The organism is Sphingomonas phyllosphaerae FA2 (assembly GCF_000427645.1).
GTDB classification, from domain to species: Bacteria; Pseudomonadota; Alphaproteobacteria; order Sphingomonadales; family Sphingomonadaceae; genus Sphingomonas; species Sphingomonas phyllosphaerae.
Map to the genome: position 1 here is coordinate 2,116,289 of NZ_KE386571.1, position 57,251 is coordinate 2,173,539.

General features: G+C 67.2%; 50 protein-coding genes (2 of these 50 running past the window's edge). 22 read left to right on the forward strand and 28 right to left on the reverse strand.

The features are described 5' to 3' along the window. From rplC to rpsL, 6 genes are all read right to left on the reverse strand, one after another. Positions 1-622, reverse strand: the 5' portion of a protein-coding gene (rplC, locus tag SPHPH_RS0110285; protein WP_028966621.1) for a 50S ribosomal protein L3. The gene continues 110 nt to the left of window position 1, outside the view; only the first 622 of its 732 coding nucleotides appear in the window; the start codon lies at positions 620-622; the stop codon falls past the left edge of the window. 296 nt (positions 623-918) lie between these two features. Continuing rightward, the gene (gene rpsJ / locus SPHPH_RS0110290; protein ID WP_022687067.1) at positions 919-1,227 is read right to left on the reverse strand and encodes a 30S ribosomal protein S10; all 309 of its coding nucleotides are present in this window, start codon (positions 1,225-1,227) and stop codon (positions 919-921) included. 213 nt (positions 1,228-1,440) lie between these two features. Beyond that, positions 1,441-2,637, reverse strand: a complete 1,197-nt coding sequence (tuf, locus tag SPHPH_RS0110295) for an elongation factor Tu (protein WP_028966622.1) — start codon at positions 2,635-2,637, stop codon at positions 1,441-1,443. 209 nt (positions 2,638-2,846) lie between these two features. Then, positions 2,847-4,940: an elongation factor G gene (gene fusA / locus SPHPH_RS0110300; protein WP_028966623.1), complete on the reverse strand. Its 2,094-nt coding sequence runs from the start codon at positions 4,938-4,940 to the stop codon at positions 2,847-2,849. A 110-nt stretch (positions 4,941-5,050) separates the two neighbouring features. Further along, on the reverse strand, positions 5,051-5,521 hold the full coding sequence (rpsG, locus tag SPHPH_RS0110305; RefSeq protein WP_028966624.1) for a 30S ribosomal protein S7: 471 nt from the start codon (positions 5,519-5,521) through the stop codon (positions 5,051-5,053). A 42-nt stretch (positions 5,522-5,563) separates the two neighbouring features. Next, entirely contained in the window at positions 5,564-5,935 is a 372-nt protein-coding gene (rpsL, locus tag SPHPH_RS0110310) for a 30S ribosomal protein S12 (RefSeq protein ID WP_022691828.1), read from the reverse strand. Between the two features lie 282 nt (positions 5,936-6,217). Between rpsL and SPHPH_RS0110315 the strand changes: the two genes are divergently transcribed. Next, positions 6,218-7,426 carry a hypothetical protein gene (locus SPHPH_RS0110315; RefSeq protein WP_028966625.1) on the forward strand — a complete coding sequence of 403 codons (1,209 nt, stop codon included), beginning with the start codon at positions 6,218-6,220 and terminating at the stop codon, positions 7,424-7,426. Here SPHPH_RS0110315 and SPHPH_RS0110320 read toward each other — a convergent pair. Next, the gene (locus SPHPH_RS0110320) at positions 7,387-7,731 is read right to left on the reverse strand and encodes a DUF3140 domain-containing protein (protein ID WP_028966626.1); all 345 of its coding nucleotides are present in this window, start codon (positions 7,729-7,731) and stop codon (positions 7,387-7,389) included. The two genes, SPHPH_RS0110315 and SPHPH_RS0110320, sit on opposite strands and share 40 nt — an antisense overlap. Before the next feature lie 43 nt (positions 7,732-7,774). Further along, on the reverse strand, positions 7,775-8,662 hold the full coding sequence (locus SPHPH_RS0110325; RefSeq protein ID WP_028966627.1) for a LysR family transcriptional regulator: 888 nt from the start codon (positions 8,660-8,662) through the stop codon (positions 7,775-7,777). 99 nt (positions 8,663-8,761) lie between these two features. Between SPHPH_RS0110325 and SPHPH_RS0110330 the strand changes: the two genes are divergently transcribed. Continuing rightward, complete coding sequence (locus SPHPH_RS0110330; RefSeq protein WP_051272955.1) at positions 8,762-9,505, forward strand: pirin family protein; 744 nt, start codon at positions 8,762-8,764, stop codon at positions 9,503-9,505. Between the two features lie 23 nt (positions 9,506-9,528). Further along, entirely contained in the window at positions 9,529-10,131 is a 603-nt protein-coding gene (wrbA, locus tag SPHPH_RS0110335) for an NAD(P)H:quinone oxidoreductase (RefSeq protein WP_028966629.1), read from the forward strand. 107 nt (positions 10,132-10,238) lie between these two features. Here the strand turns inward: wrbA and SPHPH_RS19435 are convergent, their stop codons facing one another. Further along, a complete protein-coding gene (locus tag SPHPH_RS19435; protein ID WP_081668747.1) occupies positions 10,239-11,078 on the reverse strand; it encodes a M15 family metallopeptidase in 840 nt (279 codons plus the stop codon). Here SPHPH_RS19435 and SPHPH_RS0110345 point away from each other — a divergent pair. After that, positions 11,064-11,717, forward strand: a complete 654-nt coding sequence (locus tag SPHPH_RS0110345) for an RluA family pseudouridine synthase (RefSeq protein ID WP_028967998.1) — start codon at positions 11,064-11,066, stop codon at positions 11,715-11,717. The two genes, SPHPH_RS19435 and SPHPH_RS0110345, sit on opposite strands and share 15 nt — an antisense overlap. A gap of 135 nt (positions 11,718-11,852) precedes the next feature. Here SPHPH_RS0110345 and SPHPH_RS19440 read toward each other — a convergent pair whose 3' ends face one another. From SPHPH_RS19440 to SPHPH_RS20460, 4 genes are all read right to left on the reverse strand, one after another. After that, positions 11,853-13,145, reverse strand: a complete 1,293-nt coding sequence (locus SPHPH_RS19440; protein WP_202900658.1) for an acyltransferase family protein — start codon at positions 13,143-13,145, stop codon at positions 11,853-11,855. Continuing rightward, complete coding sequence (locus tag SPHPH_RS21155; RefSeq protein WP_156025969.1) at positions 13,146-13,763, reverse strand: hypothetical protein; 618 nt, start codon at positions 13,761-13,763, stop codon at positions 13,146-13,148. Positions 13,764-13,829: 66 nt separating this feature from the next. After that, the gene (gene arfB / locus SPHPH_RS0110355) at positions 13,830-14,252 is read right to left on the reverse strand and encodes an alternative ribosome rescue aminoacyl-tRNA hydrolase ArfB (RefSeq protein WP_028966630.1); all 423 of its coding nucleotides are present in this window, start codon (positions 14,250-14,252) and stop codon (positions 13,830-13,832) included. A gap of 72 nt (positions 14,253-14,324) precedes the next feature. After that, on the reverse strand, positions 14,325-15,575 hold the full coding sequence (locus SPHPH_RS20460; RefSeq protein WP_051272957.1) for a DUF1996 domain-containing protein: 1,251 nt from the start codon (positions 15,573-15,575) through the stop codon (positions 14,325-14,327). 284 nt (positions 15,576-15,859) lie between these two features. Between SPHPH_RS20460 and SPHPH_RS0110365 the strand changes: the two genes are divergently transcribed. Continuing rightward, the gene (locus SPHPH_RS0110365) at positions 15,860-16,339 is read left to right on the forward strand and encodes a GAF domain-containing protein (RefSeq protein ID WP_028966631.1); all 480 of its coding nucleotides are present in this window, start codon (positions 15,860-15,862) and stop codon (positions 16,337-16,339) included. Positions 16,340-16,425: 86 nt separating this feature from the next. Here the strand turns inward: SPHPH_RS0110365 and SPHPH_RS0110370 are convergent, their stop codons facing one another. Continuing rightward, positions 16,426-17,721 carry a M20/M25/M40 family metallo-hydrolase gene (locus SPHPH_RS0110370; protein WP_028966632.1) on the reverse strand — a complete coding sequence of 432 codons (1,296 nt, stop codon included), beginning with the start codon at positions 17,719-17,721 and terminating at the stop codon, positions 16,426-16,428. 45 nt (positions 17,722-17,766) lie between these two features. Next, positions 17,767-18,219: a universal stress protein gene (locus tag SPHPH_RS0110375; RefSeq protein WP_028966633.1), complete on the reverse strand. Its 453-nt coding sequence runs from the start codon at positions 18,217-18,219 to the stop codon at positions 17,767-17,769. Between the two features lie 136 nt (positions 18,220-18,355). Here SPHPH_RS0110375 and SPHPH_RS0110380 point away from each other — a divergent pair, with 136 nt between their 5' ends. The 7 genes from SPHPH_RS0110380 (at position 18,356) to ctrA (ending at position 25,602) form a co-directional block, all read left to right on the forward strand. Further along, a complete protein-coding gene (locus SPHPH_RS0110380; RefSeq protein WP_028966634.1) occupies positions 18,356-19,678 on the forward strand; it encodes a pyruvate dehydrogenase complex dihydrolipoamide acetyltransferase in 1,323 nt (440 codons plus the stop codon). Positions 19,679-19,689: 11 nt separating this feature from the next. Next, positions 19,690-19,902, forward strand: a complete 213-nt coding sequence (locus tag SPHPH_RS19450) for a hypothetical protein (RefSeq protein WP_156025971.1) — start codon at positions 19,690-19,692, stop codon at positions 19,900-19,902. Next, positions 19,899-20,285, forward strand: a complete 387-nt coding sequence (locus SPHPH_RS0110390) for an acyl-CoA thioesterase (RefSeq protein ID WP_028966635.1) — start codon at positions 19,899-19,901, stop codon at positions 20,283-20,285. Before SPHPH_RS19450 ends, SPHPH_RS0110390 begins: the two co-directional genes overlap by 4 nt. Positions 20,286-20,537: 252 nt before the next feature. Continuing rightward, positions 20,538-21,932 (forward strand): dihydrolipoyl dehydrogenase, encoded by a 1,395-nt coding sequence (gene lpdA / locus SPHPH_RS0110395; protein ID WP_028966636.1) that lies wholly within the window; start codon positions 20,538-20,540, stop codon positions 21,930-21,932. 233 nt (positions 21,933-22,165) lie between these two features. Further along, the gene (locus SPHPH_RS0110400; protein WP_028966637.1) at positions 22,166-23,608 is read left to right on the forward strand and encodes a hypothetical protein; all 1,443 of its coding nucleotides are present in this window, start codon (positions 22,166-22,168) and stop codon (positions 23,606-23,608) included. Positions 23,609-23,688: 80 nt separating this feature from the next. After that, a complete protein-coding gene (locus SPHPH_RS0110405) occupies positions 23,689-24,807 on the forward strand; it encodes an AI-2E family transporter (protein WP_028966638.1) in 1,119 nt (372 codons plus the stop codon). Positions 24,808-24,906: 99 nt separating this feature from the next. Beyond that, positions 24,907-25,602 (forward strand): response regulator transcription factor CtrA, encoded by a 696-nt coding sequence (gene ctrA / locus SPHPH_RS0110410; protein ID WP_028966639.1) that lies wholly within the window; start codon positions 24,907-24,909, stop codon positions 25,600-25,602. A gap of 302 nt (positions 25,603-25,904) precedes the next feature. Here ctrA and SPHPH_RS0110415 read toward each other — a convergent pair whose 3' ends face one another. Then, positions 25,905-26,930, reverse strand: a complete 1,026-nt coding sequence (locus tag SPHPH_RS0110415; protein ID WP_037488434.1) for a choice-of-anchor A family protein — start codon at positions 26,928-26,930, stop codon at positions 25,905-25,907. A 268-nt stretch (positions 26,931-27,198) separates the two neighbouring features. Beyond that, the gene (locus SPHPH_RS0110420) at positions 27,199-27,957 is read right to left on the reverse strand and encodes a competence/damage-inducible protein A (RefSeq protein WP_028966641.1); all 759 of its coding nucleotides are present in this window, start codon (positions 27,955-27,957) and stop codon (positions 27,199-27,201) included. Positions 27,958-28,007: 50 nt separating this feature from the next. Here SPHPH_RS0110420 and map point away from each other — a divergent pair, with 50 nt between their 5' ends. Beyond that, a complete protein-coding gene (gene map / locus SPHPH_RS0110425; protein WP_028966642.1) occupies positions 28,008-28,832 on the forward strand; it encodes a type I methionyl aminopeptidase in 825 nt (274 codons plus the stop codon). Positions 28,833-28,960: 128 nt separating this feature from the next. On the opposite strand, the gene SPHPH_RS19455 is transcribed toward map, so the two are convergent. Next, complete coding sequence (locus SPHPH_RS19455) at positions 28,961-30,070, reverse strand: CAP domain-containing protein (protein WP_051272958.1); 1,110 nt, start codon at positions 30,068-30,070, stop codon at positions 28,961-28,963. Between the two features lie 202 nt (positions 30,071-30,272). Between SPHPH_RS19455 and SPHPH_RS0110435 the strand changes: the two genes are divergently transcribed. The 3 genes from SPHPH_RS0110435 to SPHPH_RS20465 all read left to right on the forward strand — a co-directional run bounded on the left by SPHPH_RS0110435 (position 30,273) and on the right by SPHPH_RS20465 (position 33,116). Beyond that, the gene (locus SPHPH_RS0110435) at positions 30,273-30,611 is read left to right on the forward strand and encodes a P-II family nitrogen regulator (RefSeq protein ID WP_028056880.1); all 339 of its coding nucleotides are present in this window, start codon (positions 30,273-30,275) and stop codon (positions 30,609-30,611) included. A gap of 96 nt (positions 30,612-30,707) precedes the next feature. Continuing rightward, complete coding sequence (gene glnA / locus SPHPH_RS0110440) at positions 30,708-32,120, forward strand: type I glutamate--ammonia ligase (protein WP_028966643.1); 1,413 nt, start codon at positions 30,708-30,710, stop codon at positions 32,118-32,120. A 402-nt stretch (positions 32,121-32,522) separates the two neighbouring features. After that, positions 32,523-33,116: an alpha/beta hydrolase gene (locus SPHPH_RS20465; protein ID WP_051272959.1), complete on the forward strand. Its 594-nt coding sequence runs from the start codon at positions 32,523-32,525 to the stop codon at positions 33,114-33,116. A 318-nt stretch (positions 33,117-33,434) separates the two neighbouring features. On the opposite strand, the gene SPHPH_RS0110450 is transcribed toward SPHPH_RS20465, so the two are convergent. From SPHPH_RS0110450 to SPHPH_RS0110470, 5 genes are all read right to left on the reverse strand, one after another. After that, a complete protein-coding gene (locus tag SPHPH_RS0110450) occupies positions 33,435-34,445 on the reverse strand; it encodes a sugar kinase (RefSeq protein WP_028966644.1) in 1,011 nt (336 codons plus the stop codon). Continuing rightward, the gene (locus SPHPH_RS19465; RefSeq protein ID WP_051272960.1) at positions 34,445-35,818 is read right to left on the reverse strand and encodes a mannitol dehydrogenase family protein; all 1,374 of its coding nucleotides are present in this window, start codon (positions 35,816-35,818) and stop codon (positions 34,445-34,447) included. The genes SPHPH_RS0110450 and SPHPH_RS19465 overlap by 1 nt, the downstream gene beginning before the upstream one ends. Then, a complete protein-coding gene (gene uxaC / locus SPHPH_RS0110460) occupies positions 35,815-37,227 on the reverse strand; it encodes a glucuronate isomerase (RefSeq protein WP_028966645.1) in 1,413 nt (470 codons plus the stop codon). Before uxaC ends, SPHPH_RS19465 begins: the two co-directional genes overlap by 4 nt. Before the next feature lie 2 nt (positions 37,228-37,229). Continuing rightward, positions 37,230-38,408 (reverse strand): mannonate dehydratase, encoded by a 1,179-nt coding sequence (gene uxuA / locus SPHPH_RS0110465; protein WP_028966646.1) that lies wholly within the window; start codon positions 38,406-38,408, stop codon positions 37,230-37,232. A gap of 66 nt (positions 38,409-38,474) precedes the next feature. After that, positions 38,475-39,371, reverse strand: coding sequence for an aldo/keto reductase (locus SPHPH_RS0110470; protein ID WP_028966647.1), 897 nt, complete (start codon positions 39,369-39,371; stop codon positions 38,475-38,477). Positions 39,372-39,442: 71 nt separating this feature from the next. Here SPHPH_RS0110470 and SPHPH_RS0110475 point away from each other — a divergent pair, with 71 nt between their 5' ends. From SPHPH_RS0110475 to SPHPH_RS0110495, 5 genes are all read left to right on the forward strand, one after another. Continuing rightward, on the forward strand, positions 39,443-40,795 hold the full coding sequence (locus tag SPHPH_RS0110475; protein WP_028966648.1) for an FAD/NAD(P)-binding protein: 1,353 nt from the start codon (positions 39,443-39,445) through the stop codon (positions 40,793-40,795). Positions 40,796-40,891: 96 nt separating this feature from the next. Beyond that, entirely contained in the window at positions 40,892-42,028 is a 1,137-nt protein-coding gene (locus SPHPH_RS0110480) for a glycoside hydrolase family 43 protein (protein WP_081668596.1), read from the forward strand. A 112-nt stretch (positions 42,029-42,140) separates the two neighbouring features. Continuing rightward, positions 42,141-43,580: a xylulokinase gene (gene xylB, locus SPHPH_RS0110485; RefSeq protein ID WP_028966650.1), complete on the forward strand. Its 1,440-nt coding sequence runs from the start codon at positions 42,141-42,143 to the stop codon at positions 43,578-43,580. 12 nt (positions 43,581-43,592) lie between these two features. Beyond that, the gene (xylA, locus tag SPHPH_RS0110490) at positions 43,593-44,903 is read left to right on the forward strand and encodes a xylose isomerase (RefSeq protein ID WP_028966651.1); all 1,311 of its coding nucleotides are present in this window, start codon (positions 43,593-43,595) and stop codon (positions 44,901-44,903) included. 309 nt (positions 44,904-45,212) lie between these two features. Continuing rightward, positions 45,213-46,793, forward strand: a complete 1,581-nt coding sequence (locus tag SPHPH_RS0110495; RefSeq protein ID WP_028966652.1) for an aldehyde dehydrogenase (NADP(+)) — start codon at positions 45,213-45,215, stop codon at positions 46,791-46,793. A 709-nt stretch (positions 46,794-47,502) separates the two neighbouring features. On the opposite strand, the gene SPHPH_RS0110505 is transcribed toward SPHPH_RS0110495, so the two are convergent. The 5 genes from SPHPH_RS0110505 to SPHPH_RS0110525 form a co-directional block, all read right to left on the reverse strand. Beyond that, on the reverse strand, positions 47,503-49,302 hold the full coding sequence (locus tag SPHPH_RS0110505; RefSeq protein WP_028966654.1) for an IlvD/Edd family dehydratase: 1,800 nt from the start codon (positions 49,300-49,302) through the stop codon (positions 47,503-47,505). Positions 49,303-49,355: 53 nt separating this feature from the next. Further along, positions 49,356-50,567 (reverse strand): SGNH/GDSL hydrolase family protein, encoded by a 1,212-nt coding sequence (locus SPHPH_RS0110510; RefSeq protein WP_028966655.1) that lies wholly within the window; start codon positions 50,565-50,567, stop codon positions 49,356-49,358. Positions 50,568-50,876: 309 nt separating this feature from the next. Further along, the gene (locus SPHPH_RS0110515) at positions 50,877-52,199 is read right to left on the reverse strand and encodes an MFS transporter (protein WP_051272961.1); all 1,323 of its coding nucleotides are present in this window, start codon (positions 52,197-52,199) and stop codon (positions 50,877-50,879) included. 130 nt (positions 52,200-52,329) lie between these two features. Beyond that, positions 52,330-53,541, reverse strand: a complete 1,212-nt coding sequence (manD, locus tag SPHPH_RS0110520) for a D-mannonate dehydratase ManD (protein WP_028966657.1) — start codon at positions 53,539-53,541, stop codon at positions 52,330-52,332. Positions 53,542-53,549: 8 nt separating this feature from the next. Continuing rightward, positions 53,550-55,955, reverse strand: coding sequence for a glycoside hydrolase family 3 N-terminal domain-containing protein (locus tag SPHPH_RS0110525; RefSeq protein ID WP_051272962.1), 2,406 nt, complete (start codon positions 55,953-55,955; stop codon positions 53,550-53,552). Between the two features lie 99 nt (positions 55,956-56,054). On the opposite strand from SPHPH_RS0110525, the gene SPHPH_RS0110530 reads away from it, so the two are divergent. Then, a protein-coding gene (locus tag SPHPH_RS0110530) for an alpha-glucuronidase family glycosyl hydrolase (protein ID WP_028966659.1) crosses the window boundary here: on the forward strand, positions 56,055-57,251 show its 5' portion. It continues 882 nt past the right edge of the window; the window shows 1,197 of its 2,079 coding nt (coding positions 1-1,197); the start codon lies at positions 56,055-56,057; its stop codon lies beyond the right edge, outside the window.

Sequence of the window (57,251 nt, forward strand, 5' to 3'; positions counted from 1 at the left end):
CGGCGTCCTTGACGAACAACCAGCCGCCCTTGGAGCCGGGGACCGAACCCTTCACGAAGATCAGGCCGCGCTCGACGTCGGTGCCGACGATCTCGAGGTTCTGCTGCGTGCGGTTCTTGTCGCCCATGTGACCGGCCATCTTCTTGTTCTTGAAGACGCGACCCGGATCCTGACGGTTACCCGTCGAACCATGCGAACGGTGGCTGACCGACACGCCGTGCGTGGCGCGCAGACCGCCGAAGTTCCAGCGCTTCATGGCGCCGGCGAAGCCCTTGCCCTGCGTACGACCCTGGATGTCGACCAGCTGGCCGGCGACATAATGGTCGGCTGACAGTTCGGCGCCGACGTCGAGGAGGTTGTCCTCGGTCACGCGGAATTCGTGGACGATCGCCTTCGGCTCCACTTCGGCCTTGCCGAAGTGGCCGCGCTGCGGCTTGGCGACGTTCTTGGCCTTGGCGACACCTGCACCAAGCTGGACGGCGGTGTAGCCGTCCCGGTCATTTTCGCGACGGGCGATGACCTGAAGCGCCTCGATCTGCAGGACGGTGACCGGCACGTGGCGGCCGTCGTCCTGGAACAGGCGGGTCATCCCCATTTTCTTCGCGATCACGCCAGTACGCATGATCCCTTGCTCCTTGACAGAGGCACCCTGAGGCCCATCCCCAGGGTGCTTGCGACCCGCAGCTTGCGCCGCGGATCAGTCCGGCCCGGAATAGCGAAGCGTGCCCCCGTCCCGGGCTGGGCGCTCTCCACGAAGGAAGAGCAGACGGGAGACGCTGGACCCGGCCACCCGAGGGCGACCGGCGGTATCTCATGGTCGTCGAAGCGTCCGCTCAGGCGGTGCGCTCGTCCGTTTCGTGCGATACGCCACGAAACGACAAACCCGCGGGACTCACGTCAACCGCGGGAGCCGGCCGATTACGCCAGCTTGATCTCGACGTCAACACCGGCCGCCAGATCGAGCTTCATCAGCGCGTCGACGGTTTGCGGGGTCGGCTGTACGATGTCGAGCATCCGCTTGTAGGTGCGGACCTCGAACTGCTCACGCGACTTCTTATCGATGTGCGGGCCACGGTTGACCGTGAACTTCTCGATACGGGTCGGGAGCGGAATGGGACCACGGATGAGCGCGCCCGTGCGGCGCGCGGTTTCGGCGATATCGCCGGTCGCCTGATCGAGCACGCGATGATCGAACGCCTTCAGGCGGATGCGGATGTTGCTGTCCATAGTCCCTACCAATGCGAAAGAGCGGGATGCCTGCCCTGCCCGTCTTGCCGGATCACCCGGCCCGACGAATCGGGAGCACCTCTTGCTGTTCTCGAACGAAAACCGAAGCGGCGGCATTACTGCCGCCCTCATAAAAAGGCAACCGCCCGACGCACCTTTCGGCGCGCCGGGCGGCTGCTTTCGCGACGGACCGCCGGAGCGGCCGGTCAACTCTTACTTGGTGATGCCGCTCACGACACCTGCGCCGACGGTCCGGCCACCCTCACGGATGGTGAAGCGCTGGCCGACGTCCATCGCGATCGGGGCGATCAGCTTGATGCCCAGCGCGACGTTGTCGCCCGGCATGACCATCTCGGTGCCCTCGGGCAGCTCGACGGTGCCGGTCACGTCGGTCGTGCGGAAGTAGAACTGCGGACGATAGTTGGCGAAGAACGGCGTGTGACGGCCACCTTCATCCTTCGACAGCACGTACACTTCCGACGAGAAGTCGGTGTGCGGCTTGATCGAGCCCGGCTTGCAGAGCACCTGGCCGCGCTCGACTTCGTCACGAGCGACGCCACGGATCAGCGCACCGACGTTGTCGCCGGCCTGGCCCTGGTCGAGCAGCTTGCGGAACATCTCGACGCCGGTGACGGTGGTCTTGCGGACTTCCGGGTGGATGCCGACGATCTCGACTTCCTCACCGACCTTGATGATGCCGGTCTCGACGCGGCCGGTCACGACCGTGCCACGACCCGAGATCGAGAACACGTCCTCGATCGGCATCATGAACGGCTTGTCCAGCGGACGCTCCGGCTGCGGGATGTACTCGTCGACCGCCTTCATCAGCTCCATGACCGCATCCGGCCCCAGCTTCTGGTTCGAACCCGACAGCGCGCAGGTCGCCGAACCCTTGATGATCGGAATGTCGTCGCCCGGGAATTCGTACGAGCTGAGCAGCTCGCGAACTTCCAGCTCGACCAGCTCTAGGATTTCCTCGTCGTCGACCAGATCGACCTTGTTCATGAACACGACCATCGCCGGCACGCCGACCTGGCGCGCGAGCAGGATGTGCTCGCGGGTCTGCGGCATCGGGCCGTCGGTGGCCGACACGACGAGGATCGCGCCGTCCATCTGCGCCGCGCCGGTGATCATGTTCTTCACATAATCGGCGTGGCCCGGGCAATCGACGTGCGCATAGTGGCGGTTCGCCGTCTCATACTCGACGTGCGCGGTCGAGATGGTGATGCCGCGCTCGCGCTCTTCCGGGGCCTTGTCGATGTTCGCGAAGTCGACCGCGGCGTTGCCCGCGACGTTCTCCGCCAGCACCTTCGTGATCGCTGCGGTCAGCGAGGTCTTGCCATGGTCGACGTGACCGATGGTGCCGATGTTCAGGTGCGGCTTGTTCCGCTCAAACTTAGCCTTAGCCATTGTTTCCCTACCTTCTTGGATTCGTCTTCGCGAACGGAGCCGCGCCAGAACGCGGCCCCATAGCGGCTGTTTAACCGTTGTGCAAACCCTGCCCCGCTCTTGCGAGCCGACGCAGGACTGAACCCTGCGTCGTCGGACGGGATCGGCGAGGCCGACCCGCCGGCCGGCCTGCGGCGTCTCGGGAGCAGGTCGTCCTGCCCCCGTGCGCCTTAGGCGAGCTTCGCCTTCACTTCGTCGGCGACGTTCTGCGGCACTTCGTCATAGTGCGAGAACTGCATCGAGTAGCTGGCGCGGCCCTGCGTGAACGAGCGGAGCGAGTTCACGTAACCGAACATGTTCGCCAGCGGCACCATCGCGGTCACCGCCTGCGCGTTGCCGCGCGTGTCGGTGCCCTGGATCTGGCCACGACGCGAGTTCATGTCGCCGATGACGTCCCCCAGATAATCTTCCGGGGTGACGACCTCGACCTTCATCACCGGCTCGAGCAACGTGATGCCGGCCTTCTGCGCGCCTTCGCGCATCGCGCCGCGGGCGGTGATTTCGAACGCCAGCGCCGACGAGTCGACGTCGTGGTACGCACCGTCATACAGCGTGATGTCGAAGTCGATGATCGGGAAGCCGACCAGCGAACCGGTCGCCGCGGTCTCGCGGAAACCCTTTTCGATCGCAGGGATGTACTCGCGCGGAATGTTACCGCCCTTGATCTCATCCTTGAAGATGATGCCCGCGCCGCGCTCGCCCGGCGTCAGCTTCACCTTCACGCGACCGAACTGGCCGGTGCCGCCCGACTGCTTCTTGTGGGTGTAGTCGATATCGACGGCCTTCTTGAGGTACTCGCGATACGCCACCTGCGGCGCACCGACGTTGGCCTCGACCTTGAACTCGCGCTTCATGCGGTCGACGAGAATCTCGAGGTGGAGCTCGCCCATCCCCTTGATGATCGTCTGGCCCGATTCGTGATCGGTCGACACGCGGAACGAGGGATCCTCGGCGGCCAGGCGGTTGAGCGCGATGCCCATCTTTTCCTGGTCGGCCTTGGTCTTCGGCTCCACCGACAGCTCGATCACCGGCTCCGGGAACTCCATGCGCTCCAGGATGATCGGGTGCGCGGGATCGCAGAGCGTGTCGCCGGTCGTTGTCTCCTTGAGACCCGCGATCGCGACGATGTCGCCCGCACGCGCCTCTTCGATGTCCTCACGCGAGTTCGCGTGCATGAGGAGCATACGGCCGATCTTTTCCTTCTTGTCCTTCACCGAGTTCAGGTAGCCGCCCTTAGTCAGCACGCCCGAATAGATACGCGCGAAGGTCAGCGAGCCGACGAACGGATCGTTCATGATCTTGAACGCGAGCGCCGAGAACGGCGCCTCGTCCGACGACGGACGCTCGTCCGGGGTCTCGCCATCCAGCTTGACGCCCTTGATCGCCGGCACGTCGAGCGGGCTCGGCAGATAGTCGACGACCGCGTCGAGCAGCGGCTGCACGCCCTTGTTCTTGAACGCCGAACCGCAGACGACCGGCACGAACGACATGTTCAGCGTGCCCTTGCGGAGCAGCTTCTTCAGCGTCGCGGCATCGGGCTCGTTGCCCTCCAGATACGCCTCCATCGCGTCGTCGTCCTGCTCGACGGCCAGCTCGATCAGGTCGTTGCGATACTTCGCCGCCTTCTCGACCATGTCGTCGGGGATCGGCTGATATTCGAACTTCGCGCCCAGCGATTCCTCGAGCCAGATGATCGCGCGGTTCTCGACCAGGTCGACCAGACCCTTGAACCCGCCCTCGATGCCGATCGGGAGGTACAGCACCGCCGGCTTCGCGCCGAGACGCTCGATGATCGAATTGACGCAGAAGTAGAAATCGGCACCGGTGCGGTCGAGCTTGTTGACGAAGCACATGCGCGGCACGCCGTACTTGTCGGCCTGACGCCACACGGTTTCCGACTGCGGCTCAACGCCCGCGACGCCATCGAAACACGCGACCGCGCCGTCGAGGACGCGCAGCGAACGCTCGACCTCGATCGTGAAGTCGACGTGACCCGGCGTATCGATGATGTTGATCAAATGCTCGGGGCCCTTGCCCTCTTCGGCCTTCCACTTGCAGGTGGTGGCAGCCGACGTGATCGTGATCCCGCGCTCCTGCTCCTGCTCCATCCAGTCCATCGTGGCGGTGCCCTCATGGACTTCGCCAATCTTATAGGACTTGCCGGTGTAGTAAAGAATACGCTCGGTCGTCGTCGTCTTGCCGGCGTCGATGTGCGCCATGATGCCGATGTTACGGTAGAGTTCGAGCGGATGGCTGCGGGCCATGAACGGGCTTCCTTGAGCAGATGTGGGGAGCGCAGCGCATCGGCCGGCTCCCCACGATATAGGTCAGATTTGAGACGCTTCCAAGACAGGCAGCGTCCGCATCGCCGCTGTTACCAGCGGTAGTGCGAGAAGGCGCGGTTCGCTTCCGCCATGCGGTGCGTGTCTTCGCGCTTCTTCACCGCGTTGCCGCGGTTGTTCGACGCATCGAGCAGTTCGCCCGACAGGCGCGCCGACATCGTGTTCTCGCTGCGCGCACGCGCGGCAGTGATCAGCCAGCGGATCGCGAGCGCCTGCGCACGCTCCGGACGGACTTCGACCGGAACCTGGTAGGTCGCACCGCCGACGCGGCGGCTGCGGACTTCGATGCCCGGCTTGATGTTGTTCAGCGCATCGTGGAACACGCCGATCGGCTCGCGCTTGGCGCGGGTCTCGACGGTGTTCATCGCCGAATAGACGATGCCTTCGGCGACCGACTTCTTGCCGTCGAGCATCACCGAATTCATGAACTTGGACAGAACCTCATCCCCGTACACGGGATCAGGCAGGATTTCCCGCTTCTCGGGACGACGACGACGCGCCATGATGAATACCTTTCAATCAGCTGGTGAGAATACGGGAGCGGCTTACTTCGGCCGCTTCGCACCGTACTTCGACCGCGACTGCTTGCGGTCCTTGACGCCCTGCGTGTCGAGCACGCCGCGCAGCACATGGTAACGCACGCCGGGAAGGTCGCGCACACGGCCGCCGCGGATCAGCACCACCGAGTGCTCCTGCAGGTTGTGGCCTTCACCCGGGATGTAGCTGATGACTTCGCGCTGGTTGGTCAGGCGAACCTTGGCCACCTTGCGCAATGCCGAGTTCGGCTTCTTCGGGGTCGTCGTATAGACACGAGTGCAGACGCCGCGCTTCTGCGGGTTCTGCTCCATCGCAGGGACCTTGCTCTTGGCCTTCTGCGGGTCGCGGCCCTTGCGGACCAGCTGGTTGATCGTCGGCATTGAAGCCTTCACCTTTCCGATAGGTTACTTTGCTGGAGCCCTAAAACAAGACTTGGAATACGAAAAGGGACCGCGGCGCCACCGCTTGGGCGGCGACCGGATGGCCCTTGATGCATCCAGCAATGTTCAAGCTGCCCGGCGGAGTCGCCTCCTCCCGGACCGGCGCGCTATACGCACGCTCGCCCCATCGGTCAATCGCCACGGTGCATAGCATCGACGCTTGCCGCCGCCGCGCAACCGTTTACGAAGCGCACGAGCTCACATGGGTTAGCAGGATACGCGATGCCGAATGTCATGGCGCGGGCGCGCGCCTTTCGCGATCGCGATTTCGCTGCATTATTGATCGGCGCGGCGCTGCTATATCTGGCGTGCGTACCGCTGATGAACGGCGACATCCGCAACTATCTGATCCCGTGGACGCAATACCTGCTCCACCACGGACGGTTCGCCGCCTTGGGCGACAACTTCTCCGAATATGCGCCGCCGTATCTCTACCTGCTGGCGCTGGGGAGCTGGACCGCGCCGGCGATCGGCGTGGTGCCCGCGATCAAGCTGGTGTCGATCGCCGGCACGCTGGTGCTCGCAGGGACGATGTACGCGCTGCTGGCGACACGGCTCACGCGACGCCAGGCGCTATCGGGGGCGGCGCTGACGCTGATCGCGCCCACCGTGGTCGCGAACGGTCCGGTCTGGGGACAGTGCGACGCGCTTTATACCAGTTGCGCCATCCTCGCGGTTGCAGCTTTTATCCGGCAGCGCCCGGTGCTGGCGATGGCCGCGGTCGGTGCAGCACTGTCGTTCAAGTTGCAGGGGGTGTTCATCGCGCCGCTGGTGCTCGCGATGCTGCTGGCCGGTCGCGCGCGCTGGTGGATGCTGGTCGTCATCCCCGCGACCTATGTCGTCGCGGTGCTGCCCGCCTGGCTCGCCGGACGTCCGGCGACCGACCTCGCGCTGCTCTATCTGGGGCAAGGACAGCATTATCACGATCTGGCGCGCTCGGTGCCGAACATCTGGCAGATCCTGCGCGCGCTGGTCACTATCCCCTACCCGGTCGGCGTCGCGATCGGCCTGATCGCTGCCGCAAGTGCGACGGTCGCGGTGGCGTGGCGGACGCGCCGGCATCTGCTGCAACCTGAGGATGTCGTGCTGGTCGCATTGCTCGGCGCGATCGTGGTGCCGTATCTGCTGCCCAAGATGCACAATCGCTATTTCTTCATGGCCGACCTGCTGGCCGGCGCATACGTCTTTCTGCGACCGACGCCGCGCGCCTTCTGGATCGTGCGGCTGGTGACGATCGGGTCGCTGCTATCCTACGCCACCTTCCTGCTTCACCTGACCGGCGGCGCCTTCGTCGGCGCGTTCCTGATGACCGCCGGCCTGGTGCTGACGTGGCGCGAAGTGCGCGAGCGACTGCCGTACGGCCACCCGGTCCCGCCCATCGCGGAGGCCGGTCATTTCAAGGGATCGTGCCCCCAGTTCATCAAGGAATAGCGCCAGTCGGAATGGTCCTTGTCCTTCGCCGGACCGCCTTGGGCCAGATGGCGATGCACATAGCCAACGACCTTTTTCATGTGCGCATAATCGTCGTCGGTGAGATCGGCCTTCTTCTTGCGCTTGATCGCGACGATTCGCCGGCCCGATTCGTGCCCGACGCTTTCGCCCGAGCCCTTGCCGTCGTTGCCCTTCCAGCCGACCCGCTTACTGTCGTCGCTGTCGAGAAACTTCTCCAGCTCGGCCGGGGCCATGTTGACCGCCTCGGCGAAGTCCTTCGCAATGTCGTCGTGATCGTCGGGCATCGGTTTCTCCTCGAACGGGGAAAGCGTCGGCGACCCGAACGGTTCAATCGCGCAGTCGGGCGGTCAGGAACGCGATCAGCGCATCGACGCGCGCCGGGCGCAGGGCGCTGGGCGGGGTGAGCAGATGGAGACCGATCGGCGCAGGTGCCCAATCGTGGAGGATCTCGACCACCCGCCCCGCGGCCAGCGCCTCGCCGACGATGAAGCCGGGCAGTCGCGCGATGCCGAGACCGGCTTCGAGTGCGGGGACGAGCGCCTCCCCGCTGTTCGCCGCCAGCGGCCCCGCGGCACGCACCGACACCTCCGCCCCCTCCGGTCCGCGGAAGCGCCACGGGCCGGTGATGTTGGTATAGCCGAGCAGCCGGTGCTCCCCGAGCTGCGCCGCATGGGTCGGCGTGCCATGCTCTTCCAGATACGAAGGCGCAGCGACCAGATGCGCCGCGATCGAGCACAACCGCCGCGCGCGCAGCGAACTGTCGGGCAGATCCGCTATCCGCAACGCGACGTCGAACCCCTCCGCGACGATATCGACGCGCGCATCCGAGAGGTGCAGCTCGATCTCGATCTGCGGATGCTCGCGCAGGAAGTCGGCGAGCAGCGGCGCGACATTCTTGACTCCGAAGGTCATCGGCGCGGCCAGCCGCACCCGCCCGCTCGGCATGCTCGCGCCGATCCGCGCCGCTTCCTCGGCGGCCTGCGCCTCGGCGACGATCCGCGCGGCATGATCGGCGAGCGGCGCGCCCGCCTCGGTCAGCGCCAGTCGCCGCGAGGTGCGATGGAACAGCGACACCCCCAGATGCGCTTCCAGCCGCGACACCGCTTTGGACACCGTCGCCTTGCTCAACCCGATCGCATCCGCCGCGCCGCTGAACGACCGGTGCTCGGCCACGGCGGCGAAGATCGCCCATGCCTCGAAATCGGGGAGCCTCATGGACCGCCCTTTACGCGGCGAAACGATCCGTTTCAATCGTTTCTGTTTTGGGGAGCGTAACGGCTCCCTAGCTTGGTGGCAACCAAACGGAGGTTCATCATGACCGACACCGCCACCCTTACCCGCTCTGCCGGCATCGAGCGCCGGGGCTTCGAGACGCTGGGCCACGCCAACCACGGCTGGCTCGACGCGCGCCACCATTTCTCGTTCGCGAATTACCACGATCCGGCGCGGATGAGCTGGGGCGCGATCCGCGTCTGGAACGACGACACGATCGCCCCGAACAGCGGCTTCCCCCCGCATCCGCATCGCGACATGGAGATCATCACCTACGTCCGCAAAGGCGCGATCACGCATCAGGACTCGCTGGGCAATACCGGCCGCACCGAGGCTGGCGACGTGCAGGTGATGAGCGCCGGCTCGGGCGTCCGCCATGCCGAATACAATCTCGAAAGCGAGCCGACGACGCTGTTCCAGATCTGGATCGAACCGACCCGCAGCGGCGGCGCACCGAGCTGGGGCGCAAAGCCTTTCCCGAAGGGCGACCGTACCGGCAAGTTCGTGACGCTCGCCAGCGGGTTCGAGGCCGACGTGACCGGCGCAGGCGCGGCGCTGCCGATCCGCGCCGAGGCGCGGGTGCTGGCGGCGACGCTGGCGGCGGGCGAGACGCTGACCCACGAGGTCGGCGAGGGTCGCCACGCCTATCTGGTCCCCGCGACCGGCGCGATCGAGATCGACGGCCAGCGCTTCGCGGCGCGCGACGGTGTCGCGATCACCGGCGGCCGCACCATCACCATCACCGCGATCGACGAGGCCGAACTGGTGCTCGTCGACGCCAACTGACTTTCTGAAAGGAGCTGACGACCATGACCAAGGTGCTCGTGCTTTATTACTCGTCCTACGGCCATATCGAGAAGATGGCGGACGCCATCGCCGAGGGCGCGCGCAGCGGCGGCGCGGAGGTCGACATCCGCCGCGTCGCCGAAACCGCGCCCGCCGAGATCGTCAAGGCCGCCGGCTTCAAGACCGACACCGCGCATCCGGAGATCGAGGGCCCGGACGCGCTGGCGAACTATGACGCGATCGTCGTCGGCGCGCCGACCCGCTACGGCCGGATGCCGAGCCAGATGGCGGCGTTCTGGGACACGACCGGCGGGCTGTGGATGAAAGGCGCGCTGGTCGGCAAGGTCGGCGGTGCGTTCACCTCGACCGCCAGCCAGCACGGCGGTCAGGAAACGACGCTCTTCTCGATCCTCACCAACCTGCTCCACCACGGCATGACGATCGTCGGGCTCGACTATGGCTTTCAGGGGCAGATGGGCGTCGACGAGGTGAAGGGCGGCACGCCGTACGGCGCGAGCACGCTGGCGGGTGGCGACGGCAGCCGTCAGCCCTCGGCAGACGAGCTGGACGGCGCGCGCTATCAAGGCAAGCGCATCGCCGAGACCGCGGCGAAGCTGAAGGCGTAATCAGGCCCGTCGTCCCGGGCTCGACCCGGGGCCCCGCTTCTTCTTTTCGCGCGTGGAGCGAAAAAGCGGGGTCCCGGATCAAGTCCGGGACGACGACCTTACCACCTCTACCGCTTCTTCTCCCGCGCCACCTTGCACTTGCCCTTGCGACACTCCGGCGGCGCGATCGCCCCCATGTACACCGGCGGCGGCATGACCCGCGCGACCACCACCGGATCGCGCTCCACCGCGGGCTCGGCGGGATAGCGCACCCGCGCATCGGCGAACAACGCCCGCGCCCGCGCCGCCCCCGGCGTCGTCGCGCTCGCGCCGACCCAACGCCAGTGCCACGGCTCCCACTTCACGCGCTGGCGATTGCCCGCTGGAAACGACATTTCGAACCCGTAGCGCGCCGCATTCTTCACCAGCCAGCGAAACGCAGGGGTCGCCGCGACGCATGCCTCGGCATCCGGGCAATCGTTGCGGCGCGGCCGGAACGCGAAGTCGAGCGCGAAGCCGGTCGCGTGCTCGCTATGTCCCGGCGGGGCGACCGACAGCGCGCGCTGCGCGGCATCCGTCCGCCCCTCGCGACAGAACACCGCTTCCTGATAGGTGATCGACCGGTGGCACGACAGCGCGAGCACCTGCCCGCCCGCCGCCGGATCGCGCACCGCCGCCTCGATCAGTCGTTGCAGATCGGGCAACACCTCGCGCCGCAGCACGCAGGGATTGACCGACAGCGCCGACGGCACGGGCACCAGCGCGTCGGGGGCGGCGTCGCCATAGGGCAGATGCCCCAGCACGCGGCCGTCGGCGGACGTCGGCACGCGGCGGCCATCGCATAATTGCGCATTGGCGGGCGTGGCGGCCAGCACCGCCATTGCGGCAAGGATCGTCGTAAGTCGCACCGCGCCCTCTGGCCATGCCGCGCGGCAACTGGCAAGAGCCGCGCCATGTTGGGTCAGCATGTTCTTTTCCTCGATGGCGAGGCCTTGGTGATCGACAAGCCCGCCGGGCTGCCGGTCGATCCGCCGCGTGCCGGGGGCCTCAGCCTCGAAAATCATCTCGCGTCGCTCACTTTCGGGTTCCGGCGCTGGCCGGTCGCGGTGCACCGCCTCGACCGAGACACGAGCGGGTGCCTGTTGCTGTCGCGCAACCCCAAGGCGCACGCGCGGTTCCAGCAAGCGTTCGAGCGTGGCGAGGTGTCCAAACGCTATGTCGCAGTCCTTGATGGCGTGCCCGAGGGCGAAGGCGGCACGATCGACCTGCCGCTCGGCAAGGTATCGACCGCCGAGGAAGGCTGGCGAATGACGCGCGATCCGCGTGGCAAGGCGGCGCGCACCGACTGGCGGCTGCTCGCGGTCAACGAGGGCCGCGCCCTGGTCGAGTTCCGCCCGGCGACCGGCCGCACCCACCAGATCCGCGTCCATGCGCGCGAAGGGCTCGGCGTGCCGGTCACCGGCGATCCCGTTTATGGTACCAAGCACGACGGCGGCATGATGCTCCACGCGATCGCGCTGTCGCTTGTGCGGCCGGGCAAGCCGGACATTGCGGCGGAGGCGCCGTGGCCGGCACGATTCAGCGCGCTGGGGTTTGCGGCGGCCTGATTGCGGCCCCTTTTGCCGGTATGGCCGGTCCATCTCGGATGGGCTGCTGATCGTCGGAGCGGGCGGAGGAACACGCCGCATTCGTGGCCGAGCCGGAGAGACATGCATCCGTCCGAATGAAGGGGCGACGAACGCTCAGCGCGGCACGCGAAGCAGCCGGTCTGCCAGCCAGCGCCGGGCTGGCTTATCGTAGAACTTGAGGCTTAGCAGCGCGATCGTCAGCGCAGCGATCAACACCCCCGCGGCGACGATCGCTGCCCCCGCCGGGCTCGGCCGGCTGTCCGCCACCCAGGCCGTGTAGATATAGATCATCGGAAAGTGAGTGATGTACAGCGGGAAAGAAAGTGCGCCGAAAACGCGCGCTGTTCGGATGACCGGACCGTCCGCTGCCTTTTCGCCTGCACCGATCGCGACGATCAGCGGGAAGACGAGGATAACGCATGCAGCCTCGTAAAGACCGTTGAGCCACAGCTTCTCGGTGCCCCCGAACCGTGGCAGACTGACCGCAACGATCAGAAGAGCGCTGCTGACGAGGAAGGCGTGCGGCACCCGGATGCGGGCGCCCAGTCGCATCATCAACACGCCGGCGAAGAACGGGAACATGACCCGCGTCATGCCGATCCGGATACCATTGGCATCAAGCGCCCAGCCGCCGATCAAATCCCCGCGGGGGCCGAATACCAAGAGGTGGATCAGCGCCAGCGCCGCCACCGCCACGAGGATCGCCATCGCACGGTCCGGCAATTTACGAAGCCCGACCGCATACAGGAAGTTCGCGATATATTCGTAGAACAGCGACCATTGCGGGCCGTTCAGCGGGTAGATCTCGTCCCACCCGCGCAGATCGGCGCTTTTCGGAAGCGGGATCATCACGAACCCCAGCAGCATCACGCCGATCAGCTGCATCGCCGTCGTGTCGGCGATCTTGGGAAAGACCGACGATTCCTGCATCGCGAACATCAGCGCGCCGAACAGACTGCCCAGCACGACCATCGGCTGCAACCGGATCAGCCGTCGCATCGCGAAATCGCGCAACCCCATCGTCCCCCAGCGACCATCATAGGCGTAGGCTATGACGAAACCGGACAGCATGAAAAAGAAGTCGACCGCGAGATATCCATGATTGATGATCTGGAGCTGCGGGTTGCCGCCGGAAAATGGTTCAAAGAGGTGGAACAGCACCACCATGATTGCGGCCACGCCACGAAGCCCGTCCAGCAGGACGAAATGCCCTTTCCGGGAGGATGTCGCGTTGGTGGAGGTAGCGGCGATAGCGGGCATGGCGCGGACATGACGCGACGACGCTGGCGATGCAACCAAGCCTTGGAAAAACGGCTTTGATCGTCGAGGCGCAAGACGCGACCACATCCCTTTGCACCCCTTCGAAACCGGTAAAGCAGGCGTCCCCTTTCGCCCAATGGCGGACATTCAATGCGGCCAAAAGAATGGCCGTGGTTCAGCAGTCTTTCCCATTGCGAAATCACGCTTGATCTGAGTAACAATCTTTTCGTCCGCGAGACGCTTGGTCGCTTCGTGAACCAAGCTCGGCACGTCGGCTGATACCATCGCCAGAGCATTTCTGATGTTTCGCACTTGTCGCCACGCAATTGCGGGTTCAGTCGCTCGGACCAAGGACCAGAGGATCGGCTCCCAAATACCTCGATCGAACGGCTTCGCCGCTTGGAAAAGCATCATCAAGGCCTCTGAGCGTCCACCCCTGTTGTCGATGTTGCTTGCTTCGTTCGCATACTGCTCAAGAAGCCTCTTGGCTGGTGTCGAACAATCACGCTCCAAATACGCACGTATGGGCCATGCAGAGACAGAGACTCGTTTATACCAGTTGTCTTGCGAATCCGCCGCCTTCACCGCCTCGGTGAGCAAGCTTTTATAATCGTCGCCCGGCCAATAACGCCCCGCATAGGCCAAAGACTGACATCGGAACCAAGGGTCATCGATCACGCTCGCGATAGCGACCGCTTGCTTCGGGTCACTTGCCGCCAAACGGATCGAGCGTTCACGTTGGCTTGTGGGTGTAGTGACTGACATCTCACGGTTCTGGCACGTTGATGCCTAACGTCCGCTTTCCACCAACTCTGCCACATCGCGCTCGACTTAATCAAAGGCCGGCTTCTTCCGCCCCGACTTGACCGCAGAACGTCCCTTCTTCGCATCGACCCGCCGTACCTGCGACGCGCGCGTCGGCTTGGTCGCGCGGCGCTTCGCCTGCACCACCGTCGCCTCCCGCACCAGCGCCAGCAGCCGCTCGCGCACCTCGGCCCGGTTCATGTGCTGCGAGCGGGAGCCTTCGCTGCGCAGCGTCAGCACGCCGTCGCGGGTCATGCGCGTCCCCGCCAGTTCCGCCAGCCGCAACTTCACCCGCTCGGGCAGGTCGGATCGCGCCACGTCGAAACGCAGCAGCACCGCCGAATCGGTGGTGTTGACATGCTGCCCCCCTGCTCCACCCGAACGGGTGAAGCTCTCCTCGATCAGATCGGTATCGATGCTGATCGTACGGGTGACGGGAACGCGGGCCATGCCTGCTCCATAAATGCGAAGAACCGGCCGCACCATCGGTGCGACCGGTTCTTCTTCACGACCGTCGAAGGATCAGGCGGCGGGAACGTCGACCAACCGCGGCTTGGCGACCCAGTCGAAGTTCGGGTCGAAGGCCAGCTGCTTGCCGTTGCCCAGATCGCCACCGTTGCAGCTCAGCACCTTGTTGATGCAATGGTCGAACCACATCTTCAGCACATCGTCGTCCCATGCGCCCATCCAGTCGGCGTGGAAAGTCGAACCCGGGCGCTTTGGTGCCATGCCCGGCATGGTGTCGGATGCCAGCGACCACGTCGTCATCCCCGGCTTCCAGTCGCCCGACCGGTCCAGATCCTCGTCGACCGTGTACCAGGCGGCCAGCGAGAACATCGGGATCAGATACGGAAGGTTCTCGGGGCAACGCTGCTGGCCCATGTTGTTCCACTGCGGATAGCCGACATGGCTGCGGTGATCGGCGCTGTTCAGGTTCTTGCCGTCCCAGCATGTCGGCGATGCGATGATCGCGCCGATCCGGTTGCCGACCGGGCAATTCTTGGCGGCCGTCACGAGATCGGGATAATGCCCCGACACCGCCGTCGGACCGTCGCAGCTGAAGTAGAAGCCTTCGCTCTTTTCGGTGGTCATGTTGTAACCGAAGACGTAGCGCAGACCACGCGGCAACACGACGCATGCCTTGCCGATCTTCTGACACTCGGGATCGTCCTCGGCCAAGGCCTTATAGTAGATCACGACATAATCAGGCCGCACGACCTTACCCTTGCCGTTGAGCATCGCCGGGATCCAGTAAGCGGAGCGATTCAGCTTATTGGAGCAGGTGCTTTCGCCGGAGGTACGCAGGCTCGCGTAGGTCGAATAAGCGTTGGTGCCGGTGTTGCCGAAGAACTGGTGCAGGTGGCTCTTGCCCGGCTGCCCCGGATAGACGATCGGATCGTCACGCTTTACGTCACCGGCGCTGCAATGGAAGCGGAACGCGCCGACACCTTCGGTGCCCTTTGCCGGGATCTCGCCGGTGCCCCATGCGGGAACGATATACTTGCTGACGTCGAAGTTCGACGCGATCTTCTCGAGCTGACCCTGACCCGGCAGCAGACCGGTCTGCACGGCACCCTTCACCGGTTCGATCGCGGTGGTCTTGACCGCCGACGTGATCGAGGTCGGCAGCACGCCGCTCAGCTTCACGGTCGTCGGCGCCGCGATAACAGTCACCTTGCCGGCCAGCGCCTTGAGCATGCTGGACGGAATGATCGCGGCATAAGCGGTAGAGGCAGCCAGGATCATGGCGCCCGAAATGACGATTTTCTTCATCACAGTCCCTGGCGTTGTTGGCGTTCCGGGAACCGAAGTTCATCCCGAACGCTGTTTTCGACCGGCACGGCCGGTGCCGCGCTGTAGAGACATGATTAGCGACAAAACCCTAACATAATCTAACACTTCTGGTTTATTTTTGTTAAGTGTTAGAATACTTAGGGGACCGCTTCAAGGATGCTGGTTACTTCCTGTTTACTTCATTTACCAGCACCCTAATTTCGATTCGTCCCGCGACGCACTCCCTCTGGCGCAGCGAGCCGCGAGCGCCTACCTCGACGCGCATGTACGACTTTCACATCGCAGCCGAATCGAAGCGGGCGCTGTATCGCGAGTTGCTGGGCGCGCTCGACGCGCTCACCGCCGGGGAGCAGGATGGTATCGCCAACATGGCCAATGCCGCGGCGTTGATTGCGCAATATCTGCCGGACCTGAACTGGTCGGGCTTCTATCGTCTCGTCGCCGGCGAACTGGTGCTGGGGCCGTTCCAGGGCAAGGCGGCGTGCATCCGCATCCTGCTGGGCAAAGGCGTATGCGGCACGGCGGCGGCGGAGCGGCGGACGCAATTGGTCGCCGACGTCCACGCCTTCCCCGGCCATATCGCCTGCGACGCGGCAAGCCGCTCGGAACTGGTGGTGCCGATCGTCCGCGATGGCGCGCTGCTGGGCGTCTTGGACCTCGACAGTCCTTCCCCGGCGCGGTTCGATGAAGAGGATGCGCGCGGGTGCGAAGCGCTCATGGAACTGCTGGCGGCGCGGCTATAGCCCCCGTCATTGCGAGCGTAGCGAAGCAATCCAGAGCCGGATCAGGACGCCGTGGATTGCTTCGCTACGCTCGCAATGACGTACCGTTACTTCTTCTCGCGTCCCGCGAAGGTCACGAGGCTTTCCGCACCATTCGCACCCACCGCCGCCACCCCGAAAAAATGATCGTCGACCGGCACGCCTGCGACGTCGAGGCTGGTGCCGGTCGCCTCGCGTGTTTGCGTCCATGCCGCTGAATCGGCCCGCCGCCAGTAAACCTTGTAGCGCGCCGCCCCCGGCACCGCGGTCCACGTCACCTTCGTGTCAAAGGACAACGCGCCCGAGATCGACGCGACCGGCGGCGCGGCGGGCGCGGCGGCGAGCCGCGCGATCGTCGCGACGTTGATCGCGGTGACCTTCGCCAAATAGGGGAAGTCCATCCCCTCGATCGTATCGGCATAGACACGCCCGTTCTCGGTGCGCACGTCCTGATGCTGACGATCCCAATTCTCCGCCGCGACCGAGAAGCGCACCGCCGGATAGCCCTGCTTCAGGAACGGCTCGTGATCGCCACCCCGGCCAAAGCGGTCCGGGCGACGATCGACGAACACCCCGAACCCGCCCGGCAGCGTGCCGGCGATCCCGTCGATCGCCTTGGCGAGCGCGCGGCTCGGGCCGTCGTCCTCGCCACCGACACCGCGCCGCTCGATCGCCTCGGCGAGCGATTCGCTGCTGCGGATGCCTTCGGAGAAGACGCGGACATAGCCGTCGATCGTCACCCCGCCCTGCCCGATCGTGTTACCGACGATATCGTTGTTGAGCATCGCATCGACCTGCCAGCCGCGCGCCTTCGCGGTCTCGGCGAGCAACGTCGCGCCCCACAAGCCCTGCTCCTCGCCGGAGAAGGCGACATAGACGATGTTCGCCGCGAACTTCTCCTTTGACAGGATGCGCGCCGCCTCCAGCACCAGCGCGACGCCGCTCGCATCGTCGTTCGCGCCGGGCGCGTCGCTGGTCACGTTCATCACGTCGGTGACGCGACTATCGATATGCGCGCCGACGATGATGTAGCGGTTGGGGTCGCTGCCTTTCTGGACGCCGAGCACGTCCTCGATCACCACCCCGTCGGGCGCGCGCGGTCCGACGAAGCGCCGCGACAGCCGCTCGGTCGCGATACACCCGCCGCACGCGCGCGACAGCGAGGCGAATTCGCCCGCGACCCAGGTGCGCGCCGCGCCGATCCCGCGCTTCGGATCGGTCGCCGACGACAGCGAGTGGCGCGTGCCGAACGACACCAGTTTCTCGACCGTGGCGCGCTGCCGCGCCTGTGAAGGCACCTCGCGCGCGGCAGCGGGGGTGGCGAGAAGCAGCGGCGCGGCGGCGAGCAGGAAGCGATGGTTCATCGCACGGGTGTGGCGAGGAAATCGCCCTCACTCAAGCGATTGCGATCAGCTCAGCCGGTCGATCGCCTCGGCCGACAAGCCGCCCGGCACGATCATCAACGGCACCGGCAGCGCGCCGACATCCGCCGCGAAATGGGTGACCAGCGCGCCGGGTGCGCCATCCGCGGCCGCGCCCAGCACCAGCGCGGCGATCTGCGGGTTCTCGGCGATCAGCGCGCGGATCACCTTCGGTCCGTCGCCGCTGCGCACCGTGATCGACGGGCGCACCCCCGATTCCTCGAGCAACGTGCCCGCCGCGCGCGCCACCAGCCCCTCGGCATGGCGCTGCTGTTCGTCCTCGATCGTCGCCTGCACGCCGCCGAACGGAATGAACTCCTGCGGCGGCAACAGCGCGAGGATCTCAACCCCGCCGCCGGTCTTCACCGCGCGCCGCGCCGCGAAGCGCAGCGCGATCAGCGCCTCGGGCGTGTCGTCGATCACGGTCAGATAGATGCGCATCAGGGCCCCCTTGTCCGCCCGGTGTATCGGCCGCGCGCGCCCACGCCAAGCACATGGGACAAGGCGGCGGGCTTGACCATACGGCGCGCGTCCGCAAGAGACGGGCGCCTGTCCCACGAGCCTCTCGAGGATCACGATGCCGATCGAAATCAAGATGCCTGCCCTGTCGCCGACGATGGAGGAGGGCACGCTGGCCAAATGGCTCGTGAAGGAAGGCGATACCGTCAAGGCCGGCGACATCATGGCCGAGATCGAGACCGACAAGGCGACGATGGAATTCGAGGCGGTCGACGAGGGCGTGATCTCGAAGATCACCGTCGCCGAGGGATCGGACGGCGTGAAGGTCGGCACGGTCATCGCGCTGCTGCTCGCCGACGGTGAGAAAGAGGGCGAGAGTACCCCCGCCCCGGCCGCCAAGGAGAGCGAACCCAAGCCGTCGCCCGCCGATCCGAACAAGACCGGCACCGAGGCGCAGCCCGCCAAGGAAGACGTCCGCGACCACGGCAAGCCCGCCGATCCGAAGCCGGCCCCCGCCGCGCGTCAAGACGGTGACCGCGTCAAGGCCAGCCCGCTCGCGCGCCGCCTCGCCGCCGACAAGGGCGTCGACCTTTCGGGCGTGAAGGGCAGCGGCCCGAACGGCCGGATCGTCAAGGCCGATGTCGACGGCGCACAGCCGGGCCAGGCGTCCGCGCCGGCCGCCGCCGCGAGCAGCGCCGCCCCCGCGGCATCGCCCGCCCCCGCGCCGACCCCGGCGCAGGTGCCCGATATCCCGCACGAGCTAACCAAGCTCACCAACATGCGCAAGACGATCGCGCGCCGCCTGACCGAATCGAAGCAGCAGGTTCCGCACATCTACCTCACGGTCGACGTGCAGCTCGACAAGCTGCTCAAGCTGCGCGGTGACCTCAACGCCGGGCTCGAATCGCGCGGCGTGAAGCTGTCGGTCAACGACTTGCTCATCAAGGCGCTCGCGGTCGCGCTGATCCAGGTGCCGAAGTGCAACGTGATGTTCACCCCGGACCAGCTCGTCAGCTTCCAGCGTGCCGACATCTCGGTCGCGGTGTCGACCCCCGATGGCCTTATCACCCCGGTCATCACCGAGGCCGATACCGCCTCGCTGTCGAGCATCTCGACCCGGATGAAGGACCTCGCCGCGCGCGCGCGCGACAAGAAGCTCAAGCCGGAGGAATTCACCGGCGGCACCGCGTCGATCAGCAACATGGGCATGTTCGGGATCAAGCAGTTCGAGGCGGTCATCAACCCGCCCCAGGGCATGATCCTCGCAGTCGGCGCGGGCGAGAAGCGCCCGTGGGTGCTGGGTGACGGCTCGCTCGGCATCGCGTCGATCATGTCGGCGACCGGCAGCTTCGACCACCGCGCGATCGACGGCGCGGACGGTGCGCAGCTGATGAAGGCGTTCCGCGAGCTGGTCGAGAACCCGCTGGCGATGCTCGCCTGAGGCAGTCCGCCGTGGCGCAGATGGAGCTGGGCGCGGACAAGCGCGAGATCGCGTGGAGCGCCTTGTCGCTCGGCGTGACCGCTTTGGTCTTCAAGGGCGCGGCGTGGAGCTATCCGCAGGGTGCTGACACGATCTGGCTGGTCGGCGCGGCGACATTGGTCGCGGTCGGCCTGCTCGGCGCGCGCGACATCTGGCGCGTGCGCCGCGAAGGAGCCGCCGCATGAGCGCGACCGAACCGCAACAGGCCCCGACGATCCGCGTCTCGGCGATGCCCGCCGACGCCAATGCCTATGGCGATATCTTTGGTGGCTGGCTGATGAGCCTGATGGACTCGGCCGCCGGGCTGACCGCCGCGCGCCGCGCGCGCGGGCGCGCGGTGACGATCGCGATGGACGGGATGCAATTCCACGCCCCCGTCCATGTCGGCGACGAAGTTTCGGTCTACACGCAGATCGAGCGCGTCGGGCGCACCTCGATCGCGATCCAGGTCGAAAGCTGGGCGCGCGACCGGCACGGCGAGGAATCGCGCAAGGTAACCGAGGCGCGCTTCACCTTCGTCGCGATCGACGAAGACCGCCGCCCGCGCGAAGTGCCGCCGGCCGCATGACCCCCGCGGCGCGCGACGATTGGTGGAAACGTCAATTCGCGCGCTTGCTGGCGTCGGAACTGGAGGGTTGCCGTCCCGCTTCTTTGCAGAACAAGTGGCTGCTGTTGGCGTCTCGCACATGGCCAACCAGTCGCTGGCAAGTGACTTTCGACATACCTGACGACATCTATCATCTTCTGGATGACGCCGACGTACGCACCAAGAGCGCCGTCTACGCGTCCACACAATGGGCTGCGGCCCGGGAGTGGTTACATGGCTGACACCTACGACCTTATCGTTCTCGGCTCCGGCCCCGGCGGCTATGTCGCCGCGATCCGTGGCGCACAGCTCGGCCTGAAGGTCGCGATCGTCGAGCGCGAGCGGCTCGGCGGCATCTGCCTCAACTGGGGCTGCATCCCGACCAAGGCGCTGCTGCGCACGTCCGAAATCTATCACTACATGACGCATGCGGGCGATTACGGGTTGAAGGCCGAGAACATCGGCTTCGATCTCGCCAAGATCGTCGACCGCAGCCGCAAGGTCTCCGGCCAGCTCAATGCCGGCGTCAAGGGCCTGATGAAGAAGAACAAGATCGCGGTGGTCGAAGGCTTCGGCACGATCACAGCCAAGGGCAAGCTCAGCGTCAAGCAGGGCAACGGCACCGTCGATCTCGAAGCGAAGCACATCCTCGTCGCGACCGGCGCGCGTGCCCGCGACCTGCCGTTCGCCAAGGCCGACGGCAAGCGCATCTGGACCTATCGCCACGCGATGGTGCCCGAGGTGATGCCGACCAAGCTGCTGGTGATCGGCTCGGGCGCGATCGGCGTCGAGTTCGCGAGCTTCTACAACGACATGGGCGCGGACGTGACGATCGTCGAGATGCTGCCGCGCATCCTGCCGGTCGAGGACGAGGAAGTCAGCGCCTTCATGGAGAAGCGGCTGACCAAGGACGGCATCAAGATCGTCACCGGCGCGGGCGTCGAGAAGATCGACACCGGCGCGGATGGCGTGAAGGCGACGATCAAGGGCAAGGACGGCAAGTCCACGACCGAAGACTATAGCCACCTCATCGTCGCGATCGGCATCGTCCCGAACACCGAGGAGATCGGGCTCGAAAAGCTCGGCGTCACCACCGAGCGCGGCCATATCAAGGTCGACGGCTTCGGGCGCACCAATGTCGAGGGCATCTACGCGATCGGCGACGTCACCGGCGCACCGTGGCTGGCGCACAAGGCGAGCCACGAGGGCATCGTCTGCGTCGAGAAGCTGGCCGGCGGCAACCCGCACCCGTTCGAAACGTGGAACATCCCGGGCTGCACCTACAGCCGCCCGCAGGTGGCGAGCGTCGGACTGACCGAGGCGAAGGCGAAGGAAGCCGGCCGCGACATCAAGGTCGGCAAATTCCCGTTCATCGGCAATGGCAAGGCGATTGCGCTCGGCGAGGCGGACGGCTTCATCAAGACCGTCTTCGACGCCAAGACCGGCGAGCTGCTCGGCGCGCACATGGTCGGTGCGGAAGTGACCGAGCTGATCCAGGGCTATGTCGTGGCGCGCCAACTCGAGACGACCGAGCACGAGCTGATGGAGACGGTGTTCGCGCACCCGACGCTCAGCGAGATGATGCACGAAAGCGTGCTGGGCGCTTACGGTCGCGCGGTTCACTTCTGAGGTCAATAGGGTCGCGTCGCCCCGGACTTGATCCGGGGCCCCGCTGCCGCTGCGGTAACAAGGCTGCTTAAAGGCCGCTTCAGCTACGCGCCGCAGATCCTCGACAGGTCGGTTGGAGAGTCCCGGCTGAAAATCACTCCTCGTCATTGCGAGCGTAGCGAAGCAATCCAGGGCGTCCTGATCCGGCCCTGGACTGCTTCGCTACGCTCGCAATGACGGACGTTCCCCGCACGATGAGGACGAGGCCGGACGCCTCGACCGCGAGGCTCCACCCGCACCTCATCGCCGCCACGCTCCTCTTCACGGCGTCACTGGCGTTGTTCTGGCCCGGCTATGCCGAATACGACACCCTGCGCCAGTATGAGCAGGCCGTCTCTGGCCAGTTCGACGATTGGCACCCGCCGGTCATGGCGCGGCTGTGGCAGGCGCTGCTGCCGCTGGGGCACGGCACGGCCTCGCTGCTGACGCTGCAGCTTGCCGGTTACTGGCTGGGCCTCGCACTGATCGCCGACGCGCTCGCCCGCCTCGGGCGCCCCCGCGCCGCCTGGGCGACCCTCGCGGCAGGGCTGCTTCCGCCGCTGCTCGGCTGGCAGGGCGTCGTGCTCAAGGACGCGCAGCTCGTCAGCGCCGCGCTCGCAGCGACGGGGCTGATCGCCCGCTACCGCCTCCGCGATCTTCCGGTGCCACCCGTCATCGCCGTCACTGCGGGGGTGCTCTTCGCTTATGCGTTGCTCGTCCGCGCGAATGCCGTCTTCGCGCTCGCGCCACTGATCGTCGCCCTTCTGCCGCTTCAACGTCGTGCCGCGCGGATCGGAGTCGCCCTCGGCATCGTCGCCGCGGTGCTTGCGCTGTCGGGGACGATCAATCACCGCGTGCTCCGCGCTCAGGGCAGCGACGTCGCGACCACCCAGCCGCGCTACGACCTCGCCGGCATCGCGGCACGCACGCAGGGAGCGGCGATCGCGGGTCTGCCCGCCGCAACCGGCGCGACGCTGCGCGCGCATCACTGCATCACGCCCTATTTCTGGGATCCGCTCGAAGAAACCCCTGCGTGCGCTGCTGCACTGATGCCGCTCGGCCGGCTCTCGACTGGTCCGCTGTATCGCCAGCTTGCGCGCGAGGCGCTGCGCCACTCCATCGCCTATCTCGCGCAACGCGCCGCGCATCTGAACATGACGGAGCGCTGGCTCGTCCCCCTGAGCCTTCCCGGCGCAGAACCGCCGACCATCGGCGAACCGAATTCTTACGGGATCTCCGCACCCGGCGCTCCGGCGACAGCATGGCAAACCCTCGCAGGGCTCACGACGCGGACCCCGCTCGGGTGGCCGTTCGCCTGGGTCTCCGCCGCAGTCCTGCTGCTGATGGCGTCGCGGCGGGCACCTCCCTGCCCCACCCGTCGGCTCGCGCTCGGGCTGCTCGCCTCGGCGCTGGCGCTGGAGGCGAGCTTCGCGGCGATCTCGATCGCGGCCGACGTGCGCTACCATCTATGGCCGATGATCGCGACGGCACTGGCCGCGATCCTGCTGGCCCGATTGCCCTCGCGCCGAGCGATCACGGCCGCAGCGGTGCTGCTCCTCGCGCCGGCGATCGTCGCACGCGCGATCCTGCCCGCTCCACCGCAGGAATATGACGCGCTGCTGCGCTGGACACCCCCCGTGGCGCTGCTGCCACGCTGAGCGGATTTCGTTCGCGCCCCACGCGCCTTTTTTCGACACAGGCGCGTTGTGCCGCTCGTGAAACGGTCTGCCCAACCCGCATGAATCGCCTCGCCCCCGACGAGTCGGACGCACGCTTCATCCGTCGCGTGCTGTGGATCGTGGTGATCGTGGCGCTGGTCGCCGCACTCTATCTCGCGCGGCACCTGCTGATCCTGGCGTTCGGATCGGTGCTGATCGCGATCGTGATCCATGCGATTGCTGAACTTTACGCGACCCGCGCGCATCTGGGCAGCAAACGCGCCATGACCGCGGCGATCCTGACGCTGCTGGGCTTTCTCGCCCTGCTGTTCTGGCTGTTCGGCGTTGAATTTCGTGCGCAGGTGAACACTCTGGTGCTCGCCCTGCCGGGGCTGCTGGACCAGTTTCAGGCGTATATGTCGCAAAGCCCCGTCGGCGCGAAGGTGGTCGACGCGGTGCGCGCGGCGTTTGCGGGCAGCCGGGTGGCGCAGGACATCGGCGAGATCGTCCGCGGCGCCGGCCAATTGCTGCTCAACACCGTGCTGGTGCTGTTCGGCGCGATCTTCTTCGCGGTCGATCCCAAGATCTACGAGCGGGGCGTCCTGCTGCTCGTGCCGCCGTCGCGCCGCGCGGCGATGGAGGATGCGCTCGGCGATGTCGGCTCGACGCTGCTGCTGTGGCTGCGCGCGCAATTGATCCAGATGACCGCGATGGGAACGATGGTCGGGCTGGGCCTGTGGGCGGCAGGCGTGCCCTCCCCGGCGATGCTGGGGCTGCTGACCGGGCTTAGTGAGTTCATCCCCTATGTCGGCCCGGTCGCCGCGATGCTGCCCGCACTGGGGCTCGCCGCGACGGCCGGCACCGATCAATTGCTGTGGGCGCTGGGCGTCTTCGCGGCGGTGCGAATCATCCAGACCAACTTCGTGACGCCGTTCGTCACCAGCCGGGTCGTCGCGATCCCGCCAGCGCTCAGCCTGTTCGCGATCATCGGCACCGGCGCGGTGTTCGGCCTGTTCGGGCTGTTCTTTTCGGGCGGCATCCTGGTTGTCAGCTTCACGCTGGTGCGCAGCCTGTACCTGCGCGAAATGCTCGGTGAGGACATTCCTCGCTCGCGCGAGCGCACGCTTTTCACCGCAATGGGCACACCGCGTGAACCGAACGTCGACAAGCAAAGTGAAAAAAGGGAACACTCAATTTAAGTGGCAGTTAACCTTTATGCTTCAGAGGCAGTTTGGTAAACGAACCAGACAGGCGTGGCCGGCGACGGCATTTCGCCACCGACAACCGGGGAATTGCCGATGCGCGTGCTGCTGATCGAGGACGAGCCGACCACCGCCAAGGCCATCGAGCTGATGCTGTCGACCGAGGGCTTCAACGTCTACAATACTGATCTGGGTGAAGAAGGCCTCGATCTGGGCAAGCTCTACGATTACGACATCATCCTGCTCGACCTGAACCTGCCCGACATGCATGGTTACGACGTGCTCAAGAAGCTGCGCGTGGCCCGCGTTCAGACCCCGGTGTTGATCCTCAGCGGTATCAACGAAATGGATTCGAAGGTGCGCAGCTTCGGCTTCGGTGCCGACGATTACGTCACCAAGCCGTTCCACCGCGAAGAACTGATCGCGCGCATCCACGCCGTCGTCCGCCGTTCGAAGGGCCATTCGCAGTCGGTCATCAAGACCGGCAAGCTGTCGGTGAACCTCGATGCCAAGACCGTCGAAGTCGACGGCGCACGCGTCCACCTGACCGGCAAGGAATATGCAATGCTGGAGCTGCTGTCGCTCCGCAAGGGCACGACCTTGACCAAGGAAATGTTCCTCAACCACCTGTACGGCGGGATGGACGAGCCCGAGCTGAAGATCATCGACGTCTTCATCTGCAAGCTGCGCAAGAAGCTCAGCCTGGCGTGCGACGGCGAGAATTACATCGAGACCGTCTGGGGCCGTGGCTATGTGCTGCGCGAGCCGGAAGAGGTCGTTCAGGTCGCGTGATCCTGTAACGCTCCTCCGAACACATCTACCGTCATTGCGAGCGTAGCGAAGCAATCCAGGGCCGGATCAGGACGCCCTGGATTGCTTCGCTACGCTCGCAATAACGGAAATTCGGTGGAATCGATCATCATCCAGCATTACCACCGCCTTCTTCCGTCATCCCGGACTTGATCCGGGATCCCGCTTTGATTGCGCGCGGCACGAAGTAGCGGGGCCCCGGATCAAGTCCGGGGCGACCAGCGGGGGGCCGAGAAGAAGGTGACGATGTTTAGCCGAAGAGGCTGCGGCACAACCGCCCCTCTTTAAACCGCCGAAGGAAGCGCCGCCTTCCGCCGCCGCCGCAGCGTCGCGCCAAGCACCCCGAACCCCGCGAGCATCATCATCCATGTCCCCGGTTCCGGCACCGCCGCGGTCGGACGGAACGCGCCGGCATAGGTGTCGAGGTGCATCTCGCCGTTCTGCACCATGCTGTTGAACACCGCGCTGCCCTGGATGTAATTACCGGTCGTTCCCGCCGCGAGCGGCGCCAGCACCGATCCGCGCCACGCGGTCGTGAGGTCGACCGTCGTCGCGTCTGCGAAGTTCCAGATCACGTTGCGGCCGAGCTGGTCGACGTTGCCGAGGAAATTGTCGTCCAGCCTGATCGTCGCGCCGCTGACGTTGACGATCACCGTGTCCGCGCCGTTGCGGTTGAACTCGATCTCGCCGAACTTCGACAGGTCGCTGCCGGCCAGCGAGAACACCGCGACGCCGTTGCTGCCCGCGACCGCGTTGAAGGTGGCGCGATTGTTCGAGATCAGCGCCTTGCCGGTCGCCGCCAACCCCGACAGCCCATTCGACAGATCGATCATCGAGCGGGTCAGCGCATTGCGTTGGTCGACCAGCGCCTGCGTGAAGCCGGCGGTCGCCGCCTGCCCGGACTTGACGGTATTCTGGTTGACGTTGGTATTGGCGATCGCGCCGCCGACCAGCACCGTCTGCGGGTTGCCGTTCAGCGAGAAGCCGCTGGTGACGTTGCCGCCGACCGTCGCGCCGCCGGTCAGGTTCTTCGTCCCGCCGGTCACGTCGCCGACGACCGTCAGCGCGGGGGTATTCGCGCTCGAGGCCGCGGGGGTGCGGATCTGGTAGTTCGACGACGTGCCGCTCAGATTGCCGCCGACGAAGGTGCGGCCCTCGACTTCCGACGACGACTTCAGGTCGCCGAGCACGACGAGGTTCCACTCGTGCAGCGCATCCATGCCCTGGATCACGGTCGTGGCCGACGCGGGGCTGGCCACCACCAGCGCCAGCCCTGCCGCCAAACCCGCCTTGAATGCTGCGCGTGCCATCGTACCCGGTCCCGACAAATTGAGCCGATTCCGTGACCTGCCACGGAGCGGCGCGCAACGTCGTTTACCTTGTCGCCGATCCCTGTTCGGGACGAGTGGGCGTCTCCGCCGTTGATCGTTGTTTCGATCTTCCCGCCCTTTCCGACATCGTCGCCCCGGACCTGATCCGGGGCCCCGCTCCGTCTCTGGCGGAGAGGCAAGGAAGCGGGATCCCGGATCAAGTCGGGGATGACGAATCAAGCAGGGCAATCGCGACGGTCCTTCGCCCCTAGATCCCCCCCGCGGTCACCGTACGCCCGTCGGCTTCCAGCGCGGCGGTCAGGTCTGCGATACACGCATCGACCTGCGCCTGATCGGGCGAGCGCACCACGAAATTGGCGCCGGTGCGCCCGTCGCGGAAGAAGGGATAGCTGCCGATCGCCACGCCCTCGTGCGCCTTTTCGGTGGCGCACAGCAGCTCGGCGACCTCGCTTTCGGCCACCCAGCAGCCGATTGTCGCGCTCACCACCGGACGCCCGCCTTCGAGCGTGCCGGTCAGCCAATCGAGCATCCCCGCCGTGATGTGCGGCACACCGGCCATGATGAAGATATTGTCGACGCGGATGCCCGGCGCGCCCGAGACGCGATTCTCGATCAGCGTCGCGCCCTCGGGCACGCGCGCCATCCGCCGCCGCGCGTCGGTCAGCCCGCCGCGTGTTTCGTAATGCCGCTCCAGCACCGCGATCGCATCGGGGTGTTCGACGACCGCCGCGCCCAGCGCCGCGGCGATCGCATCGACGGTGATGTCGTCATGCGTCGGCCCGATCCCGCCGGTGGTGAACAGATAATCGTTGCGCGCCCGCAGCGTGTTAACCGCCTCGACGATCGCCGCCTCGCGATCGGGCACGACGCGCACCTCGACCAGCCGGATGCCCTGTACGTTGAGCCAGGTCGCGAGCTGCGCGATGTTCTTGTCCTGCGTGCGGCCGGACAGGATCTCGTCCCCGATCACCACCAGCGCGGCGGTCCAGATGCGTTCGGTTGTCATGCGCCTTCCCTAGCTCGCAATCGCGCGCCCGCCACGCTATATCCGTGCACATGACCGATTATGTGACCGTCACCAGCGATGCGCCGCTCGCGCGCACCGGCGCGATCAAGCTGCACGGGCCGGATGCCTTTGCGGGGATGCACAAGGCCGGACGACTCGCCGCCGAAACGCTCGACATGCTCGTGCCGCATATGGTGCCGGGCGTGACCACCGCCGAGATCGACAAGCTGATCTACGATTTCGTGAAGGCTGGCGGCGGCGTGCCCGCGACGCTCGGCTATCGCGGCTATACGCATTCGAGCTGCATCTCGATCAACCATGTCGTCTGCCACGGGATTCCATCGGACAAGGCGCTGAAGTCGGGCGATATCGTCAATGTCGACGTCACCCCGATCGTCGATGGCTGGCATGGCGACACCAGCCGCATGTACCTGATCGGTGACGTGCCGCTGAAGGCGAAGCGGCTGGTCGAGGTGACCTATGAATGCCTGATGCTCGGCATCGAGCAGGCGCGCCCCGGCAACACGATGGGCGATGTCGCGCACGCGATCCAGCGCCATGCCGAGGGCCATCGATTCGGCGTGGTCCGCGATTTCTGCGGCCACGGCGTCGGGCGGCTGTTCCACGACGCGCCGGAGGTGGTGCACGTCGGCCGTCCGGGCACCGGACCCGAGCTGCGGCCGGGCATGATCTTCACGATCGAGCCGATGATCAACATCGGTCGCCCCGACGTGAAGCTGCTCGACGATGGCTGGACCGCGGTGACGCGCGACCGCTCGCTGTCGGCGCAGTTCGAACACTCCATCGGCATCACCGAGGACGGGTGCGAGATCTTCACCGGCTCGCCTGCGGGGCTCGACAAGCCGCCGTATTGAGGGAGAGCGGCCGCCCCCTTTCGTCGCCCCGGACTTGATCCGGGGCCCCGCTGCTTCTTTACGCGCGTCGTGAAGAAGCGGGATCCCGGATCAAGTCCGGGATGACGACCCGGCCGTGGTACCGTGGATCACGACACGATCCTGAACGTATAGCTGTAATCGGTCGCGGTCCCGCGCACGCCGACCCCGGTGATCTTCACCGAATAGCTCACCCCCGCCTTCAACCCCGCGACCTGGAATTGCAGGTTGTTGGGCACCGCATAACCGACATTGTCGAAGCTGACGTTCGACACCGCCAGGGCGGTCGAGCCGTCGCTGACCGCGATCGTCGCTTTCGAGAAATCGACCGTCGCATTGGCCCCGCCGCGCTGCGTCGTGTCCGCGATCACCGTGAACGAAAGCAACGACGACATGTCGAAATAGCGCGCCGGGTAGTCCCCGTACGGATAGGCGACGAACGGCGGGAGGTTCGCTGGCACGCTCACCCCGCCGGTGAACGATACGACCTTCATCGCGGCGGCATCGGTACGGCTGCCGTCTGCCAGCACCTGCGCGACACGGCCGTACGAAATCTTGCCGAGGAACGGATCGAGGATCCAGCGGCGATGCCCGACATTGTTGGCGACGAGGTTCGACGTCTCGCTCAGCCAGCCGCCGAGATACATGTCCTCGGTATAATAGGCCAGATAAGGCGAGATCAGCCCGCCATACAGGTTGCTGGTCCCCGCCCCGTTCGCACCGAGCGTGGTGTAGCATTTCCACGTCGCGGCGGGCGTATGACTCAACTGGCCGTTCGCCGCCATCATCAGCGCCGCCTGCGTCGCCTGTTCGTCGTCGGCGCTCGAATAGCTGACGGCGGGCAGCCGATGAAGCGCACGGATCGCGTTCAGCCGTGCCAGCACGTCGTCGCGGACACTCTGCACCAGCGTGCCGGGCTTGCAATTGGCGACATCGGGCTGGGTGCTGAACAGCGCCGCGGCGTTGGTCGCCCAATTGCCGGTCGGGGTGGGCGCGGGTGCCGGCGGCGGCGTCGGCGTCGGGCTCGGCGCAGGCGTGGGGCTCGGTGCGGGCACGGGGGTCGGGCTGGGCGTCGGCGACGGGGCGGGCACCACCTGCACGCCGCCGCTCGCCGGGACGGTACCGCTCGCGCCATCGCTCCCACCGCCCCCGCCGCAGCCCGCCAGCAGCAGCGACAAGGCCGAGACGGCGCCGAACCGATATCCGCGTGAGCTTCGCATCGGGTTCGCATAGGCGCGCGCGGGTTAAGAAATGGCACCTGCCCGCCAAAGTGGCAGACACACAGCGATTGCCCATTTTTCAGGCAGTGAAAAGCCCGGATTTCCGCGAGTCGTCGCCTTGCCCTTCGCGCCCGCGGCTGGCACGATCGGTGCAACGATGCTGCTGGGGCATCCAAGTTTTCCGGGGTGGGGCGTTCGTCGCGTGAAGAAGATCGAAGCGATCATCAAGCCGTTCAAGCTGGACGAGGTGAAGGAGGCGCTGCACGAAATCGGAGTGTCCGGCATCACCGTCACCGAGGCGAAGGGCTTCGGACGGCAGAAGGGCCATACCGAGCTGTACCGCGGCGCCGAATATGTCGTCGACTTCCTGCCCAAGGTGAAGCTGGAGGTGGTCGTCGAGGACGGTCTGACCGAGCGCGTGGTGGAGGCGATCGCCGCCGCCGCGCAGACCGGCCGGATCGGCGACGGCAAGATCTTCGTGATCCCGGTCGAAACCGCGCTGCGCATCCGTACCGGCGAGCGCGATAACGAAGCGATCTGATCCCATTCCTTCGCTCCGCTGTCATCGGAGCGTGCCACTTACCGCGCCACTTCGACCATCGGTCGAAGCGACGCTTATGCGAGAGAGAGCAACATCATGGCGAACACGGCCGCAGACGTTCTGAGCAAGATCAAGGACGAGGAGATCGAGTGGGTCGATCTGCGCTTCACCGATCCCAAGGGCAAGTGGCAGCATCTGACGATGGTCGCCTCGGTGATGGGCGAGGACGAATGGACCGACGGCCTGATGTTCGACGGCAGCTCGATCGAGGGCTGGAAGGCGATCAACGAGTCGGACATGATCCTGAAGCCGGATCTGGACGCGGTCTACACCGATCCGTTCTCGGCCACCCCGATGCTGATCGTGTTCTGCGACATCGTCGAGCCGTCGACCGGCGAGGGCTATAGCCGCGACCCGCGCACCACCGCGAAGCGCGCCGAGGCCTATGTCGCCACCACCGGAATCGGCGACACCGTCTATGTCGGGCCGGAAGCCGAGTTCTTCATGTTCGACGACGTCCGTTTCGACACGTCGTACAACCAGTCGTATTTCAAGCTCGACGATATCGAGCTGCCGACCAACACCGGCCGCGAATATGAGGGCGGCAACATGGCGCACCGTCCGCGCGCCAAGGGCGGCTACTTCCCCGTCGCGCCGGTCGACTCGGCGGTCGACATCCGTGGCGAGATGGTCTCGACGATGATCGAGATGGGCCTGCCGTGCGACAAGCACCACCACGAGGTCGCCGCCGCGCAGCACGAGCTGGGGCTGACCTTCGGCACGCTGACCACCACCGCCGACCGGATGCAGATCTACAAGTATGTCGTGCACCAGGTCGCGCACGCTTATGGCAAGTCGGCGACGTTCATGCCGAAGCCGATCAAGGAAGATAACGGCTCGGGGATGCACACGCACTTCTCGATCTGGAACGGCAAGGAGCCGCTGTTCGCGGGCAACGGCTATGCCGGGCTGAGCGACACCTGCCTGTATTTCATCGGCGGGATCATCAAGCACGCCAAAGCGATCAACGCCTTCACCAACCCGACCACCAACAGCTACAAGCGGCTGGTGCCGGGCTACGAAGCGCCGGTGCTGCTCGCCTATTCGGCGCGCAACCGCTCGGCCTCGTGCCGCATTCCGTACGGCACCGGGCCGAAGAGCAAGCGCGTCGAGGTCCGCTTCCCGGACGCGATGGCCAATCCGTATCTCGCCTATGCGGCGCTGCTGATGGCGGGTCTGGACGGTATCCAGAACAAGATCCATCCGGGCGAGGCGATGGACAAGAACCTGTACGACCTGCCGCCGGCCGAGCTGGCGCAGGTCCCGACGGTCTGCGCCTCGCTGCGCGAAGCGCTCGACTCGCTCCTGGCAGACCACGACTTCCTGTTGAAGGGCGACGTGTTCACCAAGGATCAGATCGAGGCGTACGTCGAACTGAAGTGGGCGGACGTGGCGCGTTGGGAGATGACCCCGAGCCCGGTCGAGTTCGATATGTACTACAGCGCGTGAGGCTGCCGGGCCGGCAGCCGGTGCGGCGCCGCCGCACACGCGCTGTCGGCCGGCGTCGCGCAGCGACGACCGACGACGTGGCTTCGCCACGTCGTCAGTCCCGATCGAAAGAGGGCGTCTTCCCACGCGGAAGGCGCCCTCTTTTCGTTCCGTCATCCCGGACTTGATCCGGGATCCCGCTTCTTCTTCTCCGCGCCAAAAGGAAGCGGGGCCCCGGATCAAGTCCGGGGCGACGAACTACAAGTGTTGGCTCCAGTCGCCACGGCCGCGCCCCTCACCTCACCCCGACAAACCCCAGCCTCACCGCGCAAAAGCCCAACTAGACTCCCCTTCCCGCGCGACTCGCGTACCATCGTCACCCTCAGCCACGACGACGGTCCGCGCCACCCGGGAGCCACAGCCATGTTCGCCATTGCCGCCAACGACCGCTTCGCCCCTTTCTCGATCGTTGCGATCTCCGACGCGCGACAGAGCGAGCCGACGTGGCGGACGATGTTCGGCTGGCCCGCCAACGACCCGCGCACGATCCCGATCGCCGCCCGCTCGCGCGCCGAACGCAAGATCTGGGCGGCGCGCGTCGATCAGGCGGTCTGCGCGGCGGATCGCCCGGTGCTCTTGGTGGCGGACGGGATCGGCTGCGCGGCGAGCGCGTGGTGGGGCCGGCTGTCGCCGAGCGACTACGTGTCGAAGATCGCGGGCGCGTTGCTGTTCGCACCGCGCGGGGCGGAGGTGACGCGCGACGGCGACACCGACCTGTTCGCCTCCCCGACCGCGCCCCTGCCCTTCCCGTCGATCGTGATCTCGCCGCAGGGCGACGCCGGCCAAATCGATGCGGCAGTCGAAAGCTGGGGCAGCCGCCTGATCGCCGGCCACCGCGACCGCCACGTTACGCGTGAGACGACCGCGTGGCGGCAGGCGCAGCGGCTGTTCCTGCGCGTGACGCATCAGGTTGCGGCGCACGAGGTCGGGCGCGCCGAGGCCATGATCGGGCGGTAGTCACCGCCTTTTGTAAGGAGGAGGCGCAGCTTCGGACGCCCCGTCCCCAAATTCTCCGTCGCCCCTGCGAAGGCAGGGGCCCATGTCTGTCGCGTGCTGACCGACCATCTGACACGGCCACCGCCGCCTATGTGTCAACGCAAGCGCGTGACGACACAGCAATAGGCCCCTGCCTGCGCAGGGGCGACGGCATGCGGGGTGGCGCGGGCCCTCCCCTACCCCTGTCGCCCCGGACTTGATCCGGGGCCCCGCTTCTTCTCGGCCCACGGAGAAGACGAAGCATGATCCCGGATCAAGTCCGGGATGACAGCGCCAACCCTACCGCCGCACATCCAGCCCGCCGGCAAGGAACGCATCGACATCCCCCTGCCGGAACAGCGCGGCATCCCCCGGCAGCGAATGCTTCAGCGCCGCCAGCGCCAGCCCCGTCTCCGCCGCCGCCGCGATCCCCTGAACGCGCAGCAAGGCATGCAGCACCCCGGCCGCGAACGCATCGCCGCCGCCGATCCGGTCGACGATCCCCGCCAGCACCGTCTCGGGCGTCTGCGCATGGTCGTCGCGCGTGTCGATCCGCGCCGACAGCCGGTTGAGATCGACATGCTCGACATGCCGCGCCGTCGAGGCGATCGTCATCAGCCTCGGAAAGCGCGCGAACGCCGCCTCCGCCGCTGCGCGCCGCCGATCCTCGCCCTCGCCACCGAAATCGTCGCGCCCGAGCAGCAGCGCGATGTCGCGGTGGTTGCCGAACATCAGATCGGCATGCTCGACGATCCGAGTCAGGATGCTGCGCGGATCGCTATCCCAGCGCGCCCACAATTTGCCGCGCCAATTGCCGTCGAACGACACCGCGACCCCGCGCGCGCTCGCCGCCTCGGCCGCGCGACAAGCGCTCTCCGCGGGCACCGGCCCCAGCGCCGGGGTGATCCCCGACAGATGCAGCCGCGTCACGCCGTCGAGGATCGCGTCCCAATCCCACGCACTCACCGGCGCTTCGGCGAACGACGAGCCGGCGCGATCGTAGATCACCTCGGTCGCGCGCATCCCCGCGCCTGAGGTCACGAAATACAGCCCCATCCGCTCGCCGCCGGTCTGCAAGTGCCGCACGTCGACGCCATGCCCGCGCAAGGCCGTGATCGCGCTCTGCCCGAGGTCGTTGTCGGGCACGCGGCTGGCCATACCGACGTCATGGCCGAGCTTGGCGAGCTGCGTGACGACGTTCGCCTCCGCACCCGCGACCCACACATCGAAGCGCGGCGTCTGCATCAGCAATTCGCGCCCCGGCGGCGACAGCCGGAGCATGACCTCGCCGAACGCCAGAAACTTGCCCATCAACCCCGCTCCACCAAATCGACCAGCGTTGCGCGTTCGGCATCTTCGGCCTGCCAGCGCCCGGCGAACCTGCCGCCCGTGCCGAACAGCGCGTCGATCATGCCGCGCGTATCGTTGGCAGCCCACAACGCCGCCAGCTCGCCCGCCATCGGATCGTTGATCGGCCCCGCCTGCCCGCGCAGATGCCGCAGCCACGCCGCCAACGCGGTCAGCGTCGCCGACGTTTCGACCCCGCGCCCACGATTGACCGTCAGCGCCTCCAGCCAGCGCGGCCCGACCTTCTGCGACCCGTCGGTGGCGATCTGCGCCAGCCGGTGCGCCAGCGACGGGTTGGCGAAGCGCGCCAGCAGGGCATCGGCATAGCCGCGCAAATCCTGCCCCGGCGCGGCGTCGAGGCTCGCCGCGGCCTCGTCGCGCATCAACCGCTCGACGATCGGGCGCACCGCTGGGTCGGCGATCGCCTGATGCACGAACTCATGCCCCGCGCCGAGCCCGAGATAGGCGAGCGCCGAATGCGCGCCGTTGAGCATCCGCAGCTTGGCGGTCTCATACGGCCGCACGTCGGCGACGAACTGCGCGCCGCCGACATTCCAGCGCGGGCGATCCGTCGCGAAGCGATCCTCGATCACCCATTGCCGGAACGGCTCGGTCACCACTGCGCCCTCGTCGCGCTGCCCAAGTCGCGCTGCGATCCCGTCGAGATCGGCGGGCGTGGTGGCCGGGACGATCCGGTCGACCATCGTCGAAGGGCACGCCCACTCCCGCTCGAACCACTCACGCGCCGCGCCGTCGAGCAACGCCGCCACACCATCGCGGAGCACATGGCCGTTGTCGGTCATGTTGTCGCAGCTGACCAGCGTCATCGGCCCCGCGCCCGCGGCGTGCCGCTCGCGCACCGCCTGCGACAGATAATGGTAGATCGTGCCACCCGCCGCCTCGACCGAGCCAGTGTTGATCCCGCCACCCGGCAACCGATGGTAGCCCTTTTCGGTGACGGTCAGCGTCACGATGCGCGTCGCGGGCGCGGCCAGCGCTGCCGCCACCGCGTCCGGCGCATCCGGCGCGACCAGCACCTCGCGCACCGCCCCGATCAGCCGCAGCTGCTCGCCCTCCGCATCGCGGGTCGCGACCGTGTACAGCCCATCCTGCGAAGCGAGCTGCTCGTGCACCTGTCGCGAGCGCAGCGACACGCCGGTGATCGCCCAGTCGCGGTCGCCAGCCGCCATCGCATCGTCGGTATAGACCGCCTGATGCGCGCGGTGGAACGCGCCGATACCCAGATGCACGATCCCGCGCGCTTGCTCGGTCCGCGCATAGCCGGGCTGCGCCACATCGCCGGGCAGTGACGCGCGGGTTGCGTCCGACAGCCTCACAGCTTGTACGCCTTGCGCACCAGCCCGTCGGTCAGCTCATGCGCCAGCTCGACCGCTTCCCAATCCTCGATGCGATGCTCGGCGACCAGCCGCGCAAGGAACGCGCAATCGACGCGCCGCGCGACATCGTGCCGCGCCGGGATCGACAGGAAGGCGCGCGTATCGTCGTTGAAGCCGACGGTGTTGTAGAAGCCCGCGGTCTCGGTGGTCAGCTCGCGATAGCGGCGCATCCCCTCGGGCGAATCGTGGAACCACCACGCCGGCCCCAGCTTCAGGCACGGATAATGGCCGGCCATCGGCGCCAGCTCGCGCGCATAGACGCTCTCGTCGAGCGTGAAGAGGATGATCGTCAGGTCGCGCTCGTTGCCGACCACGTCGAGCATCGGTTGCAGCGCGCGCGTATATTCGGTGCGCACCGGGATGTCGGCGCCCTTGTCGCGCCCGTGGCTCGCGAACAGCCCGGCATTGTGATTGCGATACGATCCGGGGTGGATCTGCATCACCATTCCATCCGCGACGCTCATCTTCGCCATTTCGGTGAGCATCTGCGCGCGGAACAGCTCGGCATCGGCGGCATCCCAAGTCCCGCCGACGATCTTCGCGAACAGCGCCTCGCATTCGGCGGTCGACAGGTTGGCGGTCTGTGCGGTGGCGTGGCCGTGGTCGGTCGCGGTCGCCCCGGCGGCGCGGAAGTCGGCGCGACGCTTGCGGTGCGCCGCCAGATACCCCGACCAGCTATGGACGTCCTCGCCGGTCAACGCGGCGAAGGTCGCCATCGCACCCTTGAACTGCTCATGCTCGACATCGATCACGCCATCGGGGCGATAGGTGGTGACGACGCGGCCGTGCCAGCCGGAGGCGCGGATTGCATGATGCGCATCGAGGCTGTCGTGCGCGCCCTCGGTGGTGGCGAGGAAGTCGATGCGGAACCGCTCGAACAGCGCGCGCGGGCGGAAATCGTCGCCCGCCAGCCGCTCGTTGATCGTGTCGAAGTACAGGTCGGCGGTGTCGGCATCCAGCCGCACGTCGAACCCGAACACCTCGGCGAAGACGTGATCGAGCCACAGCCGCGACGGCGTGCCGCGGAACAGCCCGTAGTGCGATGCGAACAGCTTCCACGCCGCGCGCGGATCGGTGGCGGGCACGCCGCCGCGATGCGGAATCCGCAGATCGTCGAGCGCGACGCCCTGCGAATAGAGCATCCGAAACACATAATGATCGGGCGCGAGCAGCAGCGTCGTCGCATTGTCCCATTTCGCATCGGTCGCGAACCATGTCGGGTCGGTGTGGCCGTGCGGGCTGACGATCGGCAGCGCGCCGATCTCGGCATAGAGCGTCCGCGCAATGTCGCGGGTCGTCGGATCGGCGGGGAACAGCCGGTCGGGGTGCAGTTCGAGCGGTCGTGTCATCGTCAGTTCGCTCCCATAAACGTCAGTCCGCGTTCCAGTCCGCGCAGCTCGGCAAGCCCGCGCATCCGCCCGAGCAGCGAGTAACCGGGGTTCGTCACCTTGGTCAGATCGTCGAGCATCTGGTGGCCGTGATCGGGACGCATCACGATCGAGCGCCCCTCGCGGCGCTGCAACGCCACCACCTCGGCCATCACCGCGGTCAGGTCGCCGCTACCCTCCAGATGCGCGGCCTCGTGGAACGCGCCATCGGGTTCGCGCTGCACGCTGCGCAGATGCAGGAACCCGATCCGCTCCCCCAGCCGCCGAACCATGCCGGGCAGATCGTTGTCGGCGCGCACCCCGAACGAGCCAGTGCAGAAGCACAGGCCATTCGCAGCGCTCGGCACCGCCTCGAACAGCGCGGTCACGTCCGCCTCGGTGCTGACGACGCGCGGCAGGCCAAAGATCGCGAACGGCGGATCGTCGGGGTGGACGACCATCCGAATGCCCAGCTCCTCCGCGACCGGGCAGATCGCCGCCATGAACGCATGGTGATTGGCGCGCAGCTCGTCGGGCCCGGTGTCGGCATAATCATGGATCGCGTCGAGGAATTGCGCGGAGGTGAAGCTCTCCTCGCTGCCCGGCAGCCCGGCGATGATCGTCCGCTCCAGCCGCAGCTTCGCCTCGTCGTCCATCGCGGCGAAGCGCCGCGCGGCACGCTCGATCGTGTCGGCACCATAATCCGCCTCGGCACCCGGACGCCTGAGCAGGTGGAGATCGTACGCCGCCACCGCATCCAGCTCGAACCGCAGCGCACGCGCGCCGTCGGGCAGCGCCCACGCCAGATCGGTGCGGGTCCAGTCGAGCAACGGCATGAAATTATAGGTGACGATGGTGATCCCCTCCGCCGCCAGATGGCGCAGGGTGGTGATATACTGGTCGATCAACCGATCGCGTTCGGCCTCGGCGGTCTTGATCGCCTCGTGCACCGGCACGCTCTCGACCGTGGTCCAGCCGAGCCCGGCAGCCTCGATCATCGCGCGCTGCGCGGCGATTTCCTCGCGCGGCCAGACGTCGCCATTGGGGATGTGGTGAAGCGCGGTAACGACCTCGCTGGCGCCGGCCTGCCGGATATGCGCCAGCGGAACCGGATCGCGCGGCCCGAACCAGCGCATCGCCTGCGTCATCAACACGTCCGCCATCCTCTCCGATCCTGCCGCCCGCAGCTTCGCGCCGCCTGTGTTAGCGATACCACATCGCGAAGCAAGCTACGGCAGCTTCGTACCCATCCCCGCCTGAAGCACCGCATACCATTGCGATCGCGTCCATTCGACCCGGTACGCACCGGCGGCTGCCGCGATCCGCTCGGGGGTCTGCGATCCGACGATCGGGATGATCCGGGCCGGATGCGCCATCACCCACGCCAGCGCCGCCGTCGCCGCGTCGACGCCGTACGTCGCGCCATGTTCGGCGAGCAACGCGCCCGCGGGATGCGCTGCGTCGGTCAGCCGTCCGCCACCGAGCGGCGACCAGGCCAGCACCGCAAGGTCGTGCGTCATGGCATGATCGAGCGTTCCGTCGAACAGCGGCGCGGCGTGCAGCGCGGAAAACTCCGGCTGCGTCGCGACGATCGGCTGGTCGAGGAACGCCTGCAACGCGTCGAACTCGGCGGGCGCATGGTTCGATACGCCGATCGCGCGCACCTTCCCGCTCGCCACCATCGCGTCGAGCGCCCCCGCCACTTCCTGCGGATGCGTCAACAGGTCGCGACGGTGGATCTGGTAGAGATCGACCGTCTCCACCCCCATTCGCCGCAGCGAATCGTCGAGCGCCGCCGACAGATAATCACGGCTGCTGTTGTACGGAATCCCGGGGCGGATCCCTCCCTTGGTCGCGATCACCATCCGGTCGCGCAAGGCCCGATCTTCCGCCAGCGCGCGCCCGAACAGCGCCTCCGCCGAACCGAACCCGGCGGGCACGTCGCAGCCATAGATGTCGGCGGTGTCGAACAGCGTGATCCCCGCCCCCAGCGCCGCCTCGATCAGCGCGCGCACCGCCGCGACGTCATCACCCGCCAGCCGCCACATGCCCCAGGCGAGCGGCGAAACCGCGATCCCGCTCTTGCCCAATGCCCGTGGTTCATTCGATAGGCGCAATGTCGTCATGAGCGGCGGCATGGCACAGGGTCGATCGGGATGATAGCGTCGAACCGTTTCTCGCGCCGGGCGGGGCAGCGATGATCCGCCATGTCGCAATCGTCGGCGGCGGCTTTTCGGGCGCGCTGCTCGCCATCAACCTGCTCCGCCACGATGGGCCGCGTGCGACGCTGATCGAGCGGCGTCCGGCGCAGCTCGGCCGCGGCGTCGCCTACAGCGCCGCGCACGAGGAGCATCTGCTCAACGTCCGCGCCGCCAACATGAGCGCGCTGCCCGACGATCCCGATCATTTCGTCCGCTGGCTGACGCACAATGCGCTCGGTGACCGCACCACGTTCGTGCCGCGCCGGGTGTACGGCCGCTATCTGCGCGAGATGCTCGAACAGGCCGCCGCCGCGCACCCGCACCGCCTGACGCTGATCGAGGACGAAGTGCGCGCGATCGCGCCGGTCGCGACCGGCTATGTCGCCACGCTGGCGGGTGGTGGCACGCTGGCATCGGACACGATGGTGCTCGCGCTCGGGAACCTGCCGCCGCATACCCCGCCGGGGATCGACCCCGACGTGCTGCCGCCGGGCTGCTATCGCGGCGACCCGTGGGCAGGCGACATCGCGGAGGGTTTGCGCGACGACGACGCCGTCGTGCTGGTCGGCAGCGGGCTGACCGCGGTCGACGCGGCGCTGCTCCTCGATGCGAGCGGGTTCCGTGGTCGGATCGTCGCGCTGTCGCGGCGCGGGCTCGCGCCGCGCCGCCACGCCGATACGCCGCCGCAGCCCGGCCTGTCCGAACGCCCCGCGGCGACATTGTCGGCGTTGCTGCGCCATGTCCGCCAGCGCAGCGCCACGATCGGCTGGCGGGCGGCGGTCGATACGTTGCGCCCGATCACGCAGCTGATGTGGGGCGCGGCGGATGCGGCGACCCGCGCACGCTTCCTTCGCCATCTGCGCCCGTGGTGGGACGTGCACCGCCATCGCCTCGCGCCGGCGGTCGCCGACCGCATCGACGCGCTGGTCGCCGCCGGCCGTCTGGAGGTGGTGGCGGGCAAGCTGGTCGCCGCCACCGCTGACGGCGCGCAGGCGCTGCTCGAGTGGCGGCCGCGCGGCGACAACGAAACGCGCCGCGTCCGCGCGGCGCGGATCGTCAACTGCACCGGACCGCAGGGCGACCTGCTGCGCTCGGGTGAACCGCTGCTCCGCGATTTGCTCGCGCAGGAGATGATCCGCCCGGATGCGCTGCGCATCGGGCTGGAGGTCGATGCGCAATCGCGGGTGGTCGATGCAAGCGGCGCGGTCGCGGAACAACTTTACGCGATCGGCCCGATGACGCGCGGCGGGCTGTGGGAAGTCGTCGCCGTCCCCGACATCCGCCAGCAGAACTGGACGCTGGCGCGGCGGCTCGCCAACGCGCAATGGGTGGGCGGCGAAGGGCTTTGATGCGAAAACGGTTGCGCACCAATGATGGTAGCGCTACCTCATAGCGTAACGCGCGGGCGCAGACCCGCCGACTGGACCTGAGAGGAGCCCGAAACGATGCGTCGCCCGACCCGTGACTATCTGTCCCGTGCCTATCTGTTGCCGCTGTTTGCCGCGCTGCCGCTCGCCGCCTGTGGTGACCGGACGACGACCGCCGACAACACCACGACCGCCAATGCCGCCGGCACCGACGCACCGCGCGCAAAGGACGGCCGCCGCTATCTTTCGCAGCCGCTGGTCACCGACTTCTACACCGCCGATCCGTCGGCGCACGTCTTCGACGGCAAGCTCTACGTCTATCCCAGCCACGACATCGACGGCTCCGCGAAGGAAGACGATCTCGGCGGCCATTTCGAGATGCGCGACTATCGCGTGCTCAGCATGGACGAACCCGGCGGCAAGGTGACCGCGCATCCGGTCGCGCTCGATGTGAAGGACGTGCCCTGGGCCGAAAAGCAGATGTGGGCGCCTGACGCCGCCTATAAGAACGGCACCTATTTCCTCTACTTCCCCGCCAAGGACCGGCAGGGCGCGTTCCGCATCGGCGTCGCCACCTCCAAATCGCCGGTCGGGCCCTTCAAGGCCGATCCGCAGCCGATCGCGGGCAGCTTCTCGATCGACCCCGCGGTGTTCACCGACGACGATGGCAAGAGCTATATGTATTTCGGCGGGATCTGGGGCGGGCAGCTCCAGCGCAACACCACCGGCAAATACGATCCGAACGGCTCGAAGACCGATCTCGGCGCCGACGACAAGCCCGCGCTGACCGCCAAGGTCGCGCCGATGGCCGCCGATATGAAGGCGTTCGCCGGCAAGCCGCGCGACGTCGTGATCCTCGACGAAAAGGGCAAGCCGCTGCTCGGCGGCGACCACGATCGCCGCTTCTTCGAGGCGTCGTGGATGCACAAGTACAAGGGCAAGTACTACTTCAGCTATTCGACCGGCGACACGCATTACCTCGTCTATGCGATCGGTGACTCGCCTTATGGTCCCTTCACCTACAAGGGCCGCATCCTCCAGCCGGTCGAGGGCTGGACGACCCACCATTCCATCGTCGAGTGGAAGGGCAAATGGTGGCTGTTCTACGCCGACACGCAGATGTCGGGTCAGACGCGGCTGCGCAACGTCAAGATGACCGAGCTGAAGTACAACCCGGACGGCACGATCCAGACGATCGATCCCTTCGTGAAGTGATGCTTGTGCCCCGGCGAAGGCCGGGGCCCAGTTGGGAAACGCAGCCGCATTCCCCGCGACCTCCGACACTGGGCCCCGGCCTCCGCCGGGGCACTCATCTTGAAAGACCCCCATGTTCCTCGGCATCGACATCGGCACCTCGGGCGTGAAGGCGGTGGTGATCGACCGTGACGGCGCGATCGCCGCGCAGGCCACCGCCGCGCTGACCGTCCAGCGCCCGCACCCGCTCTGGTCCGAACAGGACCCCGATGCCTGGTGGCAGGCGACCGACGCCGCGGTCCGCGCGCTCCCCGCCGACGTGCGTCGTGCGGTGCGCGGCGTCGGCATCGCCGGCCAGATGCACGGCGCGACGCTGCTCGGCGCCGACGATCGTCCGTTGCGCCCCGCGATCCTGTGGAACGACGGCCGCTCCTTCGCCGAGTGCGAGGAACTGGAACGCACCGTCCCAGCGCTGCGCGACATCGCCGCGAACATCGCGATGCCCGGCTTCACCGCGCCGAAGCTATTGTGGGTCAGGCATCACGAACCCGAAACCTTCGCGGCGATCCGCACCGTCCTGCTCCCCAAGGACCACGTCCGCCTGATCATGACCGGCGAGAAGGCGTCCGACGTCTCCGACGCCGCCGGCACGCTCTGGCTCGATGTCGCGAAGCGCGACTGGAGCGACGAGTTGCTCGCCGCGACCGGCCTCACCCGCGATCAGATGCCGCGCGCCGTCGAGGGCAGCGACGTCACCGGCACGCTCCGACAGGAAATCGCCGACAGCTGGGGGATGGACGCCGTCCCCGTCGCGGGCGGCGGCGGCGACAATGCCGCGGGCGCGGCCGGGATCGGCGTCGTCCGCGACGGCGATGCCCTGCTGTCGCTCGGCACCTCCGGCGTGATCTTCGTCGCGACCGACACGCTCCGCGCCAATCCGGCGGCGGCGGTCCACGCCTTCTGCCACTGTATCCCGGGCATGTGGCACCAGATGGCGGTGCATCTGTCGGCGGCGGTCTGCGTCGACTGGGTGGCGCGGCTGATCGGCGCAGCGGGGGCCGCCGACGTGTTCGCGCGCGCCGAAATCGCCGGCCCGGCGAGCGGCCCCGAACTGTTCCTCCCCTATCTCTCGGGCGAGCGCACCCCGCACAACGACGCGCAGGTGCGCGGCGGCTTCCTCCAGCTCGATCACGACAGCACCCCCGAGCGGATGGCGCAGGCGGTGCTCGAAGGCGTCGCCTTCGCGCTCGCCGACGGCGTCCGCGTGCTGCGCGAATCCGGCACGAGCGTGGAGCGGCTGTCGGTGATCGGCGGCGGCGCACGCTCGCGCTATTGGGGTGAGACGCTCGCCGCCGCGCTGGAGGTCGAACTCGCCTATCTGAAGGGCGGCGAGGTCGGCCCGGCGATGGGCGCCGCCCGCCTCGCGCAGCTCGCGGTCGAGGGCGGCACCCCCGCCGAAGTCTGCGTCGCACCGCCGATCAGCCACGTCATCACCCCCGACCCGACGCTGGTCGACCGGCTCGCCCCCAAGCGCGCCGCCTTCCGCGCCGCCTATCCCCGCATCAAGCCCTAAAGGAGCACGCCCGTGAGCACCGACTTCTTCGCCGACATCCCCCAGATCAAATATGAGGGGCCGGAAACCACCAACGAACTCGCCTATCGTTTCTACGACAAGGACCGGGTCGTGCTCGGCAAGCGCATGGAGGACCACCTCCGCTTCGCCGCCTGCTTCTGGCACACCTTCTGCTGGCCGGGCTCGGACGTGTTCGGCGGCGGCACCTTCAACCGCCCGTGGCATGCCGGCGCGAACGACAGCGCGGCCTCGGCACAGAAGCGCGAAGTGGCGTTCGACTTCTTCTCGAAGCTCGACGTCCCCTATTACTGCTTCCACGACGTCGACGTGATGGCCGACGCCGACAGCGTCGCCGAGCACCGCCGCTTCTTCGGCGAGGCGGTCGACCATCTGGAAAAGCTCCAGGCATCGTCGGGCCGCAAGCTGCTGTGGGGCACCGCCAATCTGTTCGGCAACCCGCGCTTCGCCGCCGGTGGCGCGACCAACCCGGACCCGGAAGTCTATGCGTTCGGCGCGATGCAGGTCCGCGACGCGCTGGAGGCGACGCACCGCCTCGGCGGCCAGAATTACGTGCTGTGGGGCGGTCGCGAGGGTTACGAGACGCTCGCCAACACCGACCTGAAGCGCGAGCTGGACAATCTCGGCCGCTTCCTGTCGCTGGTCGTCGAGCACAAGCACAAGATCGGCTTCACTGGCACTATCCTGATCGAACCGAAGCCGCACGAGCCGACCAAGCACCAGTACGACTTCGACACCGCCACCGTGTACGGCTTCCTCAAGAAGTACGGGCTGGAGAACGAGGTCAAGGTCAACATCGAGGCGAACCACGCCACGCTGGCCGGCCACACCTTCGAACATGAGATCGCGATGGCCGGCGCGCTGGGCATCTTCGGGTCGATCGACGCCAACCGCGGCGATCATCAGAACGGCTGGGACACCGATCAATTCCCGAACTCGGTCGAGGAACTGACGCTGGCGATGCTCGAAATCCTCCGCGCGGGCGGCTTCACCACCGGCGGCTTCAACTTCGACGCCAAGGTCCGCCGCCAGTCGATGGACGCGGTCGACCTGTTCTACGGCCATGTCGGCGGGATCGACGTCGTGGCGAAGGGCTTGCTCAACGCCGCCGCGCTGATCGAGGACGGTCGCCTCGACGCGATCAAGCAGGAGCGCTACGCCGGCTGGGATGCCGACTTCGGCCAGAAGGTGTCGAGCCTCGACCTCGCCGGGATCGCTGACCTCGCCGAGAGCGCCGACGTCAACCCGCGCCCGCGCTCGGGCCGTCAGGAGCGGATCGAGAACCTCGTCAACCGCTTCATCTGATCCTCAAATCGTCATTCCCGCGAAGGCGGGAATCCAGACGCGCAGGTCCGTCGATTGGGGCGAAACCGCAGAGCATCTGGATTCCCGCCTCCGCGGAAATGACGGGTGTGCGAGGCCAATGCTCCCAAACGCAACGACGCGGCACCGGGCAGCATCCAACCGCTCACATCCGGCTGCCGCCCCTGCCCGGAGGCCGCTATTTTCGGCCCCGTCACGACAAAGGCGATGCCGTAGCGGCCACCGCAGGGTTGCGAATCCGCCCCCCGCCGCCTAACTAATGTCCGACTAATTCCCATCACGAGGACGATCATGATCGACGGAGCGATGCTCATCGGCGCCGAGGCGCGTCAGGCTGACAAGCGGTTCACCTCGGTCGATCCGTCGACCGGCGAAACGCTGACGCCGGACTTCTCCTCCGCCGGCCCCGACGCGGTCGACGCCGCCGCCGCGCTCGCCGCCGAGGCGTTCCCGACCTACAGCGCGACCGATCCCGAGACGCGCGCCGCGTTCCTCGAAGCCATCACCGACGAGATCCTCGCGCTCGGCGACGAGCTGATCGTCCGCGCGATGCAGGAAAGCGGCCTGCCGCGCGCGCGCCTTGAGGGCGAGCGTGGCCGCACCGTGGGTCAGCTGAAGCTGTTCGCGAACGTCGTGCGTCAGGGCGACTGGCTCGACGCGACGATCGATCCCGCCATGCCCGATCGCCAGCCGCTCCCGCGCCCCGACCTGCGCCGCATGAACGTCGCGCTCGGCCCCGTCGCGGTGTTCGGCGCGTCGAACTTCCCGCTCGCCTTCTCGGTTGCGGGCGGCGACACCGCCTCGGCGCTCGCGGCGGGCTGCCCGGTGGTCGTCAAGGGCCACCCGGCGCACCCGGGCACCGGCGAGCTGGTCGCGCGGGCGATCGCCAAGGCGGTCGAGAAGGCCGGGCTGCCGGCGGGCGTCTTATCCTATCTTCCCGGCGAAACCAACGAGCTGGGCGGCGCGATCGTCCGCGATCCGCGCATCAAGGCGGTCGGCTTCACCGGCTCGCGCGGCGGCGGCATGGCGCTGATGAAGATCGCCGCCGAGCGTGACGAGCCGATCCCGGTCTATGCCGAAATGTCGGCGATCAACCCGGTCGTCATCATGCCGCACGCGCTCGAAGCACGCGGTGCGGCGCTCGCCCCGGCCTATGTTCAGTCGCTGACGATGGGCGCGGGCCAGTTCTGCACCAACCCCGGCCTCGTTCTCGCGATCGCCGGCCCCGCGCTCGATGCGTTCGTCGAGGCGGCCGGTCAGGCGCTGACCGAGAGCGCGCCGAGCACGATGCTTACCCCCGGCATCCACGCCAGCTTCGAAAAGGGCGTCGAGGCACTCGCCTCGCATGCGGCGGTGAAGACGGTCGCACGCGGCAAGGTCGGCGAGGGCGTCAACCAGGCGGTCGGCGCACTGTTCCGCACCGACGCCACCGCCTTCCTCGCCGATCGCGCGCTGGGGCATGAGGTGTTCGGTTCGTCGTCGATCGTCGTCGCGTGCCGCGATCTCGCCGAGCTGAAGCAGGTGATCGCCAGCCTCGAAGGCCAGCTGACCGCGACGCTCCAGATCGACGCCGAGGACGAGGCGGAGGCAAAGTCGCTGATCCCGGTGCTCGCCGACCGCGTCGGCCGCATCCTCGTCAACGGCTGGCCGACCGGCGTCGAGGTCGCTCCGGCGATGGTCCACGGCGGCCCGTTCCCGGCGACCAGCGACGGCCGCACCACCTCGGTGGGCACCGGCGCGATCTACCGCTTCCTGCGTCCGGTCAGCCTCCAGAACCTGCCCGCCAGCCTGCTGCCGGACGCGGTGTCGGACGCCAACCCCTGGGGCATCGCCCGCCGCCTCGACGGCAAGCGCGAGGCCTCGCCGCGGTAAGCGTTGCGGGTTGATGTGAAACGGAAAGGGCGGCCTCGCCGGGCCGCCCTTTTTCGTTCACGCGGCGGCGCGGAGACGCGGAGGTGCTCCGCCCGTTGCCGCAGGCACGTTCAAAACGAAGTCACATCCGTCATTGCGAGCGCAGCGAAGCAATCCAGAGCCGGATCAGGACGCCCTGGATTGCTTCGCTACGCTCGCAATGACGAATATGATGTGCGGCACGGCGCGGCAAACGCCCCCTCTCTGCGCCTCCGCGCCTCTGCGCGCGATCAATTCGTAGGACGCCGCGAACATGAAGCTGTCGAGCAGGCGACACCGTGCCACTTGCCCCGCGTCCTCGCGGCTGCGCATGCAGCAGTCTTATGCGCGCAGAGACGCAGAGGCGCAGAGAGGTCGGGGGCTACGCATCGTGCAGCTCCTTACAAGGATGTGAAGGGCTACTGGCGCAGCCGGGAGAGACTCCTCGAGCAACCCTCCGCGCCTCCGCGCCTCCGCGTGAGAAATCTTGAGTTCGCGCAGAGCACGCAAAGGACGCGGAGAGGCGGTGCGCTGTGCCACGGTGCGCGGCAGCAACCATCGTCATCCCGGTTGCGGCCGAGAGCCGTGCCTGCGGCGCCCCCTCTCTGCGTCCTCTGCGTGCTCCGCGCGAACAAAAAAGGCGCGGAGAGAAGACCCTCCGCGCCTTCGCGCCTCCGCGTGAACCGATCCGTCAATGGTTGTCGCGCGGCAGCCCCTTGGTCTGTGCGATGCGCTGGTACTTTTCCGCACCTTCGAGGATTGCACCGGTGCTCATCTGCCCGACCACGGCGCGCTGGATCTCCTGCCACGGCGTTTGCGAGGCCGGATAGGCATAGCCCCCCGCCGCCTCCAGCGCCGCGCGGCGCTCGGCCAGTTCGTCGTCGGAGATCAGCACGTTGGCCGTCCCTTTGCCCAGATCGACGCGCACCCGGTCGCCGGTCTTGAGCAGCGCGAGCCCACCCATCGCCGCCGCCTCGGGGCTGGCGTTGAGGATCGACGGCGAGCCGCTCGTCCCCGATTGCCGCCCATCGCCGATGCACGGCAGCGCGTGGACGCCCTCGGTGATCAGATACGCCGGCGGACGCATGTTGACGACCTCGGCCGCACCCGGATAGCCGATCGGCCCCGCGCCGCGCATGAACAAGAGCGTCTCGGGCGTGATGCCGGTCGCCGGATCGTCGATGCGCGCGTGATAATCCTCCGGCCCGTCGAACACCACCGCCGGCCCCTCGAACGCCTCGGGGTCGTTGGGGTTCGACAGGTAACGGTCGCGGAACTCAGGGGAAATGACGCTGGTCTTCATCACCGCGGCGTCGAACAGATTACCCGACAGCACGATGAACCCGGCCTCCTCGACCAGCGGCGCGTCGTACGGACGGATGACCTTCTCGTCCTCGATCGCGACCCCGCGGCAATTGTCGCCCATCGTCTTGCCGTTGACGGTCAGCGCGCCCTCGGCGACCAGCCCCTGCTCCATCAGCTGGTTGACCACCGCCGGGACGCCGCCCGCGCGGTAATAATCCTCGCCCAGATACTCGCCGGCCGGCTGCAGATTGACCAGCAGCGGCACCTTGTGGCCCTGCTCCTCCCAATCCTTGATTGGCAGCTCGACCCCGACGTGGCGCGCGAGTGCCGCGAGGTGGATCGGCGCGTTGGTCGACCCGCCGATCGCCGAATTGACCTTGATCGCGTTGTGGAACGCGTCGCGGGTCAGGATGTCGGAGGGCTTGAGGTCCTCGGCGACCATCTCGACGATCCGCTTGCCGGTCAGGTACGCGACCTCCTGCCGGTCGCGATACGGCGCCGGGATCGCCGCCGAGCCGGGCAGCGACATGCCGAGCGCTTCGGCCAGCGAGTTCATCGTCGTCGCGGTGCCCATCGTGTTGCAATAGCCGGTCGACGGCGCCGACGACGCGACCAGCCGGATGAACTCGGCATCGTCGATCTCGCCCGCCGCGAGCAATTGCCGCGCCTTCCAGACAATCGTGCCCGAGCCGGTCCGCTCGCCCTTGTGCCAGCCGTTGAGCATCGGCCCGACCGACAGCGCGATCGCCGGAATGTTGACCGTCGCCGCCGCCATCAGGCACGCCGGGGTGGTCTTGTCGCAGCCGATCGTCAGCACCACGCCGTCGAGCGGATAGCCGTAGAGCACCTCGACCAGCCCGAGATACGCCAGGTTGCGGTCGAGCCCGGCGGTCGGGCGCTTGCCGGTTTCCTGGATCGGATGCACCGGGAATTCCAGCACGATCCCGCCCATCTCGCGCACGCCCTCGCGCACCCGCTCCGCCAGCACCAGATGGTGGCGNTTGCANGGCGANAGGTCNGAGCCGGTCTGCGCGATGCCGATGATCGGNCGACCCGACTGCAATTCCTCCAGCGTCAGCCCGAAGTTCAGATAGCGCTCCAGATACAGCGCCGTCATGTCGATGTTCGCCGGATTGTCGAACCACGCACGGCTGCGCAGCTTCGTCGGATCGTGGGGGGCGGTCATGCAGGAAGGCTCCAGAACAGAAGACAGGTATATAGTCGGACAAATAGCATCGATCAGCGCAGCGACGCCAGCGAAATTCCTTCCGCCATCGCGCGATACCCCGCAATGCTCGGGTGCAGCCCGTCGCCGCTGTCATAGGCGGGGAGCAGGCGATCAGGCTGCGCCGGATCGCGCATCAGCCGGTCGAAATCGATCACGCGATCGGCGTTGCCGGGCGTACGGATCCACGCGTTGATCGCCTGCCGATCCGCCTCGCTCGCGGCGCCGGGATGGTAATAAGCGTTGCTCGAAAACGGCATGATCGTCGCGAGATGCACCGTCATCCCCCTGGCCCGCGCGCGCGCCACCATCTGCGCATAGGCCCCCGTCACCCCCGCCACCAGCGCGCGATGCGCCTCAGGGGTCACGGGCTGCTCGCGGGTCAACACGCCGATATCGTTGACGCCTTCCAGCACGATCAGGTGCTTCGCCCCCGCCTGCCCCAGCACGTCGCGGTCGAAGCGCGCCATCGCATTCGGCCCCAGCCCGTCGAGCAATACGCGGTTGCCCCCGATCCCGAGATTGAGCACCGCCGCCTTGCCAGCCAGCCGCCGCGCCAGCCCGTCGGTCCAGCGCGCATTGGTGTTGGGCTTCACGCCATAGCCATCGGTGATCGAATCACCGAACGCCACCACCCCGTTCGGCGCGGCGCAGCGCTCGACCTCGATGCCGGAGAACTGGAACCAGTGATCGGTCCCGGTCGCCCCCGTCAGATCGGTCGCCGCGGTCGCATCGCCCTTCGCGATCCACGACGTCGCGCGCGATCCGGGGTGCGAGGTCTGCCCCTCCGGCGCTACGGGCAAATAGGCCGAGACCGCCAGATCGTCGAACGCGGCGACCGGCAACGTCACCGCATCGCTCCAATATTCCGCGCCCGGCGGCACGACCACGTCGCGCGCCCCCCCGAACGACAGCGCGCGCAGGCTGCCCGGCGTCACCCGCGCGCTGGCAAGGTCCGCCGAGCGCGCGATGCTCGCGGCGGCGATGCGCAGCGGCGCGCGCCCAAAGGCGTTCGAGAAGCGCACGCGCACCCGTGCGCCCCCGATCGACGGCCGCACCACCTGCCGCAGCGTCGCATCGCGCAGCGCGTCGGCGGGGAGGACGTTCTCGCCCTGCGGGATCATCTGCGCCGACGCCCACGCCGCCTGCCAGCTACAGGAGCGCGCGGCGGCGGGGGTGGCGGCAAGGCCGAGCAATGCGGCGGCAAGCACGAACGAGGATCGCATGGTCCCTCCAGAAGAAAGAAGGGCCGGCCTCACGAAGAGACCGGCCCGAGGGTCGACGCGCCGAAAAAAGGGGAGAAAATCGGCGCGCCTATCGCATCAGATGCAGAAAGCGGGAGACGGGAAGAATCGGTCGGGGAGGAGGGCGTCCGGGCCACGATCACGGCCGTTCGCAATCGCGACGGCGCGGGCCTGTCGATGCCGAACGGTCGGACGCATCTTCCTCTCCAAGAACGATCCGGTTGACCGGACGGGTCCCGACGTCTTCGCCGGGTACCATTGATAGCGGTATCATACAGATACGATCGATCGTCAAGCACTCTGCGTCAGACGAACGTCGCGGTAGCGCGGGTTGAGCACGTGGAACACCAGCAACGCCACCAGATACGCCACCCCGCACGCGACGAAGAACGGCCCATAGCTCCCCACCGTGTCGAGCAGCAGCCCCAGCGACTTGGACGCGATGAATCCGCCGACCGCGCCCGCGAAGCCCCCGAGCCCGATCAGCGTCCCCTGCGCAAAGCGCGGAAACTGATCGCCCGGCAACGCAAACAAATTGGTCGAGAAGCCCTGATGCGCCGCGCACGCCAGCCCGATCAGCGTCACCGCGATCCAGATGCTGCTCGCCTGCCCCGCGAACATCACCGGCAGCGCGAACAAAGCGCAGGCGAACATCGCCCGCTTGCGCGCGCGCCCCGTCGCCACGCCGCGCTTCAGCAGATGCGACGAATACCAGCCACCCGCGATCGCGCCGAGATCGGCGAGGATGTAGATCGCGACGAGCGGCGGGCCGAAGCTCTTCAGATCATAGCCATATTGTTTATTGAAGAAGTCCGGCAGCCAGAACAGGAACGTCCACCACACCGGATCGATCAGGAACCGCCCCGCCATATACGCCCATGCCTCGCGATGCCGCAGCACGCGCAGGAAGCCGGCGCGGCCCTGATCGACCGCCGGCTCGGTCTCGATCCACGCGCGCTCCTCGATCGTCAGCCGCGGATGCTCGGCGGGCTTGTGGTACAGCCGCCACCACGCGAACAGCCACACCAGGTTGAACAGCCCGGTGATGATGAATGCCCAGCGCCAATCGAGCAGCAACCCGGCGACGATGAACCCGATCAGCAACGGCGTGACCACCGCGCCGACGTTCGCCCCGGCGTTGAAGATCCCGATCGCGAGCGCGCGCTCCTTCTTGGGAAACCATTGCGACGCCGCGGCGAGCGCCGACGGATAGGTCCCCGCCTCGCCGAACGCGAGCGGGATGCGCGCGATCACGAAGCCGGTCGTCGAGGTGACCAGCGTCTGCGCGAAATGGCCGAGCGTCCAGCTCCCCATCGCAAGCAGATAGCCGTATTTCGGCCCCATACGGTCGATCAGCCAGCCGAAGATCAGGAAGCCGATTCCGTAAAAGACTTGAAAATAGCCGGTGACGTCGCCGTAGCCGGTGTTCGTCCAGTGGTAGAGTTCGGTCAGCTGCGGCTTGAGCACCCCCAGCACCAGCCGGTCGACATAAGACAGCACCACCGCCGCGAACAAAAGCGCGCAGATGATCCAGCGGATGCGGCCCTTGGGCCGGGGGACCTCGGCTATGGCGGCCTCGGGCGCATGCTGCGCAGCGTCGGTGAAGTCGCTCATGCGCCTGCCTCTCATACTTCCGTCACCCCGGCGCAGGCCGGGGTCCACCCCTCCGCACGAACAACGAGGCTGGCTCCTGCGGAACCGTGGATCCCGGCCTTCGCCGGGATGACGGGTGAGTGAAACACCCTCACCAACTCCACAGCGTGCCATCCTCCAGCCGGTTCACCGGCAGATACGCGCGCTTGTACTCATACCCCGCCGCCAGCTCTTCATCCACATCGACCCCCAGCCCCGGCGCATCCCCCGGATGCATCATGCCCTGCTCGAAGCGGTACGAATGCGGGAACACCGCGTCGGTCTCGGCGGTGTGCGGCATATGCTCCTGCACCCCGAAGTTCGGGATCGACAGGCCGAAATGCAGCGCCGCCGCCATCGTCACCGGCGACAGATCGGTCGCGCCGTGGCAGCCAGTGCGGACCTGATAAAGATCGGCGAGCGCCGCCACCCGGCGCAGGTGCGTGATCCCCCCGGCATGGACGATCGTCGCGCGCACATAATCGATCAACTGCTGTTCGATCAGCGCCTTGCAGTCCCAGATCGAATTGAACACCTCGCCGACCGCGATCGGCGTCGTGGTGTGCTGGCGGATCAGCCGGAACGCGTCCTGATTTTCCGCCGGGGTCGGGTCCTCGATCCAGAACGGGCGATACGGCTCCAGATCGCGCCCCAGCCGCCCCGCCTCGATCGGGGTCAGCCGGTGGTGGACGTCGTGGAGCAGGTGCACGTCCGGCCCCAACGCCTCGCGCGCCGCCGCGAACAATTCGGGCACAACGCGCAGATACTTCTCGGTCGACCATACCGACTCGCTGGGCAGCGCGGCATCGGCGGGTTCGTAGCGCTGCCCCGGCTTGGCGACGCCATAGGTGGAGGCGAGCCCCGGCACCCCGCATTGCAGCCGGATCGCCTTGTATCCCTTCTCGCGCTCGGCCAGCGCGACGTTGATCGTGTCCTCGATCGAGGTGCCGTTGGCGTGCGCATAGACCATGCACGCCTCGCGGGCAGCGCCACCCAGCAACTGATAGACCGGCAGCCCGGCGAGCTTGCCCTTGATATCCCACAGCGCCACGTCGACCGCCGCGATCGCGGTCATCGTCACCGGCCCGCGCCGCCAGTACGCGCCCTTGTAGAGATATTGCCAGATATCCTCGATCCGGTGCGCGTCGCGCCCGATCAGGCACGGCACGACATGCTCGGACAGATAGGCGGCGACCGCCAGCTCGCGCCCATTGAGCGTCGCGTCGCCGACCCCGGTCGTGCCGTCATCGCAGATAATCTTCAGCGTGACGAAATTGCGCCCCGGACAGGTGATGATGACGCGGGCGTCGGTGATGATCGGCATGGTTTCTCTCAGGCGATGTCGAGCGTGATGGTCTGCACGTCACGGCTGTTGGGGCCGGTCATGATATCGAAGCGGCCCGGCTCTACCACCTCGCGCATATCCTCGTCCCACATGCGGAACGCCTCGGGGCCGAGCGTTAAGCGCACCGTCTTCCGCTCGCCCGGCGCCAGCGTGACGCGCGCGAACTCCTTCAATTCCTTGACCGGGCGCGCCACCGACGACACCTGGTCGCGGACATAGAGCTGCACCACCTCGTCGCCCGGGCGCTGCCCGGTGTTGGCGACATCCACCTCGACCACCACTTGCCCGGCGGCTGCGATGCGCGGCGCGGACAGCCGCGGCGGCGACAAAGTGAAGGTCGTGTAGCTGAGCCCGAAGCCGAACGGGAACAACGGCGCGTCGTCGTCGAACAGGTAACCGCGCCGCGCCGAGGGTTTGTGGTTGTAATAGAAGGGCACTTGTCCGACGTCGCGCACCACCGTCACCGGCAGCTTCGCGCCCGGATTGACGTCACCGAACAACACGTCGGCGATTGCGTGCCCGCCCTGCTGCCCGGCGTACCAGCATTCGACCAGCGCATTCGCGCCCGCCACCACCGTCGGCCATGACGGCGGGCGACCGTTGATCGCGACGACCACTACCGGCTTGCCGGTCGCCTTCGTCGCGCGGAACAGCTCGTTCTGTTCGCCGAGCAGATCGAGGTCGGTACGATCGCCCAGATGCGTCCTGGCATAGCCTTCGCGGCTGGTCTGTTCGGTGTCGCCGATTGCGAGCAGGATCACGTCGGCGTTCTTGGCGACCTCGACAGCCTCGGCGATCAACTGCCGGTTGCGCGCCGGATCGGCGAGCAGCACCTCGTTGGCGGACCGGTCCTCGCTCTGCGTGATGAACACGCCCTGTGCATGGACCACCTCCGCGCGCCCCTTCAGCTTCGCGCGCACCCCGTCGAGCAGCGACACGGGATCGGTCGGGATCGACGAATAGCCGCCCAGCCGGGCCACCGCCGCATTGGGGCCGATCACCGCCACCCGCTTCTGCGCGCCCGGCGTCAGCGGCAGCGTCCCGTCGTTGACCAGCAGCGCGATCGACTTGCCCGCCGCCTCGCGCGCCAGCGCCAGCGCCTCCGCGTTGGCGGTCAGCTTCGCGGCGGCGCGCGGGTCGACCCTCGCCTCCTCGAACAGCCCGGCGCGGAACTTCATCGTCAGCATCCGCGCGCACGCCAGATCGATCGCCGCGACCGGCACCTGCCCGGCGCGCACCTGATCCGCGAGCGTGCGATAGGCGACGCCATCGGGCAGATCGCAATCGACCCCCGCCTCCAACGCCAGCTTCGCCGCACCCTCCTTGGTAGCGGCGACGTGGTGGAAATACTCCAGCTCCGGGATCGCGGCATAATCGCTGACCACCGCGCCGTCGAAGCCCCACTCGCCGCGCAGGATCTTGCCGAGCAACCAATGGTTCGCATGGCTCGGCACGCCGTCGATCTCGTTATACGACGGCATCACGGCGGTAATGCCGGTCTGCTCGATCACCTTGCGGAACGGCGGGAAATAGCTCTCGCGCAACTCGCGCTCGCCCAGCTGCGCGGGCGCGACGTTGTTGCCGGCCTGCGGCTGACCGTGCCCAGTCATGTGCTTCAGGGTGGCATGGACCTTGCCCGGGGCCAGCTCTTTGCCCTCGCCCTGCAATCCCTTCACCGCCGCGACTCCCATCTCGCCGCACAGATACGGGTCCTCGCCGAACGTCTCCTCGATCCGCCCCCAGCGCGGGTCGCGCGCAATATCCACCACCGGCGACAGCGCCAGCGTCGTGCCATGTGCGCGCACCTCGCGCCCGATCACGGACTGCACCCGCTGCATCAGCTCGCGGTCGAACGAACCCGCCATCGCGATCGCCTGCGGGAAGCTGGTCGCGCCCGGCGCCATATAGCCGTGCAGCGATTCCTCGTGGAACAGGATCGGAATGCCCAGCCGCGTCCGCTTCGCCCAGTCCTGCGCGGCATTGACGAACGCGATCGTGTCGGCGGGCTTGCGCCACCGCCCGGTCACGTCGGTCCCGGTGTTGTTCGCGGTCGCCGCGCCGCCGCGATCCGACGGCCGCGCGATCTGCCCGATGCCATGCGGATAGGCCGTGTCGGCCTTGCCCGGCGCAAAGGCGCGCGCGTCGTCCATCACGTCGCGCTTGGTGGTCGACAGCGTGATGAGCTGCGCGACCTTCTCGTCCAGCGTCATCCGCCCCAGCAGGTCGCGGACGCGCAGGTCGACCGGCGCACGCGGGTCGCGATAGATCGGCGTGCTGGCGGCGGCGGGCAGGAAAGCGAGTGCGGAGACCCCGGCGCTCCAGCGCAGCAGGTCGCGACGGGCGATGACCGCGGTCGGTCGACGGGGGGCGGTCACGCGGGCTTCTCCTGACATTCCCGATCTTTCGCCGAGACTTGTGAAATCTTCTGATAGCGGTACCATGACCATTCAAGAGCGGCGTTGTCAATGCCGCCAAAGGTAGCGGGAGCGGAGATGAAGGCACGTTCGGGATGGCTGGGTGCGCTCGCCCTGATGCTAGCAAGCGCCGCGCACGCCGATGACGGCTATCGCCTGTGGCTCCGCGCGCCGGCGACGGCGTCGACCGCAACTACGGTCGCAATCCGCGGCGACACCGCAACGCTGCGCCTCGCCGCCGACGAATTGTCGCGCGGGCTGCCGGCGGGCCTGAGCGTCACCGTCGCCACCTCCGCAGACCCCGGCACCGCGGCGCTGCGACTGCCCTTCGCGCCGCTCGGCGACGAAGGCTATCTGGTCCGCCCCGTCACGCTGGGCGGCAAACCGACGCTGCTGGTCGCCGGCAACAGCGACCGCGGCGCGCTGTACGGCGCCTTCGCGCTGCTCCGGCATCTCGGCACCGGCGGTACGGCGGCGAACGCTACGCTCACCAGCGCCCCCAAGGTGAAGCTGCGCGTCCTCAACCATTGGGACAATCTCGATGGCACGGTGGAGCGCGGCTATGCCGGCGTGTCGCTGTGGGACTGGTGGACGCTCCCCGATCTCCAGGACCCGCGTTACACCGATTATGCGCGCGCCAATGCCTCGATCGGCATCAACGGCACCGTCCTCAACAACGTCAATGCCAAGGCCGACAGCCTCACCCCGCGCTACATCGCCAAGGCGGCGGCGCTGGCCGACGTGTTCCGCCCGTGGGGGATCAAGGTCTATCTCTCCGCGCGCTTCTCCGCCCCGATCGAGCTGGGCGGCCTCAAGACCGCCGACCCGCGCGACCCGCAGGTGGCCGCGTGGTGGAAAGCGAAAGCCGACGAGATCTACCGCGCGATCCCCGACTTCGGTGGCTTTCTGGTGAAGGCGAACAGTGAGGGCCAGCCCGGCCCGCGCGACTATGGCGCCAGCCATGCCGATGGCGCGAACATGCTCGCCGCTGCCGTGAAGCCGCACGGCGGAATCGTGATGTGGCGCGCGTTCGTCTATGCCGAAACCGATCCCGAGGACCGCGCGAAGCAGGCGTATACCGAGTTCAAGCCGCTCGACGGCACCTTTGCCGACAATGTGCTGGTGCAGGTAAAGAACGGCGCGATCGACTTCCAGCCGCGCGAACCCTTCCATCCGCTGTTCAGCGCGATGCCGAAGACGCCGCTGATGGTCGAGTTCCAGATCACCAAGGAATACCTCGGCTTCGCGACCCACCTCGCCTATCTCGGCCCGCTG

Excerpts from the sequence above, each read along its gene's own strand:
- rpsJ (WP_022687067.1), bottom strand. The coding sequence starts at position 1,227 with ATGGACAGCAACATCCGCATCCGCCTGAAGGCGTTCGATCATCGCGTG.
- tuf (WP_028966622.1), bottom strand. The coding sequence starts at position 2,637 with ATGGCTAAGGCTAAGTTTGAGCGGAACAAGCCGCACCTGAACATCGGC.
- fusA (WP_028966623.1), bottom strand. The coding sequence starts at position 4,940 with ATGGCCCGCAGCCATCCGCTCGAACTCTACCGTAACATCGGCATCATG.
- rpsG (WP_028966624.1), bottom strand. The coding sequence starts at position 5,521 with ATGGCGCGTCGTCGTCGTCCCGAGAAGCGGGAAATCCTGCCTGATCCC.
- rpsL (WP_022691828.1), bottom strand. The coding sequence starts at position 5,935 with ATGCCGACGATCAACCAGCTGGTCCGCAAGGGCCGCGACCCGCAGAAG.
- SPHPH_RS0110315 (WP_028966625.1), top strand. The coding sequence starts at position 6,218 with ATGCCGAATGTCATGGCGCGGGCGCGCGCCTTTCGCGATCGCGATTTC.
- SPHPH_RS0110320 (WP_028966626.1), bottom strand. The coding sequence starts at position 7,731 with ATGCCCGACGATCACGACGACATTGCGAAGGACTTCGCCGAGGCGGTC.
- SPHPH_RS0110325 (WP_028966627.1), bottom strand. The coding sequence starts at position 8,662 with ATGAGGCTCCCCGATTTCGAGGCATGGGCGATCTTCGCCGCCGTGGCC.
- SPHPH_RS0110330 (WP_051272955.1), top strand. The coding sequence starts at position 8,762 with ATGACCGACACCGCCACCCTTACCCGCTCTGCCGGCATCGAGCGCCGG.
- wrbA (WP_028966629.1), top strand. The coding sequence starts at position 9,529 with ATGACCAAGGTGCTCGTGCTTTATTACTCGTCCTACGGCCATATCGAG.
- SPHPH_RS0110345 (WP_028967998.1), top strand. The coding sequence starts at position 11,064 with ATGTTGGGTCAGCATGTTCTTTTCCTCGATGGCGAGGCCTTGGTGATC.
- SPHPH_RS19435 (WP_081668747.1), bottom strand. The coding sequence starts at position 11,078 with ATGCTGACCCAACATGGCGCGGCTCTTGCCAGTTGCCGCGCGGCATGG.
- SPHPH_RS19440 (WP_202900658.1), bottom strand. The coding sequence starts at position 13,145 with ATGTCCGCCATTGGGCGAAAGGGGACGCCTGCTTTACCGGTTTCGAAG.
- SPHPH_RS21155 (WP_156025969.1), bottom strand. The coding sequence starts at position 13,763 with ATGTCAGTCACTACACCCACAAGCCAACGTGAACGCTCGATCCGTTTG.
- arfB (WP_028966630.1), bottom strand. The coding sequence starts at position 14,252 with ATGGCCCGCGTTCCCGTCACCCGTACGATCAGCATCGATACCGATCTG.
- SPHPH_RS20460 (WP_051272957.1), bottom strand. The coding sequence starts at position 15,575 with ATGAAGAAAATCGTCATTTCGGGCGCCATGATCCTGGCTGCCTCTACC.
- SPHPH_RS0110365 (WP_028966631.1), top strand. The coding sequence starts at position 15,860 with ATGTACGACTTTCACATCGCAGCCGAATCGAAGCGGGCGCTGTATCGC.
- SPHPH_RS0110370 (WP_028966632.1), bottom strand. The coding sequence starts at position 17,721 with ATGAACCATCGCTTCCTGCTCGCCGCCGCGCCGCTGCTTCTCGCCACC.
- SPHPH_RS0110375 (WP_028966633.1), bottom strand. The coding sequence starts at position 18,219 with ATGCGCATCTATCTGACCGTGATCGACGACACGCCCGAGGCGCTGATC.
- SPHPH_RS0110380 (WP_028966634.1), top strand. The coding sequence starts at position 18,356 with ATGCCGATCGAAATCAAGATGCCTGCCCTGTCGCCGACGATGGAGGAG.
- SPHPH_RS0110390 (WP_028966635.1), top strand. The coding sequence starts at position 19,899 with ATGAGCGCGACCGAACCGCAACAGGCCCCGACGATCCGCGTCTCGGCG.
- lpdA (WP_028966636.1), top strand. The coding sequence starts at position 20,538 with ATGGCTGACACCTACGACCTTATCGTTCTCGGCTCCGGCCCCGGCGGC.
- SPHPH_RS0110400 (WP_028966637.1), top strand. The coding sequence starts at position 22,166 with ATGAGGACGAGGCCGGACGCCTCGACCGCGAGGCTCCACCCGCACCTC.
- SPHPH_RS0110405 (WP_028966638.1), top strand. The coding sequence starts at position 23,689 with ATGAATCGCCTCGCCCCCGACGAGTCGGACGCACGCTTCATCCGTCGC.
- ctrA (WP_028966639.1), top strand. The coding sequence starts at position 24,907 with ATGCGCGTGCTGCTGATCGAGGACGAGCCGACCACCGCCAAGGCCATC.
- SPHPH_RS0110415 (WP_037488434.1), bottom strand. The coding sequence starts at position 26,930 with ATGGCACGCGCAGCATTCAAGGCGGGTTTGGCGGCAGGGCTGGCGCTG.
- SPHPH_RS0110420 (WP_028966641.1), bottom strand. The coding sequence starts at position 27,957 with ATGACAACCGAACGCATCTGGACCGCCGCGCTGGTGGTGATCGGGGAC.
- map (WP_028966642.1), top strand. The coding sequence starts at position 28,008 with ATGACCGATTATGTGACCGTCACCAGCGATGCGCCGCTCGCGCGCACC.
- SPHPH_RS19455 (WP_051272958.1), bottom strand. The coding sequence starts at position 30,070 with ATGCGAAGCTCACGCGGATATCGGTTCGGCGCCGTCTCGGCCTTGTCG.
- glnA (WP_028966643.1), top strand. The coding sequence starts at position 30,708 with ATGGCGAACACGGCCGCAGACGTTCTGAGCAAGATCAAGGACGAGGAG.
- SPHPH_RS20465 (WP_051272959.1), top strand. The coding sequence starts at position 32,523 with ATGTTCGCCATTGCCGCCAACGACCGCTTCGCCCCTTTCTCGATCGTT.
- SPHPH_RS0110450 (WP_028966644.1), bottom strand. The coding sequence starts at position 34,445 with ATGGGCAAGTTTCTGGCGTTCGGCGAGGTCATGCTCCGGCTGTCGCCG.
- uxaC (WP_028966645.1), bottom strand. The coding sequence starts at position 37,227 with ATGACACGACCGCTCGAACTGCACCCCGACCGGCTGTTCCCCGCCGAT.
- uxuA (WP_028966646.1), bottom strand. The coding sequence starts at position 38,408 with ATGGCGGACGTGTTGATGACGCAGGCGATGCGCTGGTTCGGGCCGCGC.
- SPHPH_RS0110470 (WP_028966647.1), bottom strand. The coding sequence starts at position 39,371 with ATGACGACATTGCGCCTATCGAATGAACCACGGGCATTGGGCAAGAGC.
- SPHPH_RS0110475 (WP_028966648.1), top strand. The coding sequence starts at position 39,443 with ATGATCCGCCATGTCGCAATCGTCGGCGGCGGCTTTTCGGGCGCGCTG.
- SPHPH_RS0110480 (WP_081668596.1), top strand. The coding sequence starts at position 40,892 with ATGCGTCGCCCGACCCGTGACTATCTGTCCCGTGCCTATCTGTTGCCG.
- xylB (WP_028966650.1), top strand. The coding sequence starts at position 42,141 with ATGTTCCTCGGCATCGACATCGGCACCTCGGGCGTGAAGGCGGTGGTG.
- SPHPH_RS0110495 (WP_028966652.1), top strand. The coding sequence starts at position 45,213 with ATGATCGACGGAGCGATGCTCATCGGCGCCGAGGCGCGTCAGGCTGAC.
- SPHPH_RS0110510 (WP_028966655.1), bottom strand. The coding sequence starts at position 50,567 with ATGCGATCCTCGTTCGTGCTTGCCGCCGCATTGCTCGGCCTTGCCGCC.
- SPHPH_RS0110515 (WP_051272961.1), bottom strand. The coding sequence starts at position 52,199 with ATGAGCGACTTCACCGACGCTGCGCAGCATGCGCCCGAGGCCGCCATA.
- manD (WP_028966657.1), bottom strand. The coding sequence starts at position 53,541 with ATGCCGATCATCACCGACGCCCGCGTCATCATCACCTGTCCGGGGCGC.
- SPHPH_RS0110525 (WP_051272962.1), bottom strand. The coding sequence starts at position 55,955 with ATGTCAGGAGAAGCCCGCGTGACCGCCCCCCGTCGACCGACCGCGGTC.